59 protein-coding genes (2 of these 59 cut by a window edge) are annotated in these 51814 nt (G+C 28.6%); 53 read left to right on the top strand and 6 right to left on the bottom strand.

From position 1 onward, the window contains the following. The 15 genes from arsB to RH95_RS01285 form a co-directional block, all read left to right on the top strand. Window positions 1–334, top strand: partial view of an ACR3 family arsenite efflux transporter gene (gene arsB, locus RH95_RS01340; protein WP_010242484.1) — the final stretch only. It extends 716 nt beyond the left edge of the window; the window shows 334 of its 1050 coding nt (coding positions 717–1050); its start codon lies beyond the left edge, outside the window; its stop codon occupies window positions 332–334. 26 nt (window positions 335–360) lie between these two features. Beyond that, window positions 361–1356 carry a permease gene (locus RH95_RS01335; RefSeq protein WP_010242483.1) on the top strand — a complete coding sequence of 332 codons (996 nt, stop codon included), beginning with the start codon at window positions 361–363 and terminating at the stop codon, window positions 1354–1356. Window positions 1357–1440: 84 nt separating this feature from the next. Further along, complete coding sequence (locus RH95_RS01330) at window positions 1441–1842, top strand: thioredoxin family protein (RefSeq protein ID WP_010242482.1); 402 nt, start codon at window positions 1441–1443, stop codon at window positions 1840–1842. A gap of 1 nt (window position 1843) precedes the next feature. Further along, entirely contained in the window at window positions 1844–2266 is a 423-nt protein-coding gene (locus RH95_RS01325) for an arsenate reductase ArsC (protein WP_010242481.1), read from the top strand. An 826-nt stretch (window positions 2267–3092) separates the two neighbouring features. Beyond that, entirely contained in the window at window positions 3093–3476 is a 384-nt protein-coding gene (locus tag RH95_RS01320; RefSeq protein WP_010242480.1) for a hypothetical protein, read from the top strand. A 142-nt stretch (window positions 3477–3618) separates the two neighbouring features. Beyond that, entirely contained in the window at window positions 3619–4596 is a 978-nt protein-coding gene (locus RH95_RS01315) for a choloylglycine hydrolase family protein (protein ID WP_010242478.1), read from the top strand. Between the two features lie 481 nt (window positions 4597–5077). Further along, window positions 5078–5539 (top strand): flavodoxin, encoded by a 462-nt coding sequence (locus tag RH95_RS01310; protein WP_010242476.1) that lies wholly within the window; start codon window positions 5078–5080, stop codon window positions 5537–5539. 289 nt (window positions 5540–5828) lie between these two features. Beyond that, window positions 5829–6200, top strand: a complete 372-nt coding sequence (locus RH95_RS01305) for a helix-turn-helix domain-containing protein (RefSeq protein ID WP_010242474.1) — start codon at window positions 5829–5831, stop codon at window positions 6198–6200. A 2-nt stretch (window positions 6201–6202) separates the two neighbouring features. Beyond that, window positions 6203–6562, top strand: coding sequence for a hypothetical protein (locus RH95_RS09750; protein WP_010242473.1), 360 nt, complete (start codon window positions 6203–6205; stop codon window positions 6560–6562). A 42-nt stretch (window positions 6563–6604) separates the two neighbouring features. Beyond that, window positions 6605–6988: an ImmA/IrrE family metallo-endopeptidase gene (locus RH95_RS09745; RefSeq protein ID WP_234346979.1), complete on the top strand. Its 384-nt coding sequence runs from the start codon at window positions 6605–6607 to the stop codon at window positions 6986–6988. A gap of 72 nt (window positions 6989–7060) precedes the next feature. Beyond that, window positions 7061–7225, top strand: coding sequence for a hypothetical protein (locus RH95_RS09655; protein WP_002834910.1), 165 nt, complete (start codon window positions 7061–7063; stop codon window positions 7223–7225). A 334-nt stretch (window positions 7226–7559) separates the two neighbouring features. Beyond that, complete coding sequence (locus RH95_RS01295) at window positions 7560–8078, top strand: sigma-70 family RNA polymerase sigma factor (RefSeq protein WP_009431375.1); 519 nt, start codon at window positions 7560–7562, stop codon at window positions 8076–8078. Continuing rightward, window positions 8066–8227 (top strand): hypothetical protein, encoded by a 162-nt coding sequence (locus RH95_RS09550; RefSeq protein ID WP_158309957.1) that lies wholly within the window; start codon window positions 8066–8068, stop codon window positions 8225–8227. Before RH95_RS01295 ends, RH95_RS09550 begins: the two co-directional genes overlap by 13 nt. 517 nt (window positions 8228–8744) lie before the next feature. Then, window positions 8745–8915 (top strand): hypothetical protein, encoded by a 171-nt coding sequence (locus tag RH95_RS09680; protein ID WP_202947902.1) that lies wholly within the window; start codon window positions 8745–8747, stop codon window positions 8913–8915. Window positions 8916–8999: 84 nt separating this feature from the next. After that, entirely contained in the window at window positions 9000–10376 is a 1377-nt protein-coding gene (locus tag RH95_RS01285; protein WP_036742947.1) for an aldehyde dehydrogenase, read from the top strand. 131 nt (window positions 10377–10507) lie between these two features. Here the strand turns inward: RH95_RS01285 and RH95_RS01280 are convergent, their stop codons facing one another. The 3 genes from RH95_RS01280 to RH95_RS01270 are packed head-to-tail and all read right to left on the bottom strand — an operon-like array spanning window position 10508 to window position 12891. Next, window positions 10508–11224 (bottom strand): ABC transporter permease, encoded by a 717-nt coding sequence (locus tag RH95_RS01280; RefSeq protein ID WP_010242459.1) that lies wholly within the window; start codon window positions 11222–11224, stop codon window positions 10508–10510. 10 nt (window positions 11225–11234) lie between these two features. Further along, window positions 11235–11990 carry an ABC-2 family transporter permease gene (locus RH95_RS01275; protein WP_010242457.1) on the bottom strand — a complete coding sequence of 252 codons (756 nt, stop codon included), beginning with the start codon at window positions 11988–11990 and terminating at the stop codon, window positions 11235–11237. 7 nt (window positions 11991–11997) lie between these two features. Next, window positions 11998–12891, bottom strand: a complete 894-nt coding sequence (locus RH95_RS01270) for an ABC transporter ATP-binding protein (RefSeq protein WP_010242455.1) — start codon at window positions 12889–12891, stop codon at window positions 11998–12000. A gap of 136 nt (window positions 12892–13027) precedes the next feature. Between RH95_RS01270 and RH95_RS01265 the strand changes: the two genes are divergently transcribed. Both RH95_RS01265 and RH95_RS01260 read left to right on the top strand, forming a co-directional pair. Then, window positions 13028–13723, top strand: coding sequence for a response regulator transcription factor (locus tag RH95_RS01265; RefSeq protein WP_010242453.1), 696 nt, complete (start codon window positions 13028–13030; stop codon window positions 13721–13723). A 4-nt stretch (window positions 13724–13727) separates the two neighbouring features. Next, window positions 13728–15023 carry a sensor histidine kinase gene (locus RH95_RS01260; RefSeq protein WP_010242451.1) on the top strand — a complete coding sequence of 432 codons (1296 nt, stop codon included), beginning with the start codon at window positions 13728–13730 and terminating at the stop codon, window positions 15021–15023. Between the two features lie 120 nt (window positions 15024–15143). On the opposite strand, the gene RH95_RS01255 is transcribed toward RH95_RS01260, so the two are convergent. Next, complete coding sequence (locus RH95_RS01255; RefSeq protein WP_010242449.1) at window positions 15144–15674, bottom strand: hypothetical protein; 531 nt, start codon at window positions 15672–15674, stop codon at window positions 15144–15146. Between the two features lie 472 nt (window positions 15675–16146). On the opposite strand from RH95_RS01255, the gene RH95_RS01250 reads away from it, so the two are divergent. Genes RH95_RS01250 through RH95_RS01210 form a run of 9 tightly spaced genes read left to right on the top strand, consistent with a single transcriptional unit; the run spans window position 16147 to window position 24381 of the window. Then, window positions 16147–16872, top strand: coding sequence for a YebC/PmpR family DNA-binding transcriptional regulator (locus RH95_RS01250; protein ID WP_010242447.1), 726 nt, complete (start codon window positions 16147–16149; stop codon window positions 16870–16872). Continuing rightward, complete coding sequence (gene deoC / locus RH95_RS01245; protein WP_010242446.1) at window positions 16872–17531, top strand: deoxyribose-phosphate aldolase; 660 nt, start codon at window positions 16872–16874, stop codon at window positions 17529–17531. Before RH95_RS01250 ends, deoC begins: the two co-directional genes overlap by 1 nt. Next, the gene (gene lgt / locus RH95_RS01240; protein WP_010242445.1) at window positions 17528–18289 is read left to right on the top strand and encodes a prolipoprotein diacylglyceryl transferase; all 762 of its coding nucleotides are present in this window, start codon (window positions 17528–17530) and stop codon (window positions 18287–18289) included. Before deoC ends, lgt begins: the two co-directional genes overlap by 4 nt. 40 nt (window positions 18290–18329) lie before the next feature. Next, complete coding sequence (locus RH95_RS01235; RefSeq protein ID WP_010242444.1) at window positions 18330–18941, top strand: epoxyqueuosine reductase QueH; 612 nt, start codon at window positions 18330–18332, stop codon at window positions 18939–18941. Next, complete coding sequence (locus RH95_RS01230) at window positions 18938–20122, top strand: CapA family protein (protein WP_010242443.1); 1185 nt, start codon at window positions 18938–18940, stop codon at window positions 20120–20122. Before RH95_RS01235 ends, RH95_RS01230 begins: the two co-directional genes overlap by 4 nt. Further along, entirely contained in the window at window positions 20119–20808 is a 690-nt protein-coding gene (locus tag RH95_RS01225; RefSeq protein WP_010242442.1) for a tRNA1(Val) (adenine(37)-N6)-methyltransferase, read from the top strand. The genes RH95_RS01230 and RH95_RS01225 overlap by 4 nt, the downstream gene beginning before the upstream one ends. Beyond that, window positions 20805–21599 carry a 16S rRNA (cytidine(1402)-2'-O)-methyltransferase gene (rsmI, locus tag RH95_RS01220; RefSeq protein WP_010242441.1) on the top strand — a complete coding sequence of 265 codons (795 nt, stop codon included), beginning with the start codon at window positions 20805–20807 and terminating at the stop codon, window positions 21597–21599. The genes RH95_RS01225 and rsmI overlap by 4 nt, the downstream gene beginning before the upstream one ends. After that, window positions 21596–22540: a DNA double-strand break repair nuclease NurA gene (locus RH95_RS01215; protein ID WP_010242439.1), complete on the top strand. Its 945-nt coding sequence runs from the start codon at window positions 21596–21598 to the stop codon at window positions 22538–22540. Before rsmI ends, RH95_RS01215 begins: the two co-directional genes overlap by 4 nt. 8 nt (window positions 22541–22548) lie before the next feature. Beyond that, window positions 22549–24381 (top strand): ATP-binding protein, encoded by a 1833-nt coding sequence (locus RH95_RS01210; RefSeq protein WP_010242437.1) that lies wholly within the window; start codon window positions 22549–22551, stop codon window positions 24379–24381. A 49-nt stretch (window positions 24382–24430) separates the two neighbouring features. Here RH95_RS01210 and RH95_RS01205 read toward each other — a convergent pair whose 3' ends face one another. Then, the gene (locus RH95_RS01205; protein ID WP_010242435.1) at window positions 24431–24730 is read right to left on the bottom strand and encodes a GIY-YIG nuclease family protein; all 300 of its coding nucleotides are present in this window, start codon (window positions 24728–24730) and stop codon (window positions 24431–24433) included. Window position 24731: 1 nt separating this feature from the next. After that, window positions 24732–25337: a RecX family transcriptional regulator gene (locus tag RH95_RS01200; protein WP_010242433.1), complete on the bottom strand. Its 606-nt coding sequence runs from the start codon at window positions 25335–25337 to the stop codon at window positions 24732–24734. 117 nt (window positions 25338–25454) lie between these two features. Between RH95_RS01200 and RH95_RS01195 the strand changes: the two genes are divergently transcribed. The 27 genes from RH95_RS01195 to RH95_RS01065 form a co-directional block, all read left to right on the top strand. Next, window positions 25455–25895 (top strand): FHA domain-containing protein, encoded by a 441-nt coding sequence (locus RH95_RS01195; protein WP_010242431.1) that lies wholly within the window; start codon window positions 25455–25457, stop codon window positions 25893–25895. A gap of 4 nt (window positions 25896–25899) precedes the next feature. Then, entirely contained in the window at window positions 25900–27168 is a 1269-nt protein-coding gene (locus RH95_RS01190) for an FtsW/RodA/SpoVE family cell cycle protein (protein WP_010242429.1), read from the top strand. Next, window positions 27158–28600: a peptidoglycan D,D-transpeptidase FtsI family protein gene (locus tag RH95_RS01185; protein WP_010242427.1), complete on the top strand. Its 1443-nt coding sequence runs from the start codon at window positions 27158–27160 to the stop codon at window positions 28598–28600. Before RH95_RS01190 ends, RH95_RS01185 begins: the two co-directional genes overlap by 11 nt. 4 nt (window positions 28601–28604) lie before the next feature. Next, window positions 28605–29306 (top strand): 2-C-methyl-D-erythritol 4-phosphate cytidylyltransferase, encoded by a 702-nt coding sequence (ispD, locus tag RH95_RS01180; RefSeq protein ID WP_010242426.1) that lies wholly within the window; start codon window positions 28605–28607, stop codon window positions 29304–29306. Then, entirely contained in the window at window positions 29303–29779 is a 477-nt protein-coding gene (gene ispF / locus RH95_RS01175; RefSeq protein WP_010242425.1) for a 2-C-methyl-D-erythritol 2,4-cyclodiphosphate synthase, read from the top strand. Before ispD ends, ispF begins: the two co-directional genes overlap by 4 nt. Then, window positions 29780–30433, top strand: a complete 654-nt coding sequence (fsa, locus tag RH95_RS01170; RefSeq protein ID WP_010242424.1) for a fructose-6-phosphate aldolase — start codon at window positions 29780–29782, stop codon at window positions 30431–30433. A gap of 1 nt (window position 30434) precedes the next feature. Further along, a complete protein-coding gene (gene glpX, locus RH95_RS01165; protein WP_010242423.1) occupies window positions 30435–31400 on the top strand; it encodes a class II fructose-bisphosphatase in 966 nt (321 codons plus the stop codon). A gap of 2 nt (window positions 31401–31402) precedes the next feature. Beyond that, window positions 31403–32839 (top strand): transcription termination factor Rho, encoded by a 1437-nt coding sequence (gene rho / locus RH95_RS01160; protein ID WP_026038558.1) that lies wholly within the window; start codon window positions 31403–31405, stop codon window positions 32837–32839. 148 nt (window positions 32840–32987) lie between these two features. Beyond that, a complete protein-coding gene (gene rpmE / locus RH95_RS01155) occupies window positions 32988–33191 on the top strand; it encodes a 50S ribosomal protein L31 (protein WP_010242421.1) in 204 nt (67 codons plus the stop codon). A gap of 42 nt (window positions 33192–33233) precedes the next feature. Then, the gene (gene prmC / locus RH95_RS01150) at window positions 33234–34064 is read left to right on the top strand and encodes a peptide chain release factor N(5)-glutamine methyltransferase (RefSeq protein WP_010242419.1); all 831 of its coding nucleotides are present in this window, start codon (window positions 33234–33236) and stop codon (window positions 34062–34064) included. Between the two features lie 8 nt (window positions 34065–34072). Beyond that, window positions 34073–35140: a peptide chain release factor 1 gene (prfA, locus tag RH95_RS01145; RefSeq protein ID WP_010242417.1), complete on the top strand. Its 1068-nt coding sequence runs from the start codon at window positions 34073–34075 to the stop codon at window positions 35138–35140. Window positions 35141–35250: 110 nt separating this feature from the next. Beyond that, a complete protein-coding gene (locus RH95_RS01140) occupies window positions 35251–35793 on the top strand; it encodes a rubrerythrin family protein (protein WP_010242416.1) in 543 nt (180 codons plus the stop codon). A 430-nt stretch (window positions 35794–36223) separates the two neighbouring features. Further along, window positions 36224–37012 (top strand): 30S ribosomal protein S2, encoded by a 789-nt coding sequence (rpsB, locus tag RH95_RS01135; protein WP_010242414.1) that lies wholly within the window; start codon window positions 36224–36226, stop codon window positions 37010–37012. 72 nt (window positions 37013–37084) lie between these two features. Next, window positions 37085–37729 carry a translation elongation factor Ts gene (gene tsf / locus RH95_RS01130; protein ID WP_010242412.1) on the top strand — a complete coding sequence of 215 codons (645 nt, stop codon included), beginning with the start codon at window positions 37085–37087 and terminating at the stop codon, window positions 37727–37729. Window positions 37730–37746: 17 nt separating this feature from the next. Next, complete coding sequence (gene pyrH, locus RH95_RS01125) at window positions 37747–38451, top strand: UMP kinase (protein WP_010242411.1); 705 nt, start codon at window positions 37747–37749, stop codon at window positions 38449–38451. Window positions 38452–38460: 9 nt separating this feature from the next. Then, window positions 38461–39018, top strand: a complete 558-nt coding sequence (gene frr, locus RH95_RS01120; protein ID WP_010242410.1) for a ribosome recycling factor — start codon at window positions 38461–38463, stop codon at window positions 39016–39018. A 46-nt stretch (window positions 39019–39064) separates the two neighbouring features. Beyond that, a complete protein-coding gene (gene uppS / locus RH95_RS01115) occupies window positions 39065–39790 on the top strand; it encodes an undecaprenyl pyrophosphate synthase (protein ID WP_010242409.1) in 726 nt (241 codons plus the stop codon). Next, window positions 39750–40574 carry a phosphatidate cytidylyltransferase gene (locus RH95_RS01110; protein WP_010242408.1) on the top strand — a complete coding sequence of 275 codons (825 nt, stop codon included), beginning with the start codon at window positions 39750–39752 and terminating at the stop codon, window positions 40572–40574. The genes uppS and RH95_RS01110 overlap by 41 nt, the downstream gene beginning before the upstream one ends. Before the next feature lie 10 nt (window positions 40575–40584). Continuing rightward, window positions 40585–41595: an RIP metalloprotease RseP gene (rseP, locus tag RH95_RS01105; protein WP_010242407.1), complete on the top strand. Its 1011-nt coding sequence runs from the start codon at window positions 40585–40587 to the stop codon at window positions 41593–41595. Then, window positions 41592–42647 (top strand): flavodoxin-dependent (E)-4-hydroxy-3-methylbut-2-enyl-diphosphate synthase, encoded by a 1056-nt coding sequence (gene ispG / locus RH95_RS01100; protein WP_010242406.1) that lies wholly within the window; start codon window positions 41592–41594, stop codon window positions 42645–42647. Before rseP ends, ispG begins: the two co-directional genes overlap by 4 nt. A gap of 4 nt (window positions 42648–42651) precedes the next feature. Continuing rightward, complete coding sequence (locus RH95_RS01095) at window positions 42652–46899, top strand: PolC-type DNA polymerase III (protein WP_010242405.1); 4248 nt, start codon at window positions 42652–42654, stop codon at window positions 46897–46899. Window positions 46900–47001: 102 nt separating this feature from the next. Continuing rightward, a complete protein-coding gene (rimP, locus tag RH95_RS01090; RefSeq protein ID WP_010242403.1) occupies window positions 47002–47463 on the top strand; it encodes a ribosome maturation factor RimP in 462 nt (153 codons plus the stop codon). Between the two features lie 11 nt (window positions 47464–47474). Next, window positions 47475–48728, top strand: coding sequence for a transcription termination factor NusA (nusA, locus tag RH95_RS01085; protein ID WP_010242402.1), 1254 nt, complete (start codon window positions 47475–47477; stop codon window positions 48726–48728). A gap of 25 nt (window positions 48729–48753) precedes the next feature. After that, window positions 48754–49017 (top strand): RNase P modulator RnpM, encoded by a 264-nt coding sequence (rnpM, locus tag RH95_RS01080; protein ID WP_010242401.1) that lies wholly within the window; start codon window positions 48754–48756, stop codon window positions 49015–49017. Between the two features lie 25 nt (window positions 49018–49042). Further along, window positions 49043–51286, top strand: coding sequence for a translation initiation factor IF-2 (gene infB / locus RH95_RS01075; RefSeq protein WP_010242400.1), 2244 nt, complete (start codon window positions 49043–49045; stop codon window positions 51284–51286). Further along, complete coding sequence (rbfA, locus tag RH95_RS01070; RefSeq protein WP_010242399.1) at window positions 51286–51639, top strand: 30S ribosome-binding factor RbfA; 354 nt, start codon at window positions 51286–51288, stop codon at window positions 51637–51639. The genes infB and rbfA overlap by 1 nt, the downstream gene beginning before the upstream one ends. Next, window positions 51632–51814: the beginning of a DHH family phosphoesterase gene (locus RH95_RS01065; protein ID WP_026038554.1), read on the top strand. It continues 795 nt past the right edge of the window; only the first 183 of its 978 coding nucleotides appear in the window; its start codon is at window positions 51632–51634; the stop codon falls past the right edge of the window. The genes rbfA and RH95_RS01065 overlap by 8 nt, the downstream gene beginning before the upstream one ends.

Genomic DNA, 51814 nt, shown 5'->3' with positions numbered 1-51814 from the left:
CATTATATTTTCTTCACAAGCAAATGTAATTTTAGAAAACCCATTTCATATTTTATTGATAGCTATTCCACTTACCCTTCAAACATTCCTAATTTTTGCTATAGCCTATGGCTTAAGCAAAAAAGTAGGTTTACCCTTTGAAATAGCTGCACCAGCAGGCATGATTGGAGCTTCAAATTTCTTTGAATTAGCTGTAGCTGTTGCAATAGCAATATTTGGTATAGATTCACCAGTTGCATTAGCTTGCACTGTAGGTGTTCTTACTGAAGTACCAGTTATGTTATTCTTAGTAAATATTGCCAATAATACCAAACACTGGTTTTTAGAAAATTAAGAATCTTAAGTTTAAGGAGGTTAGAGATGGGCAGTTTTATTCAAGATCAAATTCTAGGCATGAAATGGCTCAATAAATTGATAGAAGAAGGATTGACAAATCTTGGCCTTGATATGACTTCAAAACTTGGAGGAAGCTTACAATTTTTCATCTATGATGTTATAAAAATTACAATATTACTTTGCGTGTTGATTTTTATCATTTCTTATATACAAAGCTATTTTCCACCTGAAAGAAGTAAAAAAATTCTGGGACGTTTTGATGGCTTAGGGGCAAATATTATATCTGCTTTGCTAGGCACTGTAACACCTTTTTGTTCATGCTCTTCAATCCCAATATTCATGGGCTTTACAAGTGCTGGGTTGCCTATTGGAGTGAGTTTTTCATTTTTAATATCGTCTCCAATGGTTGATTTGGGTAGCCTTATTTTACTTATGAGTATATTTGGTGCCAAAATAGCCATAGCATATGTAGTCCTAGGGCTAATTATTGCTGTAATTGGTGGTAGCCTCATCGAAAAGATGCATATGGAAAGGTATGTAGAAGATTTTATAAAAAATGCAAGTCAAGTTGATATTAGCTCTCCAAGCTTAACATTAAAAGACAGGGTTGATTTTTCTAAAACGCAAGTTAGTGACACGTTCAAAAAAGTTTTCCCTTATATTTTAGTAGGTGTGGGTATAGGGTCATTGATCCACAATTGGATTCCTCAAACTTGGGTGGAAAATATCTTAGGCAGCAAGAATCCATTTGGAGTGGTTTTGGCAACTATTGTCGGAGTACCAATGTATGCTGATATTTTTGGAATGATACCAATAGCAGAAGCTCTATTGGCAAAAGGCGCCCAACTGGGAACTGTCCTATCTTTTATGATGGCAGTAACAACACTAAGCCTACCATCATTGATTATGTTAAAAAAAGCAGTTAAACCAAAGCTTTTATTTCTATTCATAGGAATTTGTATTTTTGGGATCATTGTTGTAGGATACTTGTTTAACATTTTTAGCCCGATTTTAATTTAATGGGCAAGTAAAATGAGACGATTAGGTAGAAAGCAAAAATATATTCTGTTGTGAAAACAATAGGTATGGATTAAGGAGGAAAAAATGAGATTATTTGGTAAGAAAGAAAAAAGAGAGAACGATTGTACTTGTGGCGGCAATTGTGAACCTGTTAATAATAAGGAAGTTAAAGAAACAAGTTGTTGTGATGTAAATTATTCGTCAGAGAATATAGAAAAAGCAGAAGAAAAGAAAAAAGAGCAGGGGATAAAGATACTAGGTTCTGGTTGCTCGAAATGCCTTGCTTTAGAAAAATCAGCCAGGGAAGCCCTCGCTGAACTTAATGTTGAAGAAAATATAGACCACATTACAGACTTTTCTCAAATCGCAAGTTATGGAGTTATGTCTACTCCGGCATTAGTTATAAACGGAAAAGTTGTATCCTATGGCAAAGTTTTAAACAAGGATGAAGTGAAAGATTTATTAGAAAGGAATGGTATAAATTAAAATGAGAAAAGCAAAAGTTGCATTTATATGTGTGCATAATTCCTGTAGGAGCCAAATTGCAGAAGCCTTAGGGAAAAAATATGCTTCAGATGTCTTTGACTCCTATTCAGCTGGAACACAAATAAAAAACCAGATAAATCAAGATGCGGTCAGATTAATGAAAGATATATACAATATTGATATGGAGAAAACTCAATATTCAAAGCTGATTTCTGACCTGCCAGATATTGATATATCCATTACTATGGGATGTGATGTAGTCTGTCCGATTGTAGAAAATCGATATACAGAGGACTGGAATTTAGAAGATCCAACAGGTCAAGATGATGCGTTTTTTAGGAAAGTTATATCTAAAATAGAAAAAAATATTAAGGATTTAAGCCTTAGAATTAAGAAAAATGAAATTAGTTTGAATGAAAAATAGAAGTTGATTTTTGAATAAACCAATAATTATTTTTTAATAGCTATAATTCCTATCTGGTAGAGAGTTATCATTCCAATGCCGGTAGGAAGAGATAGCTTTTTACATATATTCAATTGTCAAATGAATCTAGACAGAATAGGCTAAACTTATAAACTCTTCCAAAGATGTTTTATTGTTCAATAATATCTTCTTTACGCACAATTTTAAAGTCTGTTTGCTTTGCTAAGCCATCTTTTCTTAAGACCCATTTGAATTTTCCTTAAAATGAAAAGCATAGGATGTTTTTAGAAGTTTCTCAAAAGGGAGTAAAGAAGAAAACAACTTCTTTTAATTCACGATCTATTTCATGAAGGCATAAATTTCTTCAAAACGACACCCAGCTTTATATACATCTTCTTCCTCATTAGAAAATGTATTATCTAAAAATAGAGTTTTATAGCCATTGGGTGAGGTTAAATAATTAACTTGTGATAAAATAATCTTCACATCTTCTGGATGATTGATGTCTAAACCTCTAGTTGATCGTATTCCAATTTCTTCTTCATATTTTATAACAGAACGATCTATTCATTTAAGGTTCTGTAGAAATAAAATTTGTAAGCATGGAAACGACAAAGATATTTAGAGTGGTTTATAATAAAGTAATGAATGGACATATTCCCACATACGAGGCTTCCTTAAAATATTAAATTTTATCCATACTGACCACTCAAGCCATGCGGAGACTGTAGTATTGATGTCAAGAAAATAAGATAAGAGGTTATAAGACTGTTGAAATCAATGGCTTTTAGGATTTTAGAAGAAATATTAAAAGCCATTTTTCTACATGATGTATTTATCTAATAATCCATTTTTAATAGAAGATAAAATTAATTATAGTAAATCAAAGTATAAAGTAATTCCTAGAAAGAGTTTAAATACTTGGATTGATAAATCTGAAGATAATAAAATTTATTTATTTTATGGAAGAGTGAAACTTGAAGTAGAAGAAATAAATGGTAAAGGGTACTACAATTTATTAATTAAAGTTAGAAAAAATAAAGGCTGGAAAGATAAGATAAAAGTATTTAGAGCTAAAATAAAAGACAATATCGATATTGATATAATATATGATATTGCAATATTTGGACGTGTAGAATTCTATAAAGATTATCCACAAATTAAAACGGAAAAATTAAATTCAATTAAATTTAGAATAAGTTCTATTTAGTTATTTTTATATCTTAATAAATATTTCCCTTTGACATAAATTTTTTATTATGTGAATATATTATTAACACTTAAAGGTTACCGTAACCAATATGATAAAATTTATCATAAAGGATTGTAATAACATTTTTTAGGGGGAATAAATGTATCACTCAAGATGGCGAAATAGTCATAAAGAAGCTGGCTATAAGTATGGAGGTATGCTCTACAAGAACGGAAAGAACATTGATTTTGACAAACTATTAGATGAAGAAAAACTAAATTATGGAAGAGGAGTTTATACTATTTATGAAAAGTATTTTCCGGAAATAATTGAAGAAATTAGAGGATTTGCAGAGGGATTAAAGCAAGATTTTGATAAAGTATTTGCTTTTTTAACCAGCATGTATGTTTTTACATATGAAAATTATTGTTCGTGTATAGGTATTTCAAATGACAATGGAATATTCGTAGCTAGGAATAGTGACTTTGATAAGTCTATTGGGAAATTGACTGATAGTGCATTCTATAAGTTGGATAAGGGATATTCATTTATTGCTAATACTACTGCTATGATTCAAATGGAAGATGGAATGAATGAGAAGGGACTTGCATGTGGACTAACTTTTGTATATCCAACAGTAAAAGATCTTGGCTTTAACGCTGGATTTCTAATAAGATATATTTTAGAAAAATGTGCTACAGTAGATCAAGCGAAAAAGTTTTTGGAAGAAGTAGAAGTAGGGTCATCGCAGAATATTATAGTTGCTGATGCAAAAGGAGGCGTGCTTTTAGCTGAACTTAATTCAGAGAATAAATATTTTAAAATAATCTCAGAGGGAGCCTTATTTAGAACTAATCATTTTGTATTCGAAGGTATGCAATCTTTTAAATGTAATTTACAAGATGATATTAAATCACATATTAGATTTGATACTTTAATAAAAGAAGACTATAAAAATTATTCACTAGAAGAGATAAAAAAACTGCTAAGTGGGAAATATGGGTTTATGTGTCAATATGATAAGAATTTATCTTTTGATACTATATGGTCCTCAATTTATGATATAAACAATAAAAAAATATATAGATGTGAAGGAAATCCAAGTAAGAAGAGATTTGAAATTGATAAGAGGTGGTAGTAAGATTTGACATGTTTCTGAATATTTACCAATTCAAAAAGCCCCATGATATGTTGCCAATACGAGGAAAATGCTAAAAAAGCCTATGATATGTTTGTTAAAACGTAAAAAGGAGCTTTTTATCCATAGTGACGACTCGAGGCAGGTTTCATGCAAAGATTTCCCAAGAGAAGCGAACGAATAGGGAGCTTCGATTGGCAGAAATCGACTGCTGAAAGCGTAGTATTGATGTCAAGAAAATAGAATAACAAGCTATAAAACTGTTGAAATCAATGGCTTTTAGGATTTTAAAAGAAATCTTAGAAGCCATTTTTCTATTTGGAAAACTCTCTGTGGAAACAGTTCAAGTGTAGATTATTGCATGGTGTGTAGACACTATGGATATTTTAGGTGGAGTGAACAGGATGGATAAGTTTAGGATACTCATTATATAATAAAAATGATATAATAATAATTAGGTTGAATTAAGGAGGTAATTATAATGAGTCCTTTAGTTGTATATTATTCATATTCAGGAATAACAAGAAGATTAGCAGAAGATATTGCGTTGATTACTGATGGAGATTTGAGAGAGCTGAAGCCACAAAAGCCTTATTCATTCTCATATAATACAGCTGTAAAAGAAGTGAGAGAAGAAATTGAAAAAGGATATTGCCCACCTCTTATTCAAGGGGCGGAAACTATTGAAAATGCAGAGGTGGTTTTTATTGGTTCTCCTAATTGGCTTAAAACTTTTGCCCCACCCGTGCTATCGTTTTTAAGGACGGTTGATTTAAGTGGAAAGACAATTATTCCGTTTTGCACGCATGGCGGAGGTGGTTTTGGGAGAATGATTGAGGGTTACAAAAAGGAATGTAAGAATTCAATTATTAAAGATGGAATAGCGTTAAAAGGAGATTACAGTTTTGATGAACTAAAAACATGGTTAGATAGTAATTTATGAATCCCAGTTTATTAAACTCAAATAACCAAATAAAAGATATAAGATAGCAATTCACGAAGCAGTAAATCAAATCGGTTTACTGTTTTTTCTTGCCTAAAAGTTAAAATGCTTACAGAAAAAAGCGTCTATAAATATAAAAAAGTACTTGATAAAACGCCTCTTGTATAGACAGGATAGATATTTATAGGGAGAGTGAACAGAATAGATATTAGGACTTGACACATCAATTAATAAGTTGTAAAATATAAATAAGTTAGCAGATTAGCTAATAAAGTAATAGGAGGTAATCATGAACAATCACGAACTGACTTTTGGGAATTTTATTTCTCAGAAGAGAAAGGATTTAAGAATCACCTTAAAGGATATGGCGGACAGGCTTAATATTTCCTCACCGTATCTAAGCGATGTAGAGAAAGGAAAAAGAGATTCTTTTGACTTAGAGAGGTTGAACCAAATTGCTAAAATATTAAACTTGGATGAAGAAGAATCATCCATTATGATGGATTTAGCTGGAAAGCAAAGAAATACGGTGGCACCTGATTTGCCAGAGTATATTTTAAAGACTAAAGGCTTAAGCGTAGCTTTGAGAAAGGCTAGAGACTTAGATGTTAAAGAAGAAGAGTGGATAAAATTCATTGAAGAAATTGAAAAAGAGAGGTAGGCATGTATCAATATAATTTCAGCAAATCAAGTACAGGTGCTCCATTTATCACTTTAGATCAAATTGAATCGCTGACCGAGAATATTCTTAATAAATATTGTCCTTCTTCAATTGAAAATTTTGAAGCAGTAGATATTGAAGGACTGGCAGAATTTGATTTAGGGTTTAATGTTGAATATGCCTACTTATCTCATAACGGATGCTATGCAGGGATGATGGTCTTTAATGATGACCAAGTAATACGAACAATGAAAAGCCTAATGCCAAATGTTGAAACTGGACAATGGGAACTAGAATATCTTACAGATAGAGCCAATACTATTTTAATAGATAAGCAATTAGATAATCCAAGAGATAAATGATTTAGAAGATTTACCCTAGCTCATGAATGTGGACATGGTGTAATTCATCCGTGTGTATTCTATAGAGATCCAAACCAACTATCTTTTTTTAATGAAGAAGAAAAGCCTGCTTCGCTAGCTTGTCGAACTGGCGATGTCAATAAGAAGAAAAATAAACGCTGGGGATTTATGGATACAATAGAATGGCAGGCGAATACATTTGCTTCTTGTCTTTTGATGAATAAAAAAGCGATTATAAAGTATTTATACTATCTAGGTTATGATAAGCACATTAAGGATGAAACTTATCTATTTGATTTCATCATGAAAGTATCAGAGCAATTCCAAGTATCAAAAACAGCAGCATTAGTTCGATTAAAAGTATTAGGCTATGCACCTAATGACTTTGAATTAACAAAAGAACTATATAACGAATTTAGTTTTTAAAATATAGCTTAGCTATATTTTTTTAAGAAAGAAATTATCAAAGAAGCTAACAAGGAAAGATAAGGAGGTATTATGGAACAAATGGCATGTCCAGTCTGTAAAAAGAGATTTTTTGATGTATCAAGAATTCCTTTAGAGAAAATAGAGATAGCAGCAAAATGTCCACACTGTGGGAAAATCTCAACACTGGAAATATCAAACAAAAATAAGAAAAAACCATACCGAGCAAAGAAGTAAATGTAACTATCAAATAGCCGGATGAGTATTCAAAAAGAAACTCATCTGGCTATTTTTATATTAAGGAGGTGATCCTATAGAAATAAGAAACAAAGAAGGAAAAAGAGTCTGTGATATTAGCGAAGACAAGAAAAAGCTAACTATCAGGCGAGGTAAAAGTACAACCATAGCCTATGTAGTTAAAGGCGAAATTAAAATTTTAAATAAGTAAAAGATATCCGCAAGAACGCTAGACGGCAGTCGGAAAACCAAACCATGGTTTTCTATTGCCGTCTTTTTTTGTTTTTACGGATGGCCTTCTTGCGGATCTAGAGATTTTGCAAGGAGGCAAAAGATGGCAAAGAAAAGATATTTAGAAATAAATGGCAAAGAAATCGAAGTTAGTGAAGAAGTCTACAAAGAATATATGAAACCAATCTGGAGAGAAAAGAAGAGAATACAAAGAGCCTACAAGAATTTAGAAGAACTACAGGATAAAGACAGAATTAAAACAGCGACTGAGAAAAATGGAAACTATGTCCAAGCAGGAAGTTTAGAAACAGGCTTTGTCGAAACAAAAGAATATGGTCTTCCCTTATCCCTTGATGTTGCTGAAGAGGAATATGACTTTGAAGTAACTAGCGTTAAAAATACTGAGGAAATAGTAACGTACAAACTTCTAGAAGAAGCATTCTTAGAAGTCATTAGTGAATTTTCTGAAAGAGATAAAAAAGTTCTAAAACTACTTTTTCTCTACGAAATGAAAGAAAGAGAAGTCGCAGAAGTAGTAGGAATATCCCAAAAAACAGTTAATAACATCAAAAATAAGCATTTACCAAAGATTCAAGAGAAATTGAGACCTTGGAAAAAATAATTACTCAAAAACTTACTGGATGTCCTAAGGAATATGAGGGAAGAAGTCTTACCCAAATACAAATAGGATGTCCTAAGAAGTATGAGGATATACAACTTACTCAAAATGAAGGCAAATGTCCTAAGGAGTATGAGAGGAGGGAAAAGTAGAAATGAAAAGAATTTTTATAAGTTTTGATATTGAAGATGAAGCTTAAGAAACTTATTAAGAGGGCACTCTCGAAATCCTAATAGTAACATTGAATTTGTGGGTATGTCTGTCAAGCAACCTTGGAATTCTATGTGAAAACAAATTGCAGAACACGAATTAAAGGTTGTGATGGAATGATTTCTATAATTACAAAAAATTCTAAAAATGCATCAGGGCAAATTTGGAAAATGAATTGTGTCAAACAAGAGGCAAGGCGTAACAATAATGACAGCTAGTAATAGAACTTGTTTATATTACATAGTTTTTTAGATAAAAGACTGATACTAACACTAATTGATTTATTTAACAATGTAGGCTATTCTGTATATGTAGATTGGATAAATGACAAAAATTTGGGTAGAAATAATGTATCACCTAAAACGGCTAATGTTATTAAAAATAGAATATCTAAATTGTAAAGACTTATCTTATATCGCCACTAGAAATATTGTTAATTCAAAATGATGCCCGTGGGAATTGGGTTTAGCAGATGGTATGTTAAATGAAAAATCATGTATACTACCAGTAATGGAAGAACCTAGTACTTTTAAAGGTCTTGAATATTTAGGTCTTTATCCATACATAGAATATGAAAAAATAAGTGGAAAGAGTACTTGTGAGTTTCTGGGTTATAGATCAAGACTATAGTAGTAGATATGCTTCTCTAAAGAGATGGCTAAATGGAGCTGCACTAGAAAGACATTAAAAACAATAAAGGAAGATATAATAGTGATGAGAAATGAAAGTATAAATCTAAAAAATATAGTTGAAATGCAGAGAAATTTTTTTAATACAAATAAGACAAAATCAATTGAATATAGAATAAAAATGTTAAAAAGGCTAGAAAAAGTAATTAAAGATAATGAAGAGATTATTTTTTCTGCATTATATGAAGATCTTTCAAAGTCAAAGGCAGAATCTTACATGACTGAAATTGCAATGGTTTATAGTGAAATTCACTATATATTAAAAAATATTAAAAGATGGAGCAAACCAAAAAGGGTAAGAGGTTCAAAAAGTACATTCCCTGCTAGAAATTATATTTATAGTGAACCTTATGGTGTTGTGCTTATTATCTCTCCATGGAATTATCCTTTTAATCTTACGATTGCTCCATTAATAGATGCTATAGCAGCAGGAAATTGTGCAATCATAAAATGTTCTGAATATAGTATAAATACTTCTAAAGTAATTGAAAAAATTATAAAAGATACTTTTGATGAAAGTTATATTTATTGTTTAAATCCAAATTTTGATCATGATGAATTACTTAATCAGAAATACGATTATATTTTTTTCACAGGAAGTGCTAGAGTGGGAAAAATTATAATGCGTGAGACAAGTTATAATTTAACTCCAGTTTCTTTGGAACTTGGAGGGAAAAGTCCTTGCATTATTGATGAAACTGCAGATATAAATCTTGCAGCAAAGAGAATTACATGGGGCAAGTTGCTAAATGCTGGTCAAACTTGCGTGGCAATAGATTATGTAGTGGTGCACAGAAATGTTAAAGATGAGTTTATAAGTGCTCTTCGAAAAGAAATAAAAACTAGGTATCCTGATGTTTTAAATAATAAGGACTATCCAAAGATTATTAATGAGCGTCATTATGAAAGACTAGTTAATCTCATAAAAACAGATAAAGATATAATTGGTGGCAATAAAAATGATAAAGATCAAAAGATTGAACCTACGATTTTTCCTAATTCAGATTTCGATCATGAGATTATGAAAGAAGAAATTTTTGGACCATTATTGCCAATAATAGAATATGATGATATAAATGAAGTAATTGATATTATAAAATCTCGCGAAAAACCTTTGGCCTGTTATATATTTTCACAAGAAAAAGAAAATTCCAATTACATTATTAATAGACTTTCCTTTGGAGGAGGTTGCGTAAATGATGTTATTATTCATCTTACAAATCCTAATATGCCTTTTGGTGGTGTAGGTTACAGTGGGATTGGTTTTTATCATGGTAAATATGGATTTGAAACTTTTAGTCACAAGAAATCAGTGGTTAAAAATACAAGATTTTTGGATATTTCACTTAGATATGCCCCATTTAATGATAAAAAATTAAAGAAAATAAAAAGAATAATGTAATTAATATTTTCCATAATGAGAATTTAAAAGGTAATTAAAAAAATTTAGCATATAAAATTATTTATGCTAAATTTTTTACCTATATTCATAATGAACTTATTTATAAAAATTAAATATGATAATTTCTAGACTTAATCTTCATATTGTAAAGACTTTTGAGATAATCTTAAAAATATTGTAACTTCAAGAATTCCAAAAACAAATATTTTTATTGCTTCGCTAAAATTTAATATTTCAAAATTGTTCATTTTAATACCTAGATTGCTTAGGGCAAAAATATTTTGAAGTAAAGGGAAAATATTTTGAGCACGCATTGCAAATCCTGCAATCGAAATCATGACAGATATAAGTACACTTATACCTAGGGATTTTATTTTTATATTTACAAAGGACATTATTATAATTATTGGGATAGAGAATAAAATACTCAAAATAATATAATAAATATATAAATTTAAATTAATTTCTTTAAATCCACAAATAAATTTACCAAAAATTATAAATAAAAATAAAAAGTAAAACTGTGCAATGGCAATTAATATAAATGATATAAATGCCTTTGCTATTATAAATTTTATATTTTTTATTGGACAAATCCTTATTAATTTAAGTCCTGCTTTATGCTCTACTGACCACAACGTCGAAACTATAATTGCTATAAGTGGCGTTAAGAAAAACATAAAGTAAAATAGTGAAACTTGTGTCCACAAACTTTTCCAACTATTGGTCAAAAGTTCTCTATTTCCCATAAAATTTATTAATCCAAAGATATTTGCCAAAAGTGGAATTACTAGAATTGTTATCAAAAGATTTGTTACTTTTAATTTTTTCATTTCAATTTTTAACATAAATTTCTCCTTATATTTCTTTATTTAGAATGTATTTTTTATTCTTGATTAAATAAATTACACTTATTGATAAATAAATAAAGCTTATTAATATAGTAAAGTAATTAATATTATATGGCATTTGAATAAAACCAGATCCATTTTTAATGTAATTTATATTCAACAATGTAGAAAAAAGTGCAAAGGGATTTATTTGCGATAATAAATTTGAAGTAAACATACAGATTATCCCTGACATAGCTCCAATAATTGAAAAGAATAAAGAAAAATAAACTTTTTTACTTCTCATTTCAATTATTATAAAAATTGAAATCATAGATAGATTTATAAATAGTTCACTTAAAAAATAAATAATTATTCTTTTAGTAATTTCAGAATTTATAATAAAGTCATTGTTTTGATAAGAAAGAGTTATTATAATTATCCATTCAACGATTTGCAGTATAAAAAATTTAAAGCTCAAATTTTTAAATTTATTCATTAAAATAGTTGGTATTTTTAATCCAAGGGATAGTTGTAAGTCCCACATATTATTTTTTTCTTCAATTTCTATTACTTTTTTCACAACAGATGAAATAATAATCGGATTAATAATCAAAGCTGTGGCAAAGTATGAATCAAGCAAACTAAAAAGTGAGTATTTTAAATAAAAAAAATCACCGTCTAAATAAACCATGAGTATAGCAAAGAGATGTATTGCAAAAACAATTAGTAAAATAAAATTAATTCCCAAATTTTTGCTTTTTTTAATTTCTAAATTTTTCATAACACACCTACTTATTTGTTTCTTTTATAAATAATTTTTCTAGACTTTCTTTTTCTTCTTCAATCCTATAAATATCAACATAATTATTCAAATATTTTATAATCTTGGCAACTTCTTCTTTAGTCTTGTTGCCAAGAACTAATTTATTCCCAATAATATTTGATGAGTCTATTCTAAGTATTTTGCTAGCTTTAATATTATCAGAAGTTTTTATGACAATTACAGGGGGATGAAGCTTCCTATAATTTTCAAGAGATCCATTGTAAATTAAGTTTCCATTTTTTAAAATTCCAATATGAGTTGATATTTTTTCTATTTCATCGAGTATGTGAGATGAAATCAATATACTTGTATTTGAATTTTTGACAATTGATTTAAATAAATTTCTCATTTCCTCTATTCCTTGAGGGTCGAGTCCATTTATTGGTTCATCTAAGATTAAAAATTTTGGATTGCCAATTAGTGCTATGGCTATTCCAAGTCTTTGTTTCATTCCAAGAGAATATTCTCGAACTTTTTTATTTATGTAGTTTGATAACCCTACAGCATTTAAAATATTTTTTATTTCTTTTTTATCAATTCCTTTTAACTCACAAACTATATCTAGGTTTTCACAAGCAGTTAAATGATCGTAAAAAGAGGGGTTTTCTATTAGAGAACCAAGATTTTTATTCATTTCTTTTTGATTCTTTTCAGTAATATTTTTTCCATACAGATTTATAGTTCCAAAATCCCTTTTTATAAGTCCCAAAATAGATTTCATAAGAGTGGATTTACCAGCTCCATTTGGTCCTATTAATCCATAAATTGATTTTTCTTCAATTTCTAGACTAATATTATTTAAAACACAATTTTCACCATAAAATTTTTTTAAATTTTCAATTTCTAAAACTTTTGTCATAATTTTCTCCTCTCTCTGTAATAACTTAATTATAAAAAATTGATATAACATTTAGATTTTTAATAGATTACTTTTACATCACAAAAAGTGTTTTTTCATTTTATTATGTTAAAATGGATTTGAAAGGGGATACAAAATGACTTCCTATAAATATGTGAATTTATTAATATTAGATGATGAAATAGATTTGTTAAATAGTATGTATAACTTTTTAAAAAAGAAAGGTTTAGGAAAAGTTTTGGTGGCAAAAAATATAAAAGAGGCAAAATTTAAACTGGAAAATAATAGAGTTGATCTTATGATTTTAGATATAATGCTGCCTGATGGAAGTGGTTTTGATTTTTTAAAAGAAATAAGAAAAAATTCTAAACTTCCTGTAATTGTTCTTTCTGCACTAGATGGTATAGAGGATAAAAAGGAAGGATTTAGTTTAGAAGCAGATGATTACATAGTAAAACCTTTTTTGACAGAAGATTTATTGTGGAGAATAGAGGCAGTTCTTAGAAGAACTTACAAAAAATACAGTGATAATAAATTGATATTAGATGGATTAATTTTTGATAAAGAGAAAGGCATATTAATTAGAGATGGAGAAGAAATTCCACTCACAGCTAAACAATTTAAAATTTTAGATTATCTGTCTGAAAATATAAATAAAATTGTATCAATTGACCAAATTATAGATAGGTGTTGGGAAGATTCCTTTGGATATGAAAATACACTTATAACTCATATTTATAGATTGAGAGAAAAACTAGAAGAAGATCCTTCAAATCCTAAAATACTTATAACAGTAAAAGGATTGGGCTATAAATTAATTGGAAAAGAGTAGCAAAATGCTTAATTATTTTTTTAAAAGATTAAAGAAAATTATTTGTTTTATATTAATTTTAATTATATTAATGGTCATCACTATTTTTGGGATATTTTATGCAAGTTTTAAATACTCTTCAGAATATAAAAATCCATCTCATGTATATGAATATATTAAAAATAATAAAATTCATAATATATATTTAACAAAAGACAATTGTAAATTTTTAAAACAAAATGATATATGGGCAGTTAGAATAAATAAAAGTGGGAATGTAGTCGAAAACTACAATAAGCCAAGAGAAGTAAAATATAATTTTGAAATTACTGATGTGGCAAAATTTACGAGATATTATTTAAATGACTATCCAGTTTTTACTTTTATTGCAGGAGACGGTCTTATGGTATTAGGTTATCCAAAAAATTCTTTGGATAAGCTGCCTTCTAATTATTATAATTATGAAAAAATAAAATCCTATATTTTTATATTAATAATTGGTTTTTTTGCATTTTTAGCTGTAATATATTTATTCTATATTTATGAGATAAAAAAGATTTTCAAAAGTTTAGATCCTCTGCAAAAGTCTATTAATAAAATTTTTGATGAAGATTATATATTTTTAGAAGAAAAGGGAGAATTAGAAAATATTTCTAGAACTATAAATGAGGCGAATAGTAATTTTTTAAAATTAAAAAACAGTCAGTCTAGTTGGTTAAGAGGAATTAGTCACGATATAAGGACACCTCTTACAAAATTATCTTGGGGATTAGAAGATATAAAAAATAGTGAAAATAGTAAAGAAATAGATAAGATGAATAAAGAAATATTAAAGATAAGTAGATTAATTGAAGATCTGAATTTGACAAAAAGTTTAGAAACTTTAGGCACAAATAATTTCACAGAAAAAGATCCAATTTATACAATAAGAAAACTACTAGTCACAAAATTAAATGAAAATCCCAGTAAAGAGATTGTATTTACAAATAAATTAAATAGAAATGCAAAAATAAAAATGGACGAGCATTTATTTTACAGAATGCTTGAAAATATTTTGGAAAACAGCATAAAGTATTCAACGGAAAAGACTTTTATAACTTATGAAATTTTAAATCACAAATTGATTATATCAATTCGTGATGAAATAGGTGTAATTCCTGAAAATGTTATAAGAAGATTGCATGAAGAAAATTTATCAGAAGTTAAAACTCATGGTATGGGTCTTTTTATTTCAAAACAAATATGCGAACTTCATTGCGGAAAAATGGAAATAAAAAATTTATATCCTGGAGTTGAAGTTGTTTTTTTATTTACGATTTAATAAAACTCATTATTGTATTTTCTTTCAATAAAAAGCTAACTATTATAAGTTTTAATCTAAAATACTTATAATAGTTAGCTTAATTTGACATAAAGATTTTTAGCTACTGGCTAAATTAATTTATTCGTAAATTGTAATGCTAGTTACAAAACCATCTTTTACTTCAATATTTATTGCATAACCCAAATCTTTTATTTGATTATAATGTTTAAGAAATTCATCTTCTGAGTAAATTTCTGGGTTAATTGAAGCACCTACAACTTTATATATTGTGTTGTTGCTTGTAGTGAAGAAGTGGGCCTTATTAGCTAACATTTTGTCTACATTTGTTGATTCAGGATCTTTATTATAATCTAAAGTTCCTTTCACAACTAATACATCAGCGTATTTAGTTATATCGTAGATTGATGGGCTTTGGAATTCTTTATCTCTCTTTCCATTATTTTTAGCAAGTAATTGAGAGAAATAGGATCCATTGGCTTTTTGTAAGCATTTTTCGTCAGAAGTAGGGAAGATTTTGGATTCAATATTAACCATTTGGTTGATATCTGATTTCCAATTATTCTCACTAGAGGCATTTACTGTACCAACACCAATTCCACATACTAATCCTGTTACTAAAAGTATTTTGTTTAAATTTTTGATGTTCATTGTATCCTCCTAAATTATATTTATATTCTTCTCCTAACATTAAATTCGTAGATTGGAAGAATTTGTTTTGGAGTATATTTTATTTCAAACTAGATAAAGTTTTAATATAAATTTTAAATATATTAATTTTAAATATATTATCGAGAATATTTTAAAATTTATAACCTTTTGAAATAATCTATTTAACTCCGCAATTATTTTACTTCAGAAATAAAGTTTAATCAAGTACAAATTATTGTGTAAGTTAATATAACAAAAAGTTTTAAAACTCTGTTTTATATAAATAATTTTGATTGATTTTTTATTGGTAATATAAATTTCCATTATGAAATTGTTAATTTTTTCTATACTTAAGTTATAAATTTTAGTTATAAGAGAGTAATGGACTTCGCTTTCTATTGACGATTTATAAAGATTTGTAATATAATAATAAATATGCTAAAAATAGCGATTTATATAGAAAGGTGATTAAATGTCAGGACATTCTAAATGGAATAATATTAAAAATAAAAAAGGTAAAGAAGATGCAAAAAAAGGTAAAATTTTTACTAAACTTGCAAGACAAATAACTGTGGCTGCTAAGGAAGGTGGACTTGATCCAGATTATAATCCTTCTCTTAAAGTTGCAATTGATAAAGCGAAGGCTGAAAATATGCCTAATGATAATATTGACAGAGCAATTGCAAAAGCTGGCGGCGGAGATAATGATGATAATTTTGAAGAAATCGTATATGAAGGTTATGGTCCAGGTGGAGTTGCTGTTATGGTAAATTGTCTTACTGATAATAGAAATAGAACTGCACCAGAGGTTAGACATATTTTTGATAAGTATAGCGGTAATTTAGGACAGCCCGGTTGTGTTTCTTTTATGTTTGACAAAAAAGGATCTCTAGGTGTTTTAAAGGAAGGACTTGATGAAGACGAATTTACTTTAATTGCAATTGATGCAGGTGCAGAAGATGTAATTGATAGAGGAGAAGCTTTCGAAATAATAACAGAACCAGAAGATTATCATAATGTTAGAAAGACTTTAGAAGAATCTGGCCGTTCTTTTGTTGAATCTGATATAACTTTTATTCCTCAAACAACAACTGAACTTACAGATGAAGATGATATTAAAAATATGGATAAATTAATTGATGCACTTGAAGATAATGATGATGTGACAGATGTATATACTTCTTGGGAGAGAGATTAATGGAAATTAATAGAATTATTGATCATACTTTATTAAAACCTGGATCTACTGAAGAACAAATTGAAAAACTTGTTAAAGAAGCAATAAAATATAATTTTTATTCCGTTTGTGTAAATCCTATTTGGGTTAAAAAATGTTCAGAGATGTTAAAGGTCACTGAAGTTAAAGTATGTACTGTTATTGGTTTTCCTCTTGGAGCAAATACAAGGGAAACTAAAATTTTTGAAACAAAAAATGCAATTGAAAATGGTGCAAATGAAATTGATATGGTTATAAATATTGGTTTTATTAAATCTAAAAAATATTCTGAAGTGGAAGAAGAAATTTCTGAAATTGCAAAAATTTGCCACAAAAATAATGCAATTTTAAAAGTTATTTTAGAAACTTGTCTTTTAAGTAAAGAAGAAATTGTAAAAGCATGTGAAATTTCTGAAAATTCTGGTGCAGATTTTGTAAAAACTTCTACTGGATTTTCAGATTCAGGTGCAGATAAAGAAGATGTGGCTTTAATGAAAAAGTCTGTTTCTGATAAAGTAAGAGTTAAAGCAAGTGGCGGAATTAGAGATTATAAAAAAGCGATGGAAATGGTTGAAAGTGGAGCTGACAGACTTGGAGTTTCAGCTGGAGTTGAAATTTATGAAAAGAGTAAATCAATATGAGAATAAATCCTGTGGCTTTTAACCTTTTTGGTTTAGAAGTTAGATGGTATGGAATCTTAATAGGTATTGGAGTTTTGTTGGCTGGAGTAGTCATTGAAAAAATGGCTGCGAAAAAAAATTACAAAGATGGTCTTTACAAGGATATTGTAAATGATATTTGTATTTTTGCTGTTTTAATTGGCGTATTAGGGGCGAGATTATATTATGTTGCCTTTGAGTGGAATTATTATAAGGAGCATCTCAATGAAATTTTTGCTATAAGAAATGGAGGTCTTGCTATTTATGGCGGAATAATAGCGGGTGGTCTTGCTATATATTTTTTTAGTAAAAAGAAAAAAATAAAATTTTTGACTTTAGCAGATTGTGTTGCTCCAGGACTTGCACTTGCTCAATCAATTGGTAGATGGGGAAATTATATTAATGGAGAAGCTCATGGTGGCGTTACAGATGTTCCTTGGGCAATTCTTGTCAATGGACAAAGAGTTCATCCAACATTTTTTTATGAATCTGCGGTGAATTTTTTCATATTTCTATTTTTATACTTTTATTTATCAAAAAGGCAGAAGTATGATGGACAGCTTTTTGCTTTTTATACTATTGTATATGGTATTGCAAGATTTTTTATTGAAGGAATGCGAACAGATTCTCTTTATATGGGGACATTTAGAGTTTCGCAAATTGTGAGTATTGGAATTATAATTATAGGAATTATAATTAGTGTAATTGGTAGAAAAAATTTACAAAAAAATAATAATTAAACTTGGACTAGGAAACTAGTCTAATTTTTTAGGTGATATTTTGAATAAAATTAATTACAATTTGGAAATGGAAAAAATAATAAAAAATATTGATATAAAAGATAGACCGAAGCTCTTATTACATTCTTGTTGCGGGCCTTGTTCTTCTGCAGTTCTGGAAAGGATAAACAAATTTTTTGATATAGATGTTTTTTATTATAATCCCAATATAAATAGTGAAAGGGAATTTTATAGACGAGCTAATGAACAAATAGAACTTGTTAAGAATTTAAATTTAGATTATAAAATTTCTGTTGAAGTTGTAGAATATAATCACAATGAGTTTTTAGATTATATAAAAGGTCTTGAAAAATATAAAGAGGGTGGAGCTAGATGTTTTAAATGCTATAAAGAAAGGCTAGAAAAAACAGCAGAATATGCTTCTAAAAATAATTATGATTACTTCACTACAACTTTATCAATATCACCACATAAAGACTCGCAAATAATAAATAGAATTGGGGAATTTGTTTCTAAAGAATACAATGTAAGATATCTATTTTCAGATTTTAAAAAGAAAAATGGATTTAAAAGATCAGTGGAACTTACAGATAAATTTAATATGTATAGACAAAATTATTGCGGATGTGAATTTAGTAGGGGTGAAGATTGAAAAATTTAAAAAATATTTCTATAGCCGTATCTGTACTATTGTTGGGAGTTTTTTTGTTTGTTTTCAATGAAAATGATTTTGATTTTGAAATGAATTCAGATAAGAGTCATATTGATAAATCTAATAAAAGTGAAGAATTAAAAAATGAAATAAAAGAAAACAAATCAGAAGTAGAAATTTTTGCTATGGGAGATATGATTTTCCATCAGCCAATTGTGAAAAATTATAAAACAGAAAATTCTTTTGATTTTACTCCTATTTTTCAAAATATTTCAGAAGATATAAATGAAGCGGATATTGCCATTGCCAATTTTGAAGGTTCTGTAAATTCAAATAGAGCGCTTTCAGGATTTCCACTTTTCAATTTTCCTAAAGAGAGTATATCTTCTCTTAAAAATGTAGGATTTGATGTTTTGTCGACTGCAAACAATCACTGTCTTGACACAGGTATTGATGGATTAGCTGAAACTATATCTGTTATAAATGAAAATAATATGAAATCTTTTGGAACTTTTACTGAGGACATTGACAAAGGAATTGTTGTGGAAGAAAAAGGAATAAAAATTGGACTTATTTCTTTTACTGATACTTTAAATGGTATGGATTCTTTAATGAGAGGTAAAGAATATTCTGTAAATAATTTCTCACAAGATGTAGAATCGGATATTAAAAAATTAAAAGATAAATCTGATATTGTAATAGTATATCCTCATTGGGGAAATGAATATCAACTTGTTCCAAATGAAAGGCAAATTTATTTAAAAGAAAAATTACAAGAATATGGAGCAGATATAATTTTGGGATCGCATCCTCATGTTCTTCAAAAATATGAGGTTGAAGAAAAAAATAACAAAAAATACTTTACAATTTATTCTATGGGCAATGCTCTTTCTAATCAAAGAGTTGAAAATCTGAAAAAAAGTGGCGTTGACACAGGTGCAATTGTCAAATTAATTATAGAAAAGGACAATAACACAAAAGATACAAATATAAAATCTTATGGTGTCTATCCTACTTATGTAGATAGATATAGAAAAAATGGGAAACTAAACTACGACATAATAAAACTTGAAGATGTAGTTGAAGGCGGGAAATTAAACAAAGTTACAAGACCAGAATTAAAAAATGTTGCGGATAAAAAACTTAGCGATGCTTTAAGAGTATTAAAAGGAGAAATATGAAAAAAGATATAGTTCCTGGTACTAATTATGTTATTTTTCAAAATGAAGATGAATTTAAGTATACAACTGATTCACTAATACTTTCTTCTTTTGTAAAAAGTGGAAAAAAGTCAATCGATTTAGGTTGTGGAACTGGAATTTTATCTCTTAGAGTTATAGATAGGTTTGAAGAAGTTTATTCTGTAGATATAAATAAAAATGTTATTTGTAGCTTTCAGAAGTCTATTAAAGAAAATAATCTTGAAGAAAAAATAAAAATTATTGAAGAGGATATTTTTAATCTAAAAAATATTTATGAAACTAATTGTTTTGATTCAGTTATTTTTAATCCACCCTATTATAATTACGAAAATATTAAGTTTAATACAATGTCTGCAAAACATTTTTTTGATATGGAAAAGGGACTTTATATAATTAATTATATTTTGAAAAATTCTGGAAAACTCTATTTGATTTATCCTACATATAGACTGGCAGAGATTATTTACAAAATTAATAAAAGTGGTCTTTTTGTGAAAGATATTGTAAATATACATGGAAATAAAAATAAAAAAGCAAAGTCATCTATAATTATTGCAAAAAAACAAGCAAGTTTTGGGAATGATTTTAGAGATTTTTATATAAGAGATGGAAAAAATTATACACTCGAAATGGAAAGAGTTTATAGAAATGAGGTAATACTTTGATTTATTTTTGTCCAACTCCTATTGGAAATTTAGGAGATATAACCTTAAGGACTTTAGACATTTTAAAATCTGTTGATATAATCTTCGCTGAAGATAAGAGAGTTACTATAAAACTTTTAAATCACTTTGGTATAAAAAAAGAACTTAGAACTTACCACAAATTTAACGAAGTTGAGGTGTCTCAAAAGATTATTAAAGAGATTAAAGACAAAGATATAGCAATAGTAACTGATGCAGGGATGCCTGGGATAAGTGATCCTGGAGAAGTTCTTGTAAAAAAATTGATAGAGGAAGATATTGATTTTAGAGTTCTTCCTGGCTCAAATGCAGCTCTTACTGCTTTAGTTTTATCTGGACTAGATACAGAACATTTTCTTTTTTATGGTTTTACTTCAAGCAAATCTTCTGCAAGAAAAAAAGAATTTGAAAATTTAAAAAATTTAAAATTTACTATGATTTTTTATGAAGCACCTCATAGGATAAAAGATTTTTTAAAAGATGTTTATGAAATTTTTGGAAATAGAAATATTTCTATATCAAGAGAAATTACGAAAGTTTTTGAAGAAACAATTAGGTCGAATACATCTGAGATTTTGGAAAAAGAAATAACTGAAAAAGGTGAATTTGTAATCGTATTAGAGGGGAGTAATGAAGAAGTTACTTATGATATAAAAAAACTTTTGTTAGAAGAAATTAATAAGGGAACAAAAAAGTCCCAAGCTGTAAAAGAAATTTCTAAAAAACATAATATTCCTAAAAATGAAGTTTACAAGGAGAGTTTAGATCTATGAATAATATACCTGAACTTGAAGAACAAATAAAAAGTGTAAATTTAAATTTAAAAGATAAATATGATTTTGTATTTAAAATAAATAATTCAAATTTTAGAGAAAAATTAAATTTAAATGTTGGTAAGATTATAAAAATGAAGAAATTTGAAAAAAAAGATTTGATAAAATATAAAAAGACTGTGGGAGTAGATGGTTCTAATAATATATCTGGTGGTGCGTTCCCACATTTCATCGAGATATTTCAAGGTCTTGCCAAGTCCACAGATGGGAATGAAGTTTATAAAACAAGAGTATACACACCTACTTTAAATGAGAGATATGGTGAAAAAAATTTATCTCAAGAATTTTTGGCAAAGATAGAAATAGAAACAGCCTTGGAATATATAGATAAGTATGATCTTGACTATTTAATGATGGATGGAGGATTCATTAGATATAAAATACATTGTCTTGATTTATTTAAAGAACTTAGAGAAGTTTGTGAAGAAAAAAATATTGTTCTTTTTGGAGTAATAAAAGACATAAAGACAAATGTAATAGCTAGAAGTCTTAATTTTGATAAAAGTATTTATGATAGAGAAATTCTATTTAATAGACTTGGCCTTGGAGAGGCACTTTTAATTAGAAATGAAATTAATAAAAAATATATAGAAAATGATTTGGGAGAAGGGTTTTCATCGGCTTTTATGCGAACGTCAAAATTTCCTGGAGCAATAGGTGCTGATATTCTAGATACACAAGAAAAATATTTTGAAGAAGTTTGCAGTTTAATTTATACTTTAACACCTATGTCTTCTCGTGGAGTTCCACTTTGGCTTGATATTGTAGATAAGGAAGTAAAAATAACTGATGAAATTTTGAAAATGCTTTTGGAAGAGTATTTAGATAGGGATGTTTATGAAAGATTTTTTATTTCTGAGAGAGATAAAAGGACTTTGTAGGAGGAAAAATGAAAGTACTTGGAGTTACAACAACTAGAGAAGTATACATTGGATCAAAAGAAAAAAATTTTAGAAATAATGAATTTTTAATAGTCGAAGATCCAGTTCAAGGGGATATTATCGGAGAAATTGTGGATTCAAAAACTTTTAATAGATTCATTCCTCTTGATATTGGTGGAGATTTTGTAGACAGTGATGTACTTACTTCACTTGGATCTATGGGTTATAATGTTGGAGATGAAACAGTTTATGTTGCAAAGCTTAGATTTTTCGAAGAACTTCTGTATCCACCTATTACGGGAAGTGATTTGAGAACGCCAGAGTTTCATGAAATAAAAAACTTTTTGATTGATACATTGCCAAATAATTCCTTAATTTTAGGGTCAATTAAAAATACAGATAATATTGCAAGTGACATGGATGATATCTACAAAAACTTGTTTCAAACTTTTGAAAATAATAAATTTTTAAAACAAAGAGAACTTCCTTATCTATTTGATTATAAGTCAATGCATCAATACCCTCATATTGGAGTTTTTGGAGGATCTGGAAGTGGAAAGTCCTTTGGACTTAGAGTCATTTTAGAAGAGCTTATGGAAATGGAAGTCCCTGCCATTGTAATGGACCCTCATTATGAGATGGACTTTTCAAATAATTCAGAAATTTCAGAAAAAAATTATAATGATAAATTTAAATGTCTTGAAATAGGAATAAACACAGGCATAAAATTTCAGGAGCTTCAAAATAGAGATTTGAAAAATCTTTTGAATGCAGCGTCCCCTTTGACAGATTCAATGAAAAATGTAATTGATGTTATGTTGTCTAAAGGAGCAAGTTTTGATTCTTTTAAAAATAAATTGGAAATGCTTTTGGAAGGTCAAGAAATTGGTTCAAGAGATAAAATAATTTCAGAAATTGCATCAGAACCTGATCCATCCAAACAAAAAAAACTTGAAAAAGTTTTAGATGTCTATGATAGATATGATAAAACATGCAATTCTATGAGTGTGCGTGGAGTTTTGTGGAGACTTATTAATTTACAAAACGAAGGGATTTTTTCTCATAATATAGATGAACTTTTAGATTTATTGAAGAGAAAAAAACTTGTAGTGTTGCAAGGCTCAACTAGGATGATTAATGTATTTTCAACTTATTTACTGGCAAAATTATATTATTTAAGAAAAGAATACAGAGATGAATTAAATAGAAATAATACGAAGGTAGATTATTTTCCTCCTTTTGTAATTATAACTGATGAAGCACATAATTTTGCTCCTAAGGGTTTTGATACACCTTCAAAAAGTATTTTGAGAGAAATTTCTCAAGAGGGAAGGAAATATGGAGTATTTTTAATTCTTGCTACTCAAAGACCTACTTTACTAGATGAAACAATTACAGCTCAGTTGAATACAAAATTAATCTTTAGAACAGTAAGGGCATCTGACATCGATACTATAAAAGAAGAAACAGATCTTTCTGTTGATGAAACAAAAAGACTACCGTATTTAAGTTCAGGGGATGTGTTTGTATCATCAGCTAAAAAGGGGAGGACTTCTTTTGTCAGAATTAGAGCGGCAAACACAGTTTCACCTCATACAGAAAATCCTTTTGATGAACTTACAAGCCATGATAATAAGGAATTTGAAGAGTTTTTTATAAATATAAAAGATTTTCTGCCAATTGATACTTCTAATTTAAATTCAATTTTAATTAATTATAATAAAAAAACTGGAGAAAATTTGTCTTATGATGATATGAAAAATAAATTAGAAGAAGTTTGCAATAGAGAATATATTGAAAAAGAAGAAACTTTTTTAGGTGAAATGTATAAAATTAAATAAAAAAATAAGACTGATCCATTAGAAATTTGGATCAGTTTTTTAGTAATATTTATAAGTTTTCTTTTCTTCTTTTATAATTATCATACAAGTTTTGAAGCTTTAAAGTTTTATTTATGATTTTTATTTTTGTACTTCGTTTAAGCGTTTTTATAAAATATTCTTTTTTTAGAGCATCAGATTTGTCTTTACATTTTTCAGTAAAAACCATTTTTACAGGAAGTCTTGAAGAAGTATATTTTGATGCTTTCCCACTACTGTGAGATTTTAATCTTTTTTCTAAATCATTTGTATAGCCTGTATAAAAAGTTTTGTCGCTACATTCTAAAATATATACATAAGAATCTTTCATTTTAATCCACCAAATAATTTTCAATTGCAAGATTTATAATTTCAAATTCAAAACCTCGCCCTTGAAGGTACTTTTTTGCAGAATTTATTTTTTTTAAATCCTTTTCGTCTTTTTCTATTTTTTTCTCTAAGAGATTAAGAGCATTTTCAAGCTCTAACTTATAATCGTAATCAGACATAATATCCTCTATAATATCATTTTTTATTCCCTTAGATTTAAGCATATATATTGTTTTTATTTTTCCATATTTTTTAAGATTTTGAGAATCTTTAATATATCTTGTAGCATAATCCTTGTCATTTAGATATTTTTTTTCTTTTAATATTGGAATTATTAAGTCAATAATATCTTGAGAGATTTCTTTTTTATAAAGATGATCAACTAGTTGTTTTTCTGTTTTATTTCTCTGTAAAAATTCATAAGATAAAAAAAGAGCTTGTGATTTTGCATCTTCAAATTTTAAAATTTCATAAAAATCATCTGGTACTTCTTGTCCTTTGTATAATCCAAATTTAACTAATGTGTCTTCAGAAATATATAAATCTCTAGAATTATCAAAAGTAATATGAAATTTTTTCTTTTCAAAACTAATATTTGATACAATCATTTTATCACCAAATTCATTCTAACATAAAAGTGCTATATTTATCGAGTCTAACAAAATGTGGAAAATTAATATCAAAAAGTATATAATTATATAGAGTTTAAAAGTGAGAGGTGTTATATGTTTGAATTAATCTCCCAAATATTGAGATATATATTTATAATTTTAATCTATCTTTTTATATTTAGTATTTTAAGACTTATGTATCTTGATATAAAAAACATTACAAACAGAGGGGATTCTCTTGATGATGCTTATTTAAAAGTAGTAAATAGACTTGACTCTTTGAATTTTAAGATGCAGGAATATTATGTTATAGATGATAATATGACTCTTGGAAGAAGTTCAAAAAATGATATTGTAATAAAGGATAAATTTGTTAGTAAAAATCATTTAAAAATTATTGTGAAAAACCAAGGATATTATATTGAGGACTTGGGTTCTGCAAATGGAACTTTTTTAAATGGTATGCAAGTTGATCCAAATGAATTAATTGAACTTCAAAATAATGATAAAATTGGTGTAGGTTTTATTCAATTTATATTTGTAGATAAAAGGTGAAATTGTGTTTGATGTTATTTTAAAAAATCGCAAGCCTAGAAATCTTCTTTTAATTTTTGAAATTTTAAGTATTTTACTTTTGTTTTCTTATAACAATAATAATGTAGACAGATACATAGTTATTTTATTTGTGGGCTTGATTTTAATTGTTTATATTTCCAATTTAGTTTTGGGAAAAGTTTCTTCTGGAGATAACTATATATTTTTAATAGTGTCTATGCTTCTAAGTTTAGGTATTATTACAATTTACAGGCTTTCTCCAAAACTTGGACTAAGACAACTTATTTGGGTATTGGCAGGTATATTAGTATTTTATTTAACTTATTTCGCAATAAGAGCTATGAGAAGACTTGAATATATGACAGGACTTTATTTAGGACTTTCTATTATTTTTTTTATAATTACTCTTATTTTTGCACCAGATAAATACGGATCAAAAAACTGGATTGAACTTTCTGAAGGAGTGACAATTCAGCTTTCAGAATTTACAAAAATCTTAATTATATTTTTAATTGCTTCTTTTTACACAACTTTCCAAACAAGACTTAAAAAATTAAATTATAAGCACACTTCATATTACTTAATGGCAGTAATATATATTTTTGTGGGATTTTTGTTTATACAAAGAGATCTTGGAACTGCTGTTATTTTTATTGCAATTTATACTTTAATTCAATATGTATATGATGAAGATAGGACTTCTCTTTTAGTAAATATTGGTCTTATGTTAATAGGAGGAGTTGCAGGTTATTTTTTATTTTCACATGTTAGAAATAGAGTTGATATATGGCTTAATCCTTGGACGGCAGATAAAGTTATAAATAGTGCAAGACAAATTGTGCAGTCTCTTTTTGGGATTGGTGAAGGTGGATTTTTTGGACAAGGGATTGGTCTAGGTTATCCTAAACAAATTACACTTGCACATTCAGATGTGATTTTTTCTGCAATTTGTGAAGAAATGGGAATACTAACAGGTATAGGAATTATTATGCTTTATATGCTATTAGTGTATAGAGCGATAAAAATTGCACTAAATCAAGAATATTTATTTTATAGAATTTTAGCTCTTTCTGTTGCAATTTTATTTACAGTTCAAGTATTTTTAAATGTAGGGGGAGTAATAAAACTTATTCCTATGACAGGGCTTACACTTCCTTTTGTTTCTTATGGAGGTAGCTCAATGATTTCAAGTTTTATTGCACTTGGAATTCTTCAAGTAACAAGTGAAGATTTGTCCTATAAGTATGATAGGGGAATTGATAATGAAGAATAAAGACAATAAAAGAATTTTAGTCCTTCTGGTTTTTTTAATAATTTTGTTAGTTGCACCAATTGTATATTTAACTTATTTTACAGTTTTTAAAGCAGAGGATATAATTAACCATCCTGCTAATAGAAGAAGTGAACTTAGGGAAAATTCTGTAAAAAGAGGCACTATCTATGATAGAAATCATGAAGTTTTAGCATATTCTAATGGAGAAAAATATAATTATCACAGAATATATAACTATCCTGTTATTTATTCTCATATAATTGGATATTCTGACAAAATAGTAGATAAGTATGGACTTGAAAAAGAAATGAATAACTATTTAGTTGGAAAAGAAGGTTCAAAATTTTTAAAAACAATGAAATCTGTTGTAAATAAAAATTATGATCCATATACTGGTGATGATGTAACACTTACTACTGATACTAATTTACAGGAAAAAACTAGATTAGTATTGTCTAATAAATCTGATAAGGGATCAGTCGTCATTATGAATCCAAAAACTGGAGAAATTCTTTCTATGGTTTCTCTTCCAGATTTTAATTCACAAAATATTGCAAAAGATATGCAGTCTATTAATGAGGCAAATAATGGGGCTCTCTTTAATAGTTCAACTAAGGGGAAATTTGCTCCAGGTTCTGTTTATAAGATAATAACTACTACTGCAATTTTAGAATCAGGTATTTCACAAAAATACACTGATGAAGGTGTTGAAAAAATTGATAATGGTCGTGAATTTAGAAATGCAGGAAATAAAACCTATGGAAGAGTGGATTTAAAAAAGGCTTTTACAAATTCTCTAAACACTTATTTCGTAAGAAAATCTGTTGATATGGGCATCGATGTAATGGCTGAAGTGTCAGAGAGATATATGGTAAATAAAAAAGTTGATTTTGAGCTTCCACTTGAAACATCAACTTGGGACTATAAGAGAAATGGATTTGATAGAACTGCCCTTGGAGCAGCAGGAATTGGCCATGATACTCTTTTGGTTACACCACTTGAAATGTGCATGGTAGCATCTACAATTGCAAATGATGGTGTTATGATGCAACCGCATATTGTAAAAAGAGTTGATTCTTCTGATGGGAAAAATGTTCTTAGAAATACTCCAACTGTTTTAAGTGAAGTAACATCAAAAGAAAATGCAGACCAAATAACAAAATATATGATAAATGTAGTTAATAATGGTACTGGAACTGAAGCTTATGTATCAGGGATAAAGGTTGCAGGTAAAACTGGTACAGCTCAACTTGATCTTAAAGAAGGAACTAACAATGCTTGGTTTGTTGGATTTGCCCCAGCAGATGATCCGCAAGTTGCCATAGCTGTTGTAATTCCTAATATTAAAGATTATGGTTCACAAGCTGCGGCACCAATTGCTGGAGAGTTACTTAAGTATGCAGTTAATAATTTACAAATTGAAGAAGAGTGATTAGATGTTTAATGGTAAATTTGTAACAGCTTTTGTAGCTGCAGCTGGTATGGGCAAAAGAATGAATATGGGAATAAATAAACAGTTTCTGACTATTGATAAAGTTCCTATTCTAGCACATACAATAAAAAAAATAGAAAAATCTAAATATGTAGACTTTTTACTTCTAATTGTAAAAAAAAGTGATTTACCTTATGTTTATGATATTATTGAAAAACATAAAATAAATATAAATTATGCAATAGTATATGGTGGCAAAGAGAGGCAAGATTCTATAAATAATGGTCTTCTAAATATGCCGAAAAAAACTGATATAGTATTGACTCACGATGGAGCAAGGCCATTTGTTTCAGTAGAAAAAATTGATGAAGCCATAGAAAATGTAATGGAAACTGGGGCCTGTGTGCTTGCAAATCCCGTAAAAGATACTATTAAAGTTTCAACTGATGGAAAACTTGTCGATTACACTCCTAATAGAGATAAGTTATGGCAAGTTCAAACTCCTCAAGTTTTTAAAAAAGAAATACTAATTCATGCGTATAAACAAGCATATACTGAAGGTTATTATGGAACAGACGACTGTTCTCTTGTCGAAAAAACAGGCGTAAAAGTAAAACTTATTTATAATTCTTATGACAATATAAAAATTACAACTAGAGAAGATTTATCTATTGCAAATATACTTATTAAGAAGGTGAAAAGTTGAGAATAGGGATAGGATATGATGTCCATAAGTTAGTCGAAAATAGGAAGTTAATAATAGGTGGAGTTAATATTCCTTATGTAAAAGGTCTTTTAGGCCATTCAGATGCAGATGTATTGATTCACGCAATAATGGATTCTATATTAGGAGCTCTTGCACTTAAAGATATAGGTTACCATTTTCCAGATAGTGACAATGAATATAAAAATATTGATTCAAAAATATTATTAAAAAGAGTTTTTAAAATTATGAAAGAAAATAATTTTAAAATAGGAAATATTGATTCGGTAATTGCTTGTGAAAAACCAAAATTAGCACCATACATTGACTCAATGAGAAAAGTAATCGCAGACATTTTAAATACTGATGTAGAAAATATTTCAATAAAAGCAACAACAACAGAAAAAATGGGTTTTGTAGGAAGAGAAGAAGGAATATCTGCTGAAGCTATTTGTTTACTTGAAAGGGATGATTAGATGAAGTTTTTTATTGATACTGCTGATATTGAAGAAATTAGAGAAATTAATTCATGGGGAGTTATTTCTGGAGTAACGACAAATCCAAGTTTAATAGCAAAAAATGGCGGAATATTTGAGGATGTTATTGAAGAAATTACAAAAATTGTAGATGGAGATATTTCAGCTGAAGTTATATCAACAGATTTAGATGGAATATTAAGAGAAGCAAGGAAACTTTCCAAAATTTCGAAAAATATTGTAGTTAAAATTCCAATGATTGAAGAGGGACTAAAAGCTGTTAAAATTTTGAAAGAAGAAGGCATAAGAACTAATGTGACCCTTGTTTTTTCCCTTTCTCAAGCAATTTTAGCGGCAAATGCTGGAGCAACTTATGTCAGTCCCTTTATGGGAAGACTTGACGATATAGGTGATTCAGGAATAAAATTAGTAGAAGATATTTCTGAGGTATTTAAAAATTATAATTATGAAACAAAAATTATTGCAGCAAGTATTCGTCATATTAATCATGTAGAACTTGTTGCAAAAAGTGGTGCTGACATCGCTACTATTCCATATAGAATTTTTAAAGAAATGATAAAACATAATTTGACAGATAGTGGACTTGAAAGATTTTTAGAAGATTTTAAAAATGTAAAGACAAAGGAGATATAGTATGGACAGAAATTTGGCATTAAATTTAGCAAGAGTAACTGAAGCAGCAGCACTTTCAGCTGGAAAGTGGCTAGGAAAAGGCGACAAGAATGCAGCTGATGGTGCTGCAGTTGATGCAATGAGAAGAATGTTTGATACGGTGGACATTGACGGAACTGTTGTTATTGGAGAAGGAGAAATCGATGAAGCTCCAATGCTTTATATTGGAGAAAAAATCGGCACTAAAGTTGGAGAAGAACAAGTAGATATAGCAGTAGATCCAATTGATGGGACAAACTCGATTGCAAATGGAATGGATAATTCTATTGCAGTTTTAGCAGTAGCTCCAAAGGGATGTTTACTTAATGCTCCGGATATATATATGGACAAAATTGCTTGTGGTCCTAAAGCAAAAGGACTTATCAAATTAGATGATTCTCCTACTGAAAATATTAAAAGAGTGGCAAGGGCTTTAAATAAAAATATTGATGATATAGTTGTAGCGGTGCTTGATAGACCTAGACATGAAGAATTAATTAAAGAAATAATTTCTATTGGTGCAAGAGTTAAAAAGGTGTCTGATGGAGATGTTGTAACAGCAATAGAAACTTGTTATGAAGATTCAGGAGTTGATCTTGTAATAGGTCGTGGCGGGGCTCCTGAAGGGGTAATTGCAGCAGCAGCTTTAAAATGTTTAGGTGGAGATTTCCAAGGAAGACTTCATCCAACTGATGAAAAACAAGAACAAAGATGTAGAGATTTAGATTCTGATTTAAATAAAATTTATTCTATTGAAGATTTAGTAAAGGGAAATGAAGTTATTTTCTCTGTAACGGGGATTACTTCTGGAGAGATTCTTGAGGGGGTTAAATATTATGGAGATAATAAAGCTAAGACAGATACATTAGTACTTAGACTTCCAAGTGGAACACAAAGATTTATAAAATCTATTCATTCTTTAGATATGAAACCAGATTATGCAAAATGATTATGAGTAATAATAATGAACTTAAAAATAAATCAAAAGAAGATTTAATAAGAATTTCTAAATCTTTAGGGTTAAAAAATGCAGATAGTTATGATTTAGAAGATTTAAAACATTATATTGTTAGAGGAGAATTACCTGAAAAAAATTTGAAAGATAAACCTGTAAATAGTTTAAAAGTTTCTGAACTTAGAAAAATTGCTAAAGAATATGGAATTGAAAAATCATATAATTTAAAAAAAGATGAATTAATAGAACAAATTGAAGCACAAAGAGAAAGTGAGAAAATTAAGAATTTAGATCTTTCAAAAAATGCAGAGGAAACTCTTGAAAACATGGAGGATAAAAATTATGTAAGCGGAATATTGGAGCTTCATCAAGATGGCTATGGGTTTTTAAGGACTATTAATTATCTTCCAAGCGAAGAAGATATTTATGTATCTCCATCACAAATTAGAAAATTTAAACTTAGAAATGGCGATGAAATACTTGGAATAAAATCACCGCCAAAAGATGGTGAGAATTTTAATGCTTTGTTGTTTATAAAATCTGTCAATGGTGTTCATCCTTCAAAAATTTTAAATAGACCTTACTTTGATAACTTAACGCCAATTTATCCTAAGAAAAAAATAATTTTAGAAACAAAAAAAGAAGATATCGCTATGAGGGTTATAGATCTATTGGCACCTGTTGGTCTCGGACAAAGAGGTCTTATAGTTTCACAACCCAAATCAGGGAAAACTACTCTTCTTAAAAAAATATCAAAATCAATAAATGAAAATTATCCCAACTTACATTTAATAGTTTTATTAGTTGATGAAAGACCTGAAGAAGTTACAGATATGAAAAGATCTGTAAATGGAGAAGTAATTTATTCGACTTTTGATGAAAACCCAAAAAATCATACTAGAGTCGCCGAAATGGTAATAGACAGAGCTAAAAGGTTAGTTGAAAATAAAGAAGACGTTGTTATACTTTTGGATTCATTAACAAGATTATCAAGAGCCTATAATCTTGTAACTCCAACAAGTGGAAAGACATTGTCTGGTGGTCTTGATCCTATGTCATTACACAAGCCTAAGAGATTTTTTGGTGCTGCTAGAAATGTTGAAGAAGGCGGAAGTTTAACAATACTTGCTACGGCACTTGTTGATACAGGATCCAGAATGGATGACGTTATTTTTGAGGAATTTAAAGGTACTGGAAATATGGAACTTCATTTAAATAGGAAGCTTTCAGAAAAGAGAATTTTTCCTGCCATTGATGTTTTAAAATCAGGGACTAGGAAAGAAGAACTTATATTAACTAAAAAGGAACTCGAATTTAGTTATAATTTTAGAAATAATTTAAATGAAGAAAATATAGAAGAAGTTACTGGTAATTTCTTAGACGAAATTTCAAAATCTAAGGATAATAAAACTTTTTTGAATAAAAAATTTTGAGATAATATTCATAAGAATTTCTTTAAATGTTGAATTATAGAGAAAATTATTGTATAATATCTTAGAAAAATAAATAATTTTGTATTATAGTAAAAATTATGTTATAATATAAAAATTGAGTTATAAAATAGTTTAAGGGGGCTAAATAATGAAAAAAGGAATTCATCCAGATTATAAAGAAGCTACTGTAACTTGTGCTTGTGGAAATACTTTTAAAACAGGATCTGTTAAAGAAGATTTAAAAGTTGAAATTTGTTCAGCTTGTCATCCTTTCTTTACAGGAAAGCAAAAACTCTCTGATCATGGCGGAAGAATTGAAAAATTCAACAACAGATATAAGAGAAATAAATGACGATGAGGTTAGCCAGGCTAACCTTTTTTATTACAAAAAATTATGAAAATTAAAGAAGCCTTACTAAAGGGTAAAATTTATTTAAAAAATTCAAATTATACTTATCCACTATATGAAACGAGAAAAATTTTATCTGAATTATTAAAAAAAGATTTGTCGTATTTAATTTCACATGATGATGAATATTTAGAAAGGAATATTGAAAGAAAATATTTTGAGATTTTAAAAAAAAGAGAAGAAGGAGTTCCCCTCCAATATATTTTAGGTTATGAAGCTTTTTTTGGTAGAAATTTTAATGTTTTAGAAAATGTATTGATACCAAGACAGGATACAGAAATTTCTGTTGAAGTAATTCTTAATATTTTGAAAAAGTATAAAATTAGAAATATGTTAGAGATTGGGACGGGAACTGGAATTGTTGGTATAACTATTGATTTAGAAAGTGAAGTTGAAGTAACGGCAACTGACATAAGTGATTATGCAATTAAAAATGCAAAAATTAATAAAGATAAATTAGATTCAAAAGTTAAAATAATAAAAAGTGATTTATTTGACAATGTTTGTGAAAAATATGATTTAATATATTCTAACCCACCTTATATAAAAACAAGAGAAATTGATAAATTGCAAATTGAGGTGAAAGATCACGAACCAAGACTTGCACTAGATGGGGGAGAAGATGGACTTTATTTTTATAAAAAAATAATAAGAGAAGCTCCAGATTATTTGAATAAAAATGGATTTTTGATTTTTGAAATAGGTTATGACGAAACAGAAGAAATTTATAAATTAATGAATTATAAATTTGATTTAAAAGTTTATAAAGATTTAGGTAATTTAGATAGAGTAATAGTTGGACAGTTAAAAAAATAGGAGAAATTATGTACGAAAAACTTTCAATTTTTGAAGAAAAATTGCTAGAACTTGAAAAAGATTTAAGCGATGTTAATATTATTAATGATTCCAAATTATATCAACAAAAAGCTATTGAACATGCGGAAATAGAACCTATTGTAGCAAAGTATAGAGAATACAAAAAAACTTTAGAAGTTTTAAATGAAAACAAAGAATTGATTAAAGAAAAATTAGATGATGAATTTAAAGATTTAGTTAGAGAAGAAATAAATGAAGGGAATAAAAAAGTTGAAGATTTAGAAAATGATTTAAAAATTTTACTTATTCCAAAAGATAAAAATGACAGCAAAAATGTAATGGTAGAAATTCGTGCTGGTGCAGGAGGAGATGAAGCTGCACTTTTTGCTGGTGTTTTGTATAGACAATATGTAAGATATGCTGAAAGATGTGGATTTAAAGTAGAAACAATTTCTTCAAATGAAATAGGAATTGGTGGCTTTAAAGAAGTTGTCTTTATGATTATTGGAAGAGGCGCTTATTCAAGATTAAAATATGAATCAGGTGTTCATCGAGTTCAAAGAGTTCCTGAAACAGAAAGTGGTGGAAGAATTCACACTTCAACTGCTACTGTTGCTGTTTTGCCTGAAGCTGAAGATGTAGATATAGAAATCGACCCAACTGAAATAAAATTTGATGTATTTCGTGCATCAGGAAATGGAGGACAATGTGTAAACACAACAGATTCAGCAGTTAGACTTACACATATACCAACAGGTATTGTAATTTCATGTCAAGATGAAAAATCTCAACTTAGAAATAAAGAAAAGGCTATGAAACTTTTAAGATCGAAACTATATGATTTAAAGCTTCAAGAACAAAATGAAAAAGAATCCATGGAAAGATCTTCTCAAATAGGGTCTGGTGATAGATCAGAAAGAATAAGAACTTATAATTATCCTCAAGGCAGGGTCACAGATCATAGAATTAATTTTACATCTCACAGAATTGATGCAATTAATGATGGAGATTTAGATGAAATAATTGACGCACTTATAACATACGATCAGACACAAAAAATTGAGAATATTGATTAAAATGCAATTAATAAAAATATATTTATTTAGTGTAAATATTTGATTTTTCATAAATAATACTCTATAATGATAGTTGTAATTTTATTATTAAATTTAATGGGGGTAATATTATGAATCAAATGACAAGTAGCAATTTAAGATCAGCATTTGGAGGAGAATCTCAAGCACGTAATAGATATAATATTTGGGGTGATGTGGCTGAAAAAGATGGTTTTAAAAATGTAAAAAGACTTTTTGACGCAACATCTGATGCAGAAAGAATTCACGCATCTCTTCACTTTAATGCTCTTAAAGACGAATCTGGAGATTTTGCAGTAACTTCAATGGCTGGGTTTGGTATTAACAGCACTTCTGAAAATCTTGAAGCTGCGAAGAATGGAGAAATTTTTGAATCAACTCAAATGTATCCTGCTTTCATTGCAGTAGCAGAAATGCAAGGAGAAAAAGAAGCTGTTAAAGCAATGAAATTTGCAACTGCTGCTGAAGAAGTTCACGCTAAAAGATTCCAAGCTGCAAAAGATGCAGTAGATCAAGGAAAAGACCTTGATGTAGAAAAGATTTTTCTTTGCCCAGTATGTGGATATATTACATTTGAAGATGAAGAAAAATGCCCAATTTGTGGATGTGCAGGAAGCAAATTTGTTGCTTATTAATTTTTGTTAAATGAAAGTCTCTCCGAAAGGGGAGATTTTTTTTAATTTGAAAATTTCACATAATACTTTTAGAAAATAGTTTAGTAATTTTTTGTAGTTATATTTTACTTTTTATTAAGATTGTATATGTCATAGATCGAATAAGTATGTTTTTAATATAAGATTTTTATAAATTATATTATATATTATTAAATTTTCATAGAATCTAAGATTTTTATAAATGTATTTTAAATATAAGTTATCCACTTAAGGAAAATCAAAAAGAAAGTTGTAATTAAACATCTTTAAACAAAATATTGATAATTTTAATATCCTGTGGTATACTTTTATCCGATAACTAATACACACATTTTTTAATAGTAAAAGAGTTGCTACAATGGTCCTTTTACTAGATGATAAAAATGGAGGAAAAAACACGGAGGTGGCTTAAATGTCAGTAATTTCAATGAAAAATTTATTAGAAGCTGGTGTTCACTTTGGACATCAAACTAGAAGATGGAACCCTAAAATGAAGAGATTTATATTTACCGAAAGAAATGGTATTTATATAATTGATCTTCAAAAAACTGTAAAAAAAGTAGAAGAAGCCTATGATTTTGTAAGAGAAGTTGCAGCTGATGGCGGAGAAGTTCTTTTTGTTGGTACAAAAAAACAAGCTCAAGATGCAATTGAAAAAGAAGCTACAAAATGTGGAATGCCTTACATTAATCAAAGATGGTTGGGTGGTCTACTAACTAACTACAAAACTATTAAGAAGAGAATAGATAGACTATATCAACTATATGAAATGGAAGAAAATGGAACTTTTGAGGTTTTACCTAAAAAAGAAGTTGCTCAATTACTTCATGAGAGAGAAAAACTTGAAAAATTCTTAGGCGGAATTAAAGAAATGAATGGTATGCCTAAAGCTCTATTTGTTGTAGATCCTAAGAAAGAAAGAATTGCAGTTAAAGAAGCTCATATTTTAGGAATTCCAGTTATTGGTATTGTCGATACAAATTGTGACCCTGATGAAGTGGATATTCCAATCCCAGGAAATGATGACGCTATTAGAGCAGTAAAACTTATTACTGAAACTATTTCAAATGCCGTTATTGAAGGAAAACAAGGCAGTCAAATTGAAGATAGCGATAATGATGATTATGATGAATCCACTCAAGAAGTTTCTGAAGAATCTAAAGAAACTGTTGATGATGAAAAATCAATTATAGAAGAGTAAGAGATATTTCGAGAGTTCTAAAGTAATCCTTTAAAACTCTCTTTTTTTAAAATAAATAAGGAGTGAATAAAAATGGCTATAACAGCAGCATTAGTTAAGGAATTAAGAGAAAAAACTGGAGCAGGAATGATGGATTGCAAGAAAGCTCTTTCAGAAACTAAAGGAGATATGGACAAGGCAGTTGATTTTTTAAGAGAAAAAGGACTTGCTTCTGTTGCAAAGAAATCTTCAAGAATTGCTTCTGAAGGTATAGTAGATTCATATATTCATGGAGGAAGAATTGGAGTTCTTGTTGAAGTTAACTCTGAAACTGATTTCGTTGCTAAAAATGAAGAATTTAAAACTTTTGTAAGAGATATCGCTATGCAAATTGCAGCAGTTAATCCAAAATATGTTAGTCGTGAAGAAGTGCCAGCTGAAGAAGTTGAACACGAAAGAAAAGTTTTAACTGAACAAGCTAAAAGTGAAAATAAACCTGATCATATAATTGAAAAAATGGTTGAAGGTAGACTTGAAAAGTTTTACGAAGAAATATGTCTTTTAGATCAAGATTTTATCAAAGATTCAGACAAGAAAATTAGAGATATTTTAAATGATTTAATTGCAAAAATTGGAGAAAATATTAAAATTAGAAGATTTGTTAGATTTGAAGTCGGAGAAGGTCTAGAAAAAAAAGAAGAAGATTTTGCAGAAGAAGTTGCAAAACAAATAGGATAACAAGTTGGAGAAGTAAAATGCCAAATTATAAGAGAATAATTCTAAAATTAAGTGGAGAGGCTTTGGCAGGATCTAATTCTGTTGGAATTGATATGGATTATATCAATTTAATTGCTAAACAAGTTAAAAAAATTTATGAATTAGGTGTTGAAACTGGTATTGTTGTAGGTGGCGGTAACTTTTGGAGAGGACGCGATGAAAACAATATTGACAGAGCAACCTCTGATTACATGGGAATGTTAGGTACTGTAATGAATGCATTGGCGTTACAGGATTCTTTGGAAAAATTAGGCGTTATTACTCGAGTACAAACTGCTATTGATATGAAACAAGTTGCAGAACCATATATTAGAAGACGTGCTATTAGACATCTGGAAAAAGGACGAGTTGTTATTTTTTCAGCTGGAGTTGGAAATCCTTATTTTTCAACTGATACTGCTGCTGCTCTTAGGGCTGCTGAGATAGATGCTGATGTGATTTTACTTGCAAAGAAAGGTGTAGATGGAGTATATGATTCTGATCCTAATTTGAATTCCGATGCTAAAAAGTATAGCAACTTAAGTTATAGAGAAATCTTAAATCAAAATTTAAAAATCATGGACGGTACAGCAACTACATTATGTATGGATAATGATATTCCTCTAATAGTTTTTGGAATTGATGAAGAAGATGCTATGTATAAAGTTGTCTGTGGCGAAAATATTGGTACTAATATTAAATAGGAGGATATTATGATATCTGATCTAAAAAAGAATACTGAGTCCAGAATGCAAAAATCTGTTAGCTCTTTATCTGAATCTCTTCAATCGATAAGGGCAGGACGTGCTAATACGAGTTTATTAGACAAAATTTTTGTTGATTATTATGGACAACAAACCCCACTTAATCAAGTTGCAAGTCTTTCTGCTCCAGAGCCAAGACTTCTAGCCATTCAACCCTGGGATGCAAATTTAATTCCTGATATTGAAAAGGCTATTTTAAAGTCTGATTTAGGTATAACTCCTTCAAATGATGGAAAAGTTATTAGACTTGTCATTCCTCAGTTAACTGAAGAAAGAAGAAAAGATCTCACAAAATTAGTTGGAAAAGATGCTGAAGAAGCTAAGGTTTCTGTTAGAAATATTAGAAGAGATGCCATGGAAGATATTAAAAAAGCTGAAAAGGCAAAAGAAATTTCTGAAGATGACAAGGTTTCCTTTGAAGAAGATATTCAAAAGCTAACTGATAAATATATAAAAGAAATAGATAAAGTAGCAGAAAGCAAAGAAAAAGAACTTATGGAAATTTGATTTTTAGCCTTAGATTATTCTAAGGCTATTTTTTTTGAGGAGTTTTATGAATTATTACAATAGATTAGACTTAGATAGAATCCCTAGACATGTTGGAATAATAATGGATGGCAATGGTAGATGGGCAAAAAAACGAAATATGCCAAGAACTCTCGGGCACAAAGAGGGAGCAAAAAGAGTGGTAGATATTGTAGAAACGGCTTATAATTTAAATATTAAATCATTAACTCTATATGCATTTTCTACTGAAAATTGGAAAAGACCGGAAGAAGAAATATCTAAATTAATGGATTTACTTGCATTTTATATAAAAACTCAACTTCAAAGAATAAAGAAAAATAATATTAAAATTAATGTTTTAGGAGATTATAATGTCTTTCCTGAATTAATTGTAAAACTAATTGAAGATGCATTGCAGGAAACAAAATCAAATGATAAAATGATACTAAATATTGCTCTTAATTATGGTGGACAAAGTGAAATAGTTCGAGCTACGAAAAATATCGTGAAAGATATTTTAAACGAAAATATTTTATTAGAGGATATTAACACTCAAAGTTTTAAAAATTATTTGTATACAAAAGGTCAAGATGATCTTGATTTGCTTATAAGACCAAGTGGAGAATTGAGAGTGTCAAATTTTTTATTATATCAATTAGCTTATAGTGAATTTTATTTTTCTAATGTTTTATGGCCTGATTTTAATGAGTATGAATTTTATAAAGCTATTTATGATTTTCAAAATAGAAATAGAAGATATGGAGGTCTATAATTTGACAGATTTGAAAAAAAGAGTTACTACTGGAGTAGTTGGCATTTTACTTTTAATTTTAATTTTTTGTATAGGTTTAAATGCGGTAAAAGTTTTTATATTATTATTGACACTTGAAGCTATAAGAGAGCTTTATAATGCGTTTTTAAAAAAGGGGATTAAATTATTTTTGCCAATTTTATTTTTTGGAGCATTAATTACTTTTTTATGTACTTACTTTAATTTAAATTTAGTTTATGCTCTTATTATTTATTTTGTAGTAAATTCAGTGTTTTCTATAATTATAGAAGATTATAGTGTTGAAAATTATTTATATACAAGTTTTTCTTATTTTTATGCTGTGTTTATGCTTAATGTTTTGGCAAGTATTAATGATATTTATTTAATTATTTCAGCATTTGTAATTTCGTTTTCCACTGATACTTTTGCCTATTTTGTGGGGTCAACATTTGGCAAGCATAAATTAATAGAAAGAATTAGTCCCAATAAATCTGTTGAAGGCTCAATAGGTGGAACTGTATTTGCACTTATTATCACTTCTATTTATTTTATTTTGATGAATAAATATATTACAAATTATAATATTGATTTTTTTGTCATTTTAATTATATTGATATCATCTATTTCAGGACAATTTGGAGATTTATTTGCCTCTAAGTTAAAAAGATATGTAGATATTAAAGACTATGCACAAATTTTACCTGGACATGGGGGTGTCCTTGATAGGTTCGACAGTTTGATTTTTATTAGTCCTTTTATTTTTATTTTATATAATATTATCTGAGGGAGGAATAATGGTTACTTTAATAAGTTCAGTTATAGTTTTTCTTCTAGTAGTAATGCTTCATGAATTTGGACATTTTACAGTTGCGAAATTATCTGGAATAAAAGTAAACGAATTTTCAATTGGCATGGGCCCCAAAATTTTTCAAAAAGAAAAAAAGGAAACCACTTATAGTTTAAGAGCTCTTCCAGTTGGAGGATATGTTGCAATGGAAGGAGAAGAAGAAAATTCTGATGATCCTAGATCTTTTAACAATGCAACTATTTCAAAACGTATAGCAGTTGTTTTGGCGGGAGCTTTTATGAATTTTGTTTTGGGATTTTTAGCTTTTACAATAATTTTTTCCATAGTTGGATATGGATCGAATGAGATCGATAATGTAATAGATAATTCTCCAGCTATGATTGCAGGTTTAGAAAATAAAGATAAAATATTAAGTGTAAATAGTCTTAAAGTGGATGATATATATGATATAAATTCTATAGTTTCAGCTAGTGATGGAAAAGAATTAAATTTTAAAATTTTAAGAAATGGAGAAGAAAAAGAATTTTTATTAAAACCTAAATATTCAAATGAAAGTAAGAGATATATTATAGGAATAACTGCGAAACTTGAGCATTCCTTTTTTAAGTCAATTGAACTTGGCGCTAAAAGGACTTTTGAAGTAGCAGGAATAATTTTAAAAAGTCTAAAGATGATATTTGATGGTTCTTTTAAGGTGGAATACTTGTCTGGTCCTGTGGGTGTAGTCCAAATGATTGGATCAGAATCCTCAAAGGGTTTTTTATATTTTTTACAAATTTTAGCTTTAATTTCAATTAATTTAGGTGTGTTTAATTTACTTCCTATTCCTGCACTTGATGGGGGAAAGTTTCTATTTTTAATTATTGAAGCTGTAAGAGGTAAACCAATTGATGAAAAAATAGAACAGAGGTTATCTCTAATTGGAATCAGTATTTTATTTAGTTTAATGATTTATGTGACGATTTTTAATGATATTGGAAGGTTGTTTAACAAATGATAGAGAGAAGAAAAACTAAGAAAATTTATGTTGGAGATGTACCAATTGGAGGAAATTCTCCCATAACTATTCAGTCAATGACAAATACAGATACTAAAGACATAGATTCAACTGTTTTACAAATAAAAAAATTAGAAGATGCTGGATGCGACATAATAAGAATGGCAGTTAATGATTTTGAAGACGCATTGGCACTTAAAGAAATAAAAAAATCAATAAAAATTCCTATAATTTCAGATATTCAATTTGATTATAAACTAGCAATAAAAGCTGCCGAAAATCAAAGTGATGCAATAAGATTAAATCCAGGGAATATTGGAGATTCTTGGAAAATAAAAGAAGTAACTAATGCGTGCAAATTTTATGGAATCCCTATAAGAGTTGGAGTTAATTCAGGGTCTATAAAAAAAGAATTTTTACACAAATTTAATGGTGTTAATGCATTATCTATTTGTTTAAGTGCTATGGAAGAAATCGAATTACTTGAAAAAAATAATTTTTACGATATAGCTGTATCTTTAAAAGCATCAAATGTAAATCTAACAATAGAAAGTTATAGAAAATTTGCGGATATGTCCAATTACCCACTACATCTAGGAGTTACAGAAGCAGGGACGCCCAAAAATGGAATAATTAAATCATCTATTGGCATTGGAACACTTCTATCAGAAGGTATAGGAGATACTATAAGAGTTTCTCTTACAGCTGATCCAGTAGAAGAAGTTAAAACAGGTAAAGATATTTTAAAGGCACTTGATCTTAAAGAGGATGGCGTCGATTTGATTTCATGTCCTACTTGCTCAAGAACTAAGTTAGATTTGATTAGTATAGTAAATGCTGCTGAGAATAGACTTTACTCTATGGATAAAAATTTAAAAGTTGCTATAATGGGATGTCCTGTCAATGGACCTGGTGAAGCCAAAGAAGCTGATATTGGTATTGCTGGAGGAAATGGAGAAGGAATTATTTTTAGAAAGGGAGAAATAATAAAAAAAGTTCCAGAAGAAAATTTATTAGAAGAACTTTTATCTGAAATAGAAAAGTTAGGGTGATAATTTGATTTTATTAAAAGAAATCTTAAAAAAAATGGATGATTCATCTTTGAGTCTTTCTGATGATATTTTTATCAATTCTATAAAAAGAAATAAGAACAGTGGAGAAGTTTTTTTTACAATTATTTCGAAAGAAAAATTAGAATTAGATGATAAAGATGATATAAAAAAACTTTTCAAAAAAAATCTAAAAGATTATAAAGTATATATTGATTTTAAATCATCTTCTCTTTATGAAAGTGAAGATGATTTAATTTATGGAGAAATTCTAAAGTATAATCCTTCTTCTAAAATTTGGATTGAAAATATTGAGATTATAAAAGATGAGAAATTAAGTAAAATTGAAATAAAATTACCAACAGAAGAAGCTTACTATAATTTAACTAAAAATGGCTTTGGAAATTTTTTGGAAAAGAAACTTTTAGATTTTGGTAAATATAAAGTGGATTTTAATTGTAAGAAAAAGATTATAGAAGAATCTCATATTGAATCTTTTATATCTAAAATAAATGAAGCTGAAGATTCTATTTCTGCAAAGCATGAATTAGAAATAAAAACAAATATAGACAACAAAGAAAAAGAAAGAAAAATAAAAAAGATTTCAAGCTATGGGAAAAAAGATTTAGAAAATATATCAAAACTTATAGATGTAAACTTAAATTCACAAAAAGTAACTGTTGAAGTTGATATTTTTAAAATAGAATCTAGAGAGCTAAAAAATGGGAATTTTTTGATTTCTCTTTCTATAACTGATTATACATCTTCAACTCTTGCCAAAATATTTTTAAAACCAGAGAAAGCTGAAGAATTCTTAGAGAATTTTAGAGAAAAAGACCATGTCCTTATAACCGGAAAAGTTAATTATGACAATTTTTCTAGATGCGAAACAATTATGTTAAATTATATAGAAAAGAAAGACAAGATTATTCGAATGGATTATTCCAATGAAAAAAGAGTTGAATTTAGAATTCACTCAAAAATGTCGCAAATGTCGGGGGTGACTTCTTTCACAGATTTTGCACAAAGGGCAAAAATTTGGGGGCATAAAGCAATTGCAATTGCAGATAATGGTGATGTTCAAGGATTTCCTGAGGCTATGGAGTCTGGTGAAAAAGTAGGGCTTAAAATTTTATATGGAACAGATGTAAATTTTGTAGATGATAAAGAGAAAATTGTGACAAATTTTGATTCTAATAAAAATTATAATTCCTACGTTGTTTTTGATATTGAAACAACAGGGCTTTCATCTAGAAATGATAAAATAACAGAAATTGGTGCAGTTAAGATTGTAGATGGAATAATTGTGGATAGATTTTCACAACTCATCAATCCCGAGAAAGAAATACCACAAGTTGTTGTTGATCTTACTGGAATTAGCAATGCAAAAGTAGAAAATGAACCTACAATTAAAGAAGTAATCCCAAAGTTTTATGAATTTGCTAAAGACTCTGTTTTAGTAGCTCACAATGCAAAATTTGATATTTCTTTCATTAGAAGAGAGTACAAAAATAATAATTTAAAATTTAATCATCCAATTTTAGATACTTTGGTACTTGCCAGAGCTACAATGACAAATATGAAAAGATTTAATTTAGGAACACTCTGTAAAAACCTTGGAATATCCCTTGTTGGGGCTCACAGGGCTGTAAATGATGCCGAAGCTACTGCGGCAATGTTTATAAAACTTATAGGCAGATTTAAAAAAGAAAATAAATTTAACTTTGATGAATTGAATAAAATAGTTCAAAACATAGATTCTAAACGTTTATTCGAAAATTCTCTTCTTATAATAGTAAAAGATGAAATTGGATTGAAAAATTTATATAAATTAATTTCAGATTCTCATATGAAATTTTATAATTTTTCTGCAAAAGTTCCTAGAACTTTATTAGATAAATATAGAGAAGGAATTCTAGTTGGTTCTGGAAATGCAAATTCAGAACTTTTTGATGCTGTTTATAGAATGTGTCCAGATGAAGAATTACTTGAAATTGCAAAATATTATGACTTTCTGGAGATTCAACCTTGTAGTGACAATATTATGGCAATTGAAGATGGTAAATTTACTATAAAAGATATAAAAGAGATAAATGAAAAAATTGTTTGGCTAGGGGATAAACTCAATATTCCTGTAATTGCAGATTCTGAAACATATTATATTGAAAAAGAAGAAGATTTACTAAGAAGAATTGTTTTAAATGGAAAGCCTGGAAGGCCTGATGTTAGAGCAAGTAGAGAGCAAAAATTTTATTTTAAAACTACAGAAGAGATGCTTGAAGAATTTTCTTACTTGGGAGAAAAAAAATCATATGAAGTCGTAATAGAAAACACAAACAAATTAGCTAATGAAATTAAAAATATAAAGCCAATTCCAGATGGTAAATACCCTCCAGTAATTGAAGGCTCAGATGAAGATCTTAGAAATATGACTTATAAGAAAGCTCATGAAATTTATGGAGATAATCTTCCTCAAATTGTAGAAGACAGACTAGAAAAAGAACTTGAATCTATTATATCTAATGGTTATTCAGTATTATATATAATTGCTCAAAAATTAGTAAAAAAATCAAATGACGATGGTTTTTTAGTTGGGTCAAGAGGTTCTGTTGGTTCTTCATTTGTAGCAACTATGTCTGGAATAACAGAAGTAAATCCTCTTCCTCCACATTATATATGTCCAAATTGTAAATATTCTGAATTTTCTGAAGATTTAACTTATGGTTCTGGTGTAGATATGCCAGATAAAATTTGTCCTAAGTGTCACACTCCATTAAAAAAAGATGGACATAATATTCCCTTTGAAGTTTTTTTAGGGTTTTATGGAGATAAAGAGCCTGATATAGATTTAAATTTTGCAGGAGAATATCAACCGAGAGCTCATAAATATACCGAAGAACTTTTTGGCGAAGGATATGTATTTAGAGCAGGAACTATTGGAAAAATTGCAGAAAAAACTGCCTATGGATATGTAAAAAAATATTTTGAAAATAAAAATATTTCACCCATAGAAATAGATAGACTGTCTAAAGCTATAACAGATGGCAAGAGGACAAGTGGACAACATCCTGGTGGTGTAATGATTGTGCCAAAGAGCAACAGTATTTTTGATTTTACTCCAATTCAATATCCAGCAGATGATTCAACGTCTGGAGTAGTAACTACACACTTTGACTATAACTTTATTCATGGTAAAATTTTAAAATTAGATATACTTGGTCATGATGGTCCAACAATAATAAAAATGTTAGAGGATTTTACAGGTTTAGATTCAAGTAAAATTAGACTTGACGATGAAAAAACTCTTTCTATTTTTAATAGTGCAGATATTTTTAATATGGATGAAGATATTTTCACTTGTAAAACTGGAACTCTTGGGATACCAGAATTTGGAACATCTTTTGTAATTTCAATGCTAATAGAAACTAAACCTAAGAATTTTGCAGATCTTGTTAGAATTTCTGGACTTTCTCATGGTACAGATGTTTGGGTTTCAAATGCTCAAGAATTAGTAGATTCTGGACGTGCCGAGCTTAAAGATGTAATTGCGACAAGAGAAGATATTATGGTTTATTTAATAAATGCAGGAGCCGAAAATAAAATGGCCTTTGATACTATGGAAAAAGTTAGAAAAGGAAAAGGTCTAACTGAAGAACAAGAAAAAATAATGAATAATTTAGATTTGCCTGAATGGTATATTGATTCTTGTAAAAAAATTAAGTATATGTTTCCCAAGGCACATGCAGTTGCTTATGTGATGCTTTCTTTCAGAATTGCTTATTATAAGTTAAATTATCCTCTTGCTTTTTACGCAACTTATTTTACAATTAAATTAAATGATTTCAACGGAGAAAATATTATTGAAGGTCCCAATTTTTTAAAAAATCGAATAAAGACATTAAGAGAAATTGAAAAACCTACTGCAAAAGATAAAGGAGAAATAAGAGTTTCTGAAGTTGCACTTGAAATGTATGCAAGAGGATTTGAATTTTCACCAGCAGATTTATATAAATCAAAATCTTCAAAATTTACAATAGAAAATGAAAAAATCAGAATGCCTTTGAGAGCAATACCAGGCATTGGAGAAAATTGTGCAAATAATATTGAAGAAGAAGCACAAAAATCTAAATTTTTATCAATTGAGGATTTTTCAAAAAGAACAAAAGCGGGAAATTCTGTAATTTCTATTCTACAAAAAAATGGGATGTTAGTAGATCTAGATGAAACTAATCAAATTTCTTTATTTAATTTTTGAAAACTTGTAATTCTACTAATTTGTGTTATAATTTAATAAGAAAGATATTTTTAGTAAAGAGTGGGGAGTCCCACTCTTTGTTTTTTAGTAGTGAGGTGTTAAGTGAATAAAAAAGAGTTAAAAGAAAAGATTTACCCACTAGCTGAAGATGTTGCAAGAGAACTTGGATATGAAATTGTAGACATAGAGTTTCAAAATGGTTCAAAGCACGATCTGTTGTCAATTTTTATTTATAAAAAAGAAGGTATTGACCTTGATGATTGTACTGAAATGAGTAGAAATTTAGAAAAAAAATTAGACGATTTAGAATTTTTAAAAGATCCATATTATTTAGAAATTTCTTCCCCGGGACTTGATAGACCTTTAAAAAATAAAGATGATTACAGGAGAAATATTGGGAATGAAGTTGAAGTTAAACTTTATGCTCCGATTCATGGAAAAAAAGAATTTAGTTTTGTATTAGATAAGTATGATGATGAAAATGTATATTTTGAGAGTAAAGGCAAAGGAGTTGCAATACCAATAAAATCAATTTCATCAATGAAACAAACTATAAAATTTTAACGGAGGAATGTATGAACCAAGAGTTTATAGAAGCTTTGAATGAAATCGAGAAAGAAAAGGGGATTTCAAAAGAAATAGTTTTTGAAGCTTTAGAATCTGCTTTAGTTTCAAGCTATCGAAAAAATTATGGAACTTCACAAAATGTAATAGTAAATATGAATAGAGATACTGGAGAAATAAAGTTATATGCGTCTAAAGATATTGTCGAAGAAGTAGAAGACCCACAACTTGAGATGTCAATAGATGAAGCTAAAAAAATTGACTCAAGCTATGAAGTTGGTGATGTATATAATTTAGAAATTCATCCTAAAAATTTTGGAAGAATTGCTGCACAAACAGCTAAACAAGTTGTAATTCAAAGAATCAAGGATGCAGAAAGAGATATAGTCTTTGATGAATATATCGAAAGAGAAAAAGAAATAATAACTGGACTCGTTCAGAGAAAATCTTATAATAATGTATATGTTGACCTTGGAACTACTGAGGGAGTACTTCCTTATAGTGAACAAATAAATAATGAGAAATACGAACATGGCGATAGATATAAAATGTTAATCCTTTCAGTAGAAAAATCAACTAAGGGTCCTCAAATTATTTTGTCAAGATCTCATCCTGATTTAATAAAAAGACTTTTCGAATTAGAGGTACCTGAAGTTAGTGAAGGAATTGTTGAAATTTATTCTATTTCTAGAGAGGCAGGTTCAAGAACTAAAATTTCTGTTTTTTCAAGAGATCCAGAGGTTGATCCACTTGGAGCTTGCGTTGGTTATAAAGGTCAAAGAGTAAATGCTATTGTAGATGAAATTCAAAATGAAAAGATAGACATAGTAATTTATGAGAAAGATACTGCCAAATTTATTGCAAATTCTTTAAGCCCGTCAAAGGTAGAAAAAGTATTTATAAATGAGGATGAAAAGTCTGCCCTTGCAATTGTTCCTGACTATCAGCTTTCTCTTGCAATAGGAAAAGAAGGGCAAAATGTTAGACTTGCAGCTAAATTAACTGGTTGGAAAATTGATATTAAATCACAAAAACAATTCGAAGAATACCTGGAAAAAAGAGATATTACTGAAGAAGAATTACGAGAGGAATTCGAAAATTCAAAAGTTAATAGTAATGAAAGAGATAATACAGCATCTGATAATGGAGATTCTGAATTGCTAGAAGATGATATGTTTGAAATTTCAGACAAAGAATCTGATATAGAAAAAGATTCTAATCTATCTTCTGTTGAAGATGAAGATAAAGAAATAGATGAAATGTAAAATTCTTAATTTAATGAGGTAAAAAATGTCAAAAATTAGGAAAGTTCCTATGCGAACTTGCATAGGTTGTAGAGAGCAAAAACCAAAAAAAGATTTAATCAGAGTAGTAAAAGATAAAGAAAATAAAATTTTTATAGATAAAACAGGAAAGGCAAATGGAAGAGGAGCTTATTTATGTAATGATAAAAACTGTTTAGAAAAAGCAATAAAATCAAAAGCATTAAACAGAGCATTTACAACAGAAATTAGTGAGGAAGTTTATGAAAATCTAATTAATTCTGTAGAATAGGGCTTCTTTTGAGGAGGTGTTCAATTTGTCAAAAATTAGAGTTCACGCATTGGCAAAGGAAATTGGTATCAGCAGTAAAGAATTGATTTTAAAATTACATGAACTAGAGATACCAATAAAAAATCATATGTCAACTTTATCAAGTGCAGATGAAGAAAAAATAAGAAATTTATACACAAAAAATTCTTTTGATAAAAAATCTCCTGTAAAGAATAATAATTCTAAAAATAGAGATGAAAATATAAATATTAGAAATCAAGGCAAAAAAAACTCAAAGAACAAAGAAAAGAAAGAAGAAAGAAATTCTTTAAAAAAACAAAAGTCCAAAAACAGCAAAGTAAAAGATGAAAATATTTCTGAATATGAAGATGAAAAACACAACAAATCAAATAATAGAAAGTCTAACAATAACTTTAAAAACAAAAACTCCTACAATAGAGATTTAACTAAGAAAAAACCAAAGAAAAAAGTTAAATCAAAGCATAAATCGGAAGAAAAAAGTGAAGGAGATGATCCTATAAAAGTAATTGCACCAATAACAGTTAAGGACTTTTCAGACCAACTTGGAGTATCTATTTCCACAGTTATTACTAAGCTTATAGGCCTTGGAATAATGGCAAACCAAAATCAAAGTATTGATGAAGATACTTGCATACTTCTAGCAGACGAGTTGGGAATTGAGATTGATATGGAAGAACCAAATCTTGATGAATCGGTTGAAGAAGAATATGGACTTCTAAAAAAAGATAAAGAAAGAGATTTAAAACTCAGACCACCTGTTGTAACAGTAATGGGACACGTTGACCATGGTAAGACTTCTCTACTTGATTCTATAAAATCCACTCATGTTACTCAGTCTGAAGCAGGAGGGATAACACAACACATAGGAGCTTATACTGTTAATTTATCTGGAAAGAAAATAACTTTCTTAGATACTCCTGGACATGAAGCATTTACTTCTATGCGACTTAGGGGAGCTCAAACTACTGATATAGCTGTTCTTGTTGTTGCAGCTGACGATGGAGTTATGCCTCAAACTGTTGAAGCTATTTCTCATGCAAGATCAGCTGACGTTCCAATAATTGTTGCCATAACTAAAATAGACAAACCTGAAGCAAATCCAGAAAAAGTAAAGCAAGACCTTATGAACGAAAACCTCGTTGCAGAGGAATGGGGCGGAGATACAATTGTTGTCGGTGTTTCCTCTAAGACTGGAGAGGGAATAGATGAACTTTTGGAAATGATTCTTTTAGTTGCTGAAATGAAGGAATTAAAAGCTAATCCTAATAGACGAGCTATTGGAACTATAATTGAAGCGAATCTTGACAAATCAAAGGGACCTATGGCGACAATTTTAATTAAAAATGGAACATTGAGGTTTGGAGATTCTATTGTATCAGGCATTTGTTCCGGAAGAATTAGAGCAATGGAAGATGACAAAGGCAAGAAAGTAAAAAAAGCTGGTCCTTCTATGCCAGTTGTCGTCCTAGGTCTTAATGATGTCCCTAATGCAGGAGATACTATTTATTCTGTAAAAGATGATAAAACAGCAAAAGCCATTGCTGATAAAAATGCAGAAATATCAAGAGAAAAAAGGCTTAGTCAAACAACTAAGATAAGTTTAGACAATTTATTCGAAAAAATTAGTGAAGAAGACGTTAAGGAACTAAATATTGTTGTAAAAGCTGATGTAAAGGGTTCTGTTGAAGCATTAAATCAATCTCTTCTTAAACTGTCTACTGAAGAAGTTAAAATTTCTATTATTCACTCCGGCGTAGGAGGAATCAATGAATCTGATGTTACTCTTGCTTCTGCATCAAATGCAATTGTAATAGGTTTTAACGTAAGACCGAATATGAATGCAATAGAACTTGCAAAAGAAGAAGAAGTGGAAATAAGAACTTACAGAGTTATTTATGAAATAATAAATGACATTGAACAAGCAGCAAAAGGTATGCTCGATCCAGATATTGTTGAAGAAATTTTAGGTAGATGTGAAGTAAGACAAACATTCAAACTTCCAAACAATCAAATGGTTGCAGGGGTTTATGTTTTAAATGGAAAGATTTTGAGAAATGCTAAAGTAAAAGTATTAAGAGATGATGTAGTAATTCATGAAGGTGATATTTCATCGCTTAAAAGATTTAAAGATGACGTTAAAGAGCTTGCCCAAGGCTATGAAGGTGGTCTTGTAATTGATGGATTTAATGATATAAAAGAAAATGATCTTTTAGAAGCATATATATTAAAGGAAGTAGAGAGATCATAATGAATAGTAAAAGGATTAATAGGATTTCTGAAGAAGTAAAAAGAACAATTTCAGATATAGTACAAAACGAATTAAAAGATCCAAGGATTCCATCTATAACAAGCATTTCTCATGTAGAAGTTACAAACGATCTTTCCTATGCTAAGGTATATGTATCTGTTCTTGGAAATGATTTTGACAGAGATGAAGCAATAGAAGGGCTTAATTCTGCTAAAGGATTTATAAAAAAGGAATTATCTAAGAAAATAAAATTAAGAGCTATGCCTGAACTTATTTTTATAAAAGATGATTCAATAGAAAAAGCCTTAGAACTTGATAAGCTAATTGATGAGGTAAATCATGGAGATGAATAAATTAGATTCTTTTTCTTGTGAATTTAAAGAATTAATTAATAGAAGCGAAAAAATCGCAGTTGCATCTCATTTAAATCCAGATGGGGATAATTTAGGCTCAGTCACAGCAATGGTCGGAATGTTAAAAAAATTAGGGAAAGAGGCTATTTTTGTTCTAGATGACATTATACCAAAC

It is taken from the genome of Peptoniphilus rhinitidis 1-13, from assembly GCF_000246925.1.
Lineage (GTDB): Bacteria > Bacillota > Clostridia > Tissierellales > Peptoniphilaceae > Peptoniphilus_A > Peptoniphilus_A lacydonensis.
This window is presented reverse-complemented; position numbering and strand designations above follow the sequence as displayed.

Excerpts from the sequence above, each read along its gene's own strand:
- rpmE (WP_010242421.1), top strand. The coding sequence starts at position 32,988 with ATGAAAAAAGGAATTCATCCAGATTATAAAGAAGCTACTGTAACTTGT.
- RH95_RS01110 (WP_010242408.1), top strand. The coding sequence starts at position 39,750 with ATGATTTTCAAAATAGAAATAGAAGATATGGAGGTCTATAATTTGACA.
- prfA (WP_010242417.1), top strand. The coding sequence starts at position 34,073 with ATGTACGAAAAACTTTCAATTTTTGAAGAAAAATTGCTAGAACTTGAA.
- glpX (WP_010242423.1), top strand. The coding sequence starts at position 30,435 with ATGGACAGAAATTTGGCATTAAATTTAGCAAGAGTAACTGAAGCAGCA.
- RH95_RS01280 (WP_010242459.1), bottom strand. The coding sequence starts at position 11,224 with ATGTTAAAAATTGAAATGAAAAAATTAAAAGTAACAAATCTTTTGATA.
- RH95_RS01335 (WP_010242483.1), top strand. The coding sequence starts at position 361 with ATGGGCAGTTTTATTCAAGATCAAATTCTAGGCATGAAATGGCTCAAT.
- prmC (WP_010242419.1), top strand. The coding sequence starts at position 33,234 with ATGAAAATTAAAGAAGCCTTACTAAAGGGTAAAATTTATTTAAAAAAT.
- RH95_RS01320 (WP_010242480.1), top strand. The coding sequence starts at position 3,093 with ATGATGTATTTATCTAATAATCCATTTTTAATAGAAGATAAAATTAAT.
- lgt (WP_010242445.1), top strand. The coding sequence starts at position 17,528 with ATGAGAATAAATCCTGTGGCTTTTAACCTTTTTGGTTTAGAAGTTAGA.
- ispD (WP_010242426.1), top strand. The coding sequence starts at position 28,605 with ATGTTTAATGGTAAATTTGTAACAGCTTTTGTAGCTGCAGCTGGTATG.
- RH95_RS01310 (WP_010242476.1), top strand. The coding sequence starts at position 5,078 with ATGAGTCCTTTAGTTGTATATTATTCATATTCAGGAATAACAAGAAGA.
- RH95_RS09750 (WP_010242473.1), top strand. The coding sequence starts at position 6,203 with ATGTATCAATATAATTTCAGCAAATCAAGTACAGGTGCTCCATTTATC.
- RH95_RS01265 (WP_010242453.1), top strand. The coding sequence starts at position 13,028 with ATGACTTCCTATAAATATGTGAATTTATTAATATTAGATGATGAAATA.
- RH95_RS01200 (WP_010242433.1), bottom strand. The coding sequence starts at position 25,337 with ATGATTGTATCAAATATTAGTTTTGAAAAGAAAAAATTTCATATTACT.
- rbfA (WP_010242399.1), top strand. The coding sequence starts at position 51,286 with ATGAATAGTAAAAGGATTAATAGGATTTCTGAAGAAGTAAAAAGAACA.
- RH95_RS01260 (WP_010242451.1), top strand. The coding sequence starts at position 13,728 with ATGCTTAATTATTTTTTTAAAAGATTAAAGAAAATTATTTGTTTTATA.
- RH95_RS01315 (WP_010242478.1), top strand. The coding sequence starts at position 3,619 with ATGTATCACTCAAGATGGCGAAATAGTCATAAAGAAGCTGGCTATAAG.
- RH95_RS01305 (WP_010242474.1), top strand. The coding sequence starts at position 5,829 with ATGAACAATCACGAACTGACTTTTGGGAATTTTATTTCTCAGAAGAGA.
- fsa (WP_010242424.1), top strand. The coding sequence starts at position 29,780 with ATGAAGTTTTTTATTGATACTGCTGATATTGAAGAAATTAGAGAAATT.
- ispG (WP_010242406.1), top strand. The coding sequence starts at position 41,592 with ATGATAGAGAGAAGAAAAACTAAGAAAATTTATGTTGGAGATGTACCA.
- RH95_RS01195 (WP_010242431.1), top strand. The coding sequence starts at position 25,455 with ATGTTTGAATTAATCTCCCAAATATTGAGATATATATTTATAATTTTA.
- RH95_RS01325 (WP_010242481.1), top strand. The coding sequence starts at position 1,844 with ATGAGAAAAGCAAAAGTTGCATTTATATGTGTGCATAATTCCTGTAGG.
- rnpM (WP_010242401.1), top strand. The coding sequence starts at position 48,754 with ATGTCAAAAATTAGGAAAGTTCCTATGCGAACTTGCATAGGTTGTAGA.
- RH95_RS01250 (WP_010242447.1), top strand. The coding sequence starts at position 16,147 with ATGTCAGGACATTCTAAATGGAATAATATTAAAAATAAAAAAGGTAAA.
- RH95_RS01215 (WP_010242439.1), top strand. The coding sequence starts at position 21,596 with ATGAATAATATACCTGAACTTGAAGAACAAATAAAAAGTGTAAATTTA.
- RH95_RS01210 (WP_010242437.1), top strand. The coding sequence starts at position 22,549 with ATGAAAGTACTTGGAGTTACAACAACTAGAGAAGTATACATTGGATCA.
- RH95_RS01205 (WP_010242435.1), bottom strand. The coding sequence starts at position 24,730 with ATGAAAGATTCTTATGTATATATTTTAGAATGTAGCGACAAAACTTTT.
- RH95_RS01185 (WP_010242427.1), top strand. The coding sequence starts at position 27,158 with ATGAAGAATAAAGACAATAAAAGAATTTTAGTCCTTCTGGTTTTTTTA.
- RH95_RS01275 (WP_010242457.1), bottom strand. The coding sequence starts at position 11,990 with ATGAAAAATTTAGAAATTAAAAAAAGCAAAAATTTGGGAATTAATTTT.
- RH95_RS01270 (WP_010242455.1), bottom strand. The coding sequence starts at position 12,891 with ATGACAAAAGTTTTAGAAATTGAAAATTTAAAAAAATTTTATGGTGAA.
- pyrH (WP_010242411.1), top strand. The coding sequence starts at position 37,747 with ATGCCAAATTATAAGAGAATAATTCTAAAATTAAGTGGAGAGGCTTTG.
- frr (WP_010242410.1), top strand. The coding sequence starts at position 38,461 with ATGATATCTGATCTAAAAAAGAATACTGAGTCCAGAATGCAAAAATCT.
- RH95_RS01225 (WP_010242442.1), top strand. The coding sequence starts at position 20,119 with ATGAAAAAAGATATAGTTCCTGGTACTAATTATGTTATTTTTCAAAAT.
- RH95_RS09655 (WP_002834910.1), top strand. The coding sequence starts at position 7,061 with ATGGAACAAATGGCATGTCCAGTCTGTAAAAAGAGATTTTTTGATGTA.
- RH95_RS01255 (WP_010242449.1), bottom strand. The coding sequence starts at position 15,674 with ATGAACATCAAAAATTTAAACAAAATACTTTTAGTAACAGGATTAGTA.
- RH95_RS01285 (WP_036742947.1), top strand. The coding sequence starts at position 9,000 with ATGAGAAATGAAAGTATAAATCTAAAAAATATAGTTGAAATGCAGAGA.
- uppS (WP_010242409.1), top strand. The coding sequence starts at position 39,065 with ATGAATTATTACAATAGATTAGACTTAGATAGAATCCCTAGACATGTT.
- rpsB (WP_010242414.1), top strand. The coding sequence starts at position 36,224 with ATGTCAGTAATTTCAATGAAAAATTTATTAGAAGCTGGTGTTCACTTT.
- rho (WP_026038558.1), top strand. The coding sequence starts at position 31,403 with ATGAGTAATAATAATGAACTTAAAAATAAATCAAAAGAAGATTTAATA.
- RH95_RS01295 (WP_009431375.1), top strand. The coding sequence starts at position 7,560 with ATGGCAAAGAAAAGATATTTAGAAATAAATGGCAAAGAAATCGAAGTT.
- deoC (WP_010242446.1), top strand. The coding sequence starts at position 16,872 with ATGGAAATTAATAGAATTATTGATCATACTTTATTAAAACCTGGATCT.
- tsf (WP_010242412.1), top strand. The coding sequence starts at position 37,085 with ATGGCTATAACAGCAGCATTAGTTAAGGAATTAAGAGAAAAAACTGGA.
- RH95_RS01330 (WP_010242482.1), top strand. The coding sequence starts at position 1,441 with ATGAGATTATTTGGTAAGAAAGAAAAAAGAGAGAACGATTGTACTTGT.
- RH95_RS01140 (WP_010242416.1), top strand. The coding sequence starts at position 35,251 with ATGAATCAAATGACAAGTAGCAATTTAAGATCAGCATTTGGAGGAGAA.
- rseP (WP_010242407.1), top strand. The coding sequence starts at position 40,585 with ATGGTTACTTTAATAAGTTCAGTTATAGTTTTTCTTCTAGTAGTAATG.
- nusA (WP_010242402.1), top strand. The coding sequence starts at position 47,475 with ATGAACCAAGAGTTTATAGAAGCTTTGAATGAAATCGAGAAAGAAAAG.